Source organism: Novosphingobium sp., assembly GCF_036820275.1.
Taxonomy (GTDB): domain Bacteria; phylum Pseudomonadota; class Alphaproteobacteria; order Sphingomonadales; family Sphingomonadaceae; genus Novosphingobium.
Genome location: NZ_DAISLT010000039.1, coordinates 1 through 57,194, shown reverse-complemented (window position 1 = coordinate 57,194; position 57,194 = coordinate 1). Strand labels below are relative to the sequence as shown.

Sequence of the window (57,194 nt, the reverse complement as noted above, 5' to 3'; positions counted from 1 at the left end):
GATCGGCGGCTTCGAGTTCAAGACCCGCCTCACCGACCGGGGAGACGACATTCCGATCATCTTCGTGACCGGCTACGGCGATATCCCGATGAGCGTGAAGGCGATGAAGGCCGGGGCGATCGACTTCCTGCCCAAACCCTACCGCGATCAGGACCTGCTGGACGCGGTTACCACCGCCCTGTCCCGCGACCGCGAGCGCCGGTCCGCGCGCCTCGACCTTCAGGCGGGCCAGCAACTCTACGACCGGCTGACGCCGCGAGAAAAGGAAGTCATGGCCGGCGTATGCCGGGGCCTGCTCAACAAGCAGGTCGCAGGCGAACTGGGCATCACCGAAATCACCGTGAAGCTGCACCGCTCCAGCCTGATGAAGAAACTGGGTGCGAAGACTTTCGCCGAACTCATCCGGATCAACGATTTTCTGGTGCGCCAGAAGGCGTGACAGGCACGCAGCCGAGCTGCAAGTCATTGGACCTATACCTAAGTTTGCCTTCGCCCTGCGGCATCGTGCCGGTATGACTGTTGCAGGCAAGTAACGCTTCTTGCCTGCAATATGTCCACCCGCAGCAGCCCAAGAGCCTATGTACGACGAAGCATGGCTGGCCCGCCTTCAGCCCGATAGCGCATTCTCCGATGGGACGGGCCGACAGCGGCTGGTCGATCTCGGTTCCGGCAAGGCGTGGCTGTCGCTGGCGGCGCGCTGGTCGGCGCCGGACTCGGCCGGGCAGCTTGAGCGCGAGTTCGGCCTGCGCGAACGCATGAGCCGCGAGATCGCGGAATTTCCGGTGGCTCTCGTCAAGACGCAGGACGGGCCGGTGCTCGTCTTCGAGGATCACGGCGTCCAGCCTCTCCAGCGGAGCGAGCAGCCCCTTCCGCTTGCCGCCTGGCTCGATATCGCGACGAGCGCCGCCGATGCCCTGGCGCATGTCCACAGCCACAAGATCGTGCATTGCGCGATCAACCGGGAAAACCTGCGCCGACGGCCCGGCGGCGGGATCATCCTGGCCGGGTTCGGACGGGCGATCGATGCGGAAGACCCGTTGGACCTGCCGCGCGCGGCCAGCGACGTCAGCCTGCCCTATGCCTCGCCCGAACTTGCCGACCGCACCAATCCCAGGGGCGATGTCCGCAGCGACCTCTACTCGCTCGGCGCCACGCTCTACGAATTGCTGACCGGCCAGCGCCTGTTCGCCGTCTCCACCCCGGCGGAGTGGCTTCATGCGCATGTCGCCATGCGCCCGCGCCGACCGAGCACGGTCCGCACGGGGCTGCCGGAAGCGCTGGACGACATCCTCCTGCGCCTGCTCGCCAAGGACCCCGCCGAACGCTATTCCAATGCCTCCGCGCTCAGCGCCGATCTCGCGATCTGCCGCCGCATGCTGGAGGAAACCGGGCAGATCGTCCCGTTCCCGCTCGCCGGACAGAAAGCGCCGGGCCGGAACGGCGTTGCCCGCGTAATCGGCCGGGAAACGCAGCTTCGCGCCCTGCGTGAGGCCGCGCACCGCGTGGAAACGACCGGACAGGCCGAAATCGTCGTCATTCGGGGCGCACCGGGGGCAGGGAAATCCAGCCTTGTCGAACATGTCCGCGCCGAGCTGCCCCGCTGGACCGGCCTTGCCGGCAAAAGCGACCAGAACCAGCGCCAGACGCCCTACCTGCCCCTGACCCAGGCAATCGCCGCGGTCATCGAGCAGTTCGCCCGCCACAGCACGGAGCAGGCCGCTGCCATTCGCACCCGCCTCCAGGACCAGCTGGACGGAAAGGGCAGGCTCATCAGCGAACTCGTGCCCGGTTTCGCGAAGATCGTCAGCGACCTGCCTTCCGTTCCCGAGCTTCCGGCGGACCAGGCCCTGGCACGCCTGAACGCGACGCTGGCCAAAGTCGTTTCGATCACCGTCGAGCCGCCCGCGCCGACGATCCTGTTCATCGACGATATCCAGTGGACGGACGATTCGACCTGGTCGTTCCTGCACCACCTGGCCGCCGCCCCCTTCTCGCACCTGCTCGTCGTCCTCGCGCTGCGTGACAACGAGCCGCCTGCCCGGCACCTGCTCGACCTTCTGGGCGAGCGTGCGCGCGAATCCGGCACCCGGCTGACCAGTCTCGCCCTGCCCCCGCTGGGAACGGCGGAACTCGGGCGACTGATCGACAGCCAGCTTGGCGAAGTCGCCGCGCGCGATCGTTTCGTCAGCGCCATTGCCGATCGCACGCTGGGCAATCCCTTCTTCGCGACCCAGTTGCTCCGGGCCCTGTCCGAGGACGGCGTTCTCCGCTTCGATCCGCTCGCCCAGACCTGGGACTGGGACGAGGAGGCACTGGCCCGGTATCGCGGCAGCGACGATGCCGATCTCATGCAGCGCCGCCTTGCCGCCTTGCCGCCGGCCACGCTCGACCTGCTGCGCGCTTTCGCGTGGATCGGCCCCCGGTCTTGCCGGAGCCTGCTGGCGAAGGCGCTCGACTGCGATCTCGCCGAAGTCGATGAAACCGCTGCTCCGGCCTTCGCGGGCGGGCTGCTGACCCGCGACAGCGACCGGGTCGCCTTCGCGCACGACCGCGTTTACGAAGCCGCCTATGCGCTCACCCCGACCGAACAGCGCCCGATCCACCATGCCCGCATCGCCCGTCTGCTGCTGTCCGCCCAGAACGAAAGCGAGGCCGAAGCCGCTTTCGACATCGCCCATCATATCCAGCAGGCCGAACCCGCCGGTTTCGCTGCGGCGGACCGCGTGCCGTTCCTGAACGCGCTGATCGTCGCCGCACGCCGGGCAAAGGGCGCAGCGGCAGTGGAGCAGGCCGAACGCTACCTCGACCTCGCCGACCGCCTGGCGACGGAGCAGGGCGACGGACCCGCGCTCGCCCGCGAGGTGCTGTTGCTGCGCTGCGACTGCCTGGTCCTGCAAGGGCGGATGGACGCGGCATCGGCCCTTGCCGACACGCTGCTGGACCGGGCCACAAGCGCTCGCGACCGGGCCGAGGCCTATCGCCTGCGCGCCAATATCCTGACCCTGCAATCCGACTATGAAGGCGCCATCAACGCGGGTCTGGCCGGTCTGGCACAGCTCGGGATCTTGCTCGAACGGCACCCTTCCGACGCCGAACTGCGCGCCGCCTACGAAGCGGTCGTGCGTGCCCGTGCACAGCGCGGCATCGGCGAACTCGTCGGCCTGCCGGTCGCCGCATCGGCGGAGACGGAAGCGAAGATGTCGCTTCTGGCGACCCTGATCGCCTCCATCTTCGTCGACGACGGGCTGAGCTTCCTCCACGCCGCCAAGATGGCGGAACTGTCGCTGACCGAGGGGATGGCACCGTCCTCCACCCACGGCTTTGCCTGGTTCGGCGTCCTCGTCGCCCACCATTACGGTGCCTATGCCGAGGGCTGCGACTATGCCCAGCTGGCGATCATGCTGAGCGAACGCAACGGCTGGCAGGCCGCCCGTGCCGCCGCGCTGGTCGCCGCCGACCAGGTCAGCGCCTGGACGAAGCCGATGAGCTATGCGCTCTCGCTCGCCACGGAAGCGCGGCGGCAGGCGCTGGCCCACGGCGACGCCGCCTATGCCTGCTATGCCAGCAACCACATCGTCTCCGACCTGCTGGCGATGGGCAGGCCGATCGCACACGTGATCGATGAGGCGCAGAAAGGGCTGGCGCTGGCCCGGCGCTTCGGCTTCCGCGATATCGTGCGGTTGATCTCCGCGCAGATCCTGTTCGCGGATCGCCTGGAAAACGGCAACGTCTCGCTCCACGCACCGTTCGGCGGCGCCGACGCCGGTTTCGACGAACTCGGCGCCGCGGATACCTCGCAGACCACACTGTTCTTCGAGTGGCTCTACGCCGGTATGGCCGCGTTCCACTACGGCGACCTCAAGGCCGCGCAGGCCTATCTCGACCATGCGGAGATCCTGACCTGGGCCGTCCCGGCCCATATCAACCTCGCGGACCTGCACCTCTACCGCACGCTGACGATCCTGACCCTGAGTGCTGGTCGCCCCCTCGATCCCGCCGTGGCCGGACACGTCGCTGCAAGCCGCCAGCGCTTCAATGCGCTGGCTGCGCTGAACCCGGCGACATTCCTGGGACGGCATCTGCTGCTCGAAGCCGAAGCCGCACGCCACGCAGATGCCGGCCTGGAAGCGCTGCGCCTCTACGAACAGGCCGCCGCCGCCTGTTCGGAAAATGAGCGCGTCCACGAACTCGGCATGGTCCACGAGCGCGCCGCCGAACTGGCCCGGCAATGCGGGCTGGAATCGGCCGCGCTGCACTTCGCGCGATCGGCCCGGAATGCCTTCATCCGCTGGGGCGCACGCGGTCTCGCGGCGCGGCTGGAGCAGAGCCATCCGATGCTTGCGCTCGATCGGGAGCAGGAAACCCGCATCGGCACGATCGAGCAGCACCAGCTCGACGCCGCGGTCGCGCTTGAGGCCGCCAAGGCGCTTTCCGGCGAAATCCAGCTCGATCAGGTGATCGAGAAGCTGATGCGCGCGATGATCGTCCATGCCGGTGCCCGCCGGGGCGTCCTGCTCACCACGCGCAACGACGCGCTGCTGATCGAGGCGACGGGTTCGGTGATCGGCGACGACGTGCTCGTCGATGTCCAGACCCGCGTCGCGCGGGACGACATCGTGCCGATCGGCCTCATCCGCAAGGCGGTGGAGGAACAGGTCCCGCAGATCGTCCAGGATGCGACGCAAGATCTTGCCCAGGCCCCCCGGCACTTCAGCACCCGCGCGATGATGGCCCTGCCGCTGATCAAGCAGAACCGGCTGACGGCAGTGCTCTATCTGGAAAACGAGCTGACCGCCCACGTCTTCAACCCGCAGCGCATCGCCATGCTCGACATGCTCGCGCCGCAGGCCGCCAATGCCCTCGACGCCGCGCGGGCCTATGCGGAGCTGGTGGTGGAGCACAAGCGGCGCATGGAATCCGATTCCGCGCTGCAGAATGCCCGCGCCGACCTCGCGCGCAATTCGCGCCTCATCACGATGGGCAGCCTTGCCGCCTCGATCGCGCACGAGATCAACAATCCGCTCGCCAGCGTCTCCGGACAGGCCAGTGCGGGGGTGCGTTGGCTGTCCCGCGCCGAACCGAACGTGGAAGAGGCGATCAAGTGCCTGAACGCCGCGCGCAGCGGCGCCGAGCGGGCGGTGGAGATCATCCGCGAACTCCGCGCCCTGGCCAAGCAGGCGCCTGCCCGGATCGAGGTGATCGACCTCGGCGACCTGATCCGCACCGTGCTGGCGCTGACCGGCGCCGAGATCGAAATCAGGCAGGTCAGCCCGCTGGTCGCGCTGGAGGACTGTTCGATCAGCGGCAACGGCGTGCAGCTTCAGCAGGTCGTCGTCAATCTCGTCAGCAATGCGCTCGATGCCATGGGCCAGATTGCAGCCCCGGAGGGCGGCCACCGGCTGACGATCCGCTCCCGCGTCACGGAGGGGACGGTCGCCGTCAGCGTCGAGGATACCGGTTCGGGCATTTCGGACGAGGCGATCTCGCGCATCTTCGATCCCTTCTTCACGACGAAGGAGACCGGGATGGGCATGGGCCTGGCGATCTGCCGCTCGATCATCGAAGCCCACGACGGCAAGCTGGAAGTCGAGCGCCTTGCCGAAGGCGGCACCCGTTTCCAGTTCCGCCTGCCGCTCGAAGGTTAGCTTTTTGAAAATCCGCCTGCTGCGGATTTTGGCGGCGTGGGCTGGCGCCGCGACGAAAATGCCCGTGTAGGGCATTTTCCAAAAGACTCCCTCACATCGAGGCCGCAAGTGCCATCCGCATCGGCGCGGTGCGGCGCAGGGCGATCCGCTCGATGGCCTTCTGAAGCTTTTCGAAGGCCCGCACCTCGATCTGGCGGACGCGTTCGCGCGATACGCCGAACACGACCGAAAGGTCTTCCAGCGTGCGCGGTTCTTCGACCAGGCGGCGCTCGGTCAGCACCTGGCGCTCGCGCTCGTTCAATTCCTTGAGCGCCGTGGCCAGCATCTCGTGGCGGACCTGCGATTCCTGCGCGGCAGCCATCTGCTCGTCGGGCAGCGGCTCGTCATCGGTGAGCCAGTCCTGCCACTCGCTGCCGCCTTCTTCGGCCAGGGAAACGTTCAGCGAGGCATCGCCGCCCAGCGCCATGCGGCGGTTCATGTTGACCACTTCGGTCTGTTCGACGCCCAGTTCCTCGGCGATATGGCGAACGTCCTCGGGCCGCATGTCGCCGTCCTCGAAGGCGTTGAGCACGTTTTTCAACCGGCGCAGATTGAAGAACAGCTTCTTCTGCGCCCCGGTCGTGCCGATCTTCACCAGGCTCCAGGACCGCAGGATGAATTCCTGCATCTGCGCCTTGATCCACCACCGGGCATAAGTCGACAGCCGGAAGCCCCGGTCCGGCTCGAACTTCTTGACCGCCCGGATGAGACCCAGGTTGCCTTCGGAGATCAGCTCGCTGACCGGCATGCCATAGCCGCGATAGCCCATCGCGATCTTGACCACGAGCCGCAAGTGCGAGGTCACCAGCCGCGCCGCCGAGGTCGCATCGAGATCTTCGGCATAGCGCTTGGCGAGCGAATATTCCTGATCCGGCCGGAGCATCGGGAAGCGGCGGATCTGGGAAACGTAGCGGCCCAAGCCGTCGTCGCTCGTCAGGCTCGGAACCGTCAGGGAAGAAGTTGCCTCGGTCATCGTCTAATCCCGCGAATAGAGTTCAACGAAGATGCGGGCGACGGTCCTTGTACCGGGCGGCGCGCATCCAGGCCATGACGGGCGGATCCGCCCGGCGTCTGCCTGCCGCCACTTTCCCGCAAATGCGGCGCCGAAGGCAGACATACATTGGCATGCGCCCCCCTGTACCGCCGGTTGCCCGAGGCCCAGAACGTCCCTCAATTCCGAACTAAATCGTTTATTTTCCGATACTTGAAATCATATACCTCAGGATACCTGCCGCCGTCCGAACCGCCCGCACATATGGTGTTCACCTCAAGACGAGGGGTTCCAACAAGGAGGTTCATCCATGTTCACAATGCGTAACGGCGCGCTCGCCGCCATTCTGACCGCCACCATGGTCGTCTCGATGCCGGCGATGGCCAAGTCGAAGGCCTCGATCAACCGCACGGAAGACAAGCTCGTTGCCGCAGGCTTCGTTTCGAAGCCCGCGAACACCCCGCAGCGCGTGGCCATGCTCACCCGCCTCCCCGCCGAGAAGTTCTTCAAGCGCGTGAACGGCGACAACGTCTCCTACGTCTACGCCGACCCGAAGAACTGCAATTGCCTGCTGGTCGGCACCGAGAAGGCCTACGGCGCCTATCGCGCCACGCAGCAGGCCGCGCGCATCGCATCCGACCAGTTGGAAGCCTCGCGCAACTACGCCGATCCCGCCTGGAACTGGAGCGCCTGGGGACCCTGGGGCGGTTATTGGGGCCGCTACGGTTTCGGTCCGCGTCTCGGCTGGTGACCGGAACGGAAGGGTCGGCAAACAGGTCGGCCCTTCCCTTCCTCCCCCCAAAAAAACGCCCGAAAGGCGGCCACGCGCATCGCGAGGCCGCCTTTATAAGTTACGGAAACGGGTGTGCCGGGTTCAGTTCAGCGCGGAAAATTGGTCTTGGCGAGTTCGACGATCTCGTCCATCCGGCCGTTCATCACCGCCTTGAGCATGTAGAGCGTGAAGCCCTTCGCCATTTCCAGGTTGATCTTCGGCGGGATCGGCAGTTCGGTCCGCGCGACGACCGCATCGACCAGCACCGGGCCGTCATGCGCGAAAGCCTCCTGGATCGCCCGGTCGACATCGCCGGGATCCTCGACGCGGATGCCCTTGATGCCGATCGCCTCGGCGAGGGCGGCGAAGTTCGGATTGTCGAGGTCGGTGCCGAACGGCAGGAAGCCCGTGGACTTCTGCTCGACTTCGACGAAGCCGAGCGTGCCGTTGTTGAAGACGACGATCTTGGCGGGGAGCCTGTACTGCCGCAGGGTCAGCAGATCGCCCATGAGCATGGCCAGCCCGCCGTCGCCGGACAGCGAGACGACCTGCCGCTCGGGGAACGTGGTCTGCGCACCGATGGCCATGGGCATGGCATTGGCCATCGAACCGTGCCAGAGCGAGCCGATCAGGCGGCGTTCGCCGTTCATCCGGAGATAGCGCGCGGCCCATACCGTCGGCAGGCCGACGTCGAACGTGAAGATCGCATCCTCGTCCGCATGGTCGCTGATCGCCTTGGCGACCTGCTGCGGGTGGATCGGACCTTTCCCCGCCCGGCCGACGGCAAGATCGTCGAGGTCCTTGCGGGTGCTGCGATAGTGATCGAGCGCGATGTCGAGGTGGGTGCTGTCCGAACGGGTGTCGAGACGCGGCAACAGCGCGCGCAGGGTCGCACCGACATCGCCGACCACGCCAAGGTCGAGCGGCGCCCGGCGGCCAAGCTGGCCGGGGCGAATGTCGACTTGCGCGATCCGCACGCCCGCACCGTTCGGGTAGAACTGGCGGTAGGGAAAGTCGGTGCCGAGCATCAGCAGGATGTCGGTATCCGTCATCGCGTAGTAGCCCGAGGAGAAGCCGATCAGCCCGGTCATGCCGACATCGTAGGGATTGTCGTACTCGACATATTCCTTGCCCTTGAGCGCATGGACCACCGGCGCGCGCAGCTTCTCGGCAAGGGCGACGACGTCCGCATGGGCCTCGGCGCAGCCGGAACCGCACAGCAGGGTCACGCGGCTGCCGTCGTTCAGCATTGCGGCCAGGGCGCCCAGGTCCTCTTCGGACGGCGTGACCACCGGCTGGCGCGGCAAGAGGCCGGAAGGCAGCGAGCGGAGGTCGCCGACCGCGGGCTTGAGCGCGATGTCGCCGGGAATGGCGATGACGGAAACGCCGCGTTCGCCGATCGCCGTGCGGATGGCGATCTCGACGCTGCGGGGCATCTGCGAGGGATCGGAAACCAGCTCGCAGTAGTGGCTGCACTCGCGGAAGATCTCCTGCGGATGCGTCTCCTGGAAATAGCCGGAGCCGATCTCGGGAGAGGGAATCTGCGCCGCGATCGCCAGCACCGGAACGCGGGAACGATGGCAGTCGAACAGGCCGTTGATCAGGTGGAGATTGCCCGGCCCGCAGCTTCCCGCGCAGACCGCGATGCTGCCGGTCAGATGAGCCTCGGCCCCGGCCGCGAAGGCCGCCACTTCCTCATGCCGGACGTGGATCCACTCGATCGTGCCGCGCTTGCGGATGGCGTCGGTGAGACCGTTGAGGCTGTCGCCGACGACGCCGAAGATGCGCCGCACTCCGGCGGCTTCGAGGATATCGATAAACTGCTCGGCGACGTTCTGGGCCATCGTTCGTCTCACTTGTCGTAGCGCCTCGGGGCGCCGGGGATGGGCGGCATATGGGCAGGTAACGAAGGAAGGGCGGCGCGGGTTCGCCCCCTTCCTTCCGTTTTTTCCTCAGAAGCGGAGGCCGACGCCGCCCAGGATCTGGTTGCGCGAATAGCTGCCCGAGTAGTGCGAGTAGCGATACTCGCCGGTCAGGTAGACATTGGAAGTCACGGCATATTCGCCGCCGACGCCGCCCCGCACGCCCGAGCGGTCGTCACGGTGATTGCCGTCGTCGCGGATCGTGAACTGGGCATTGGTGTAGCCGACCTTGCCGTAGAGCAGGAAGCTGGGCGAGACGACATAGCCGATGCGGGCACCGGCATAGAGGTCGCGGTCGGCGCGCTCGGTATAGCGGGTCGCGCCGGTGCCGAACGCCTTCTTCTGGGTGGAATCGCTGATTTCGACTTCCGGACCGATGCGGACCGGGCCGATGGCGGCATCGTAGCCTGCGGTCGCGCCGTAAGTGAAGCCCGAGGCATTGTCGCCGCTGTGCTGCACGTTATCCCAGCCGCCGATCACGCCGATGCGCGGGCCGGTGAATTCGCCGCCGTCCTGCGCGAAGGCGGGCGTTGCTGCGGCAGCCAGAGCCAGAACCGGCAGAATGACGAAACGCTTGGACATAATCTTTCTCCTCATGTTGAGACCATCGGTCGAGAAGCCAGATGGGTGCCGAAGGGAGACTGTGGGACTATCCCAAGGTTTGCCCTATCCCTCTGTCTGGGCTGGATAGTCCCGAGGCATGAGATCGGACGACCAGCCGCCGCCGAGGCTGCGATAGAGCGCCACGATCGCCGAAAGACGCTGGAAATGCAGGTCGTCCTCGTCGATGCGCGCAGCGAGCAGCGCGCGTTCGCTGTCTAGCTGTTCGAGATAGGACGCGTAGCCGGCATCGTAGCGCCGCCGTGCGGCCTCGCAGGCGGCGCGATCCGCCGCCACCTCGCGCTGCGCCGTCCGGGCCTCTTCGGAAAGGAAGGCCACGCCCGCCATGGCATCCTCGACCTCGCGGAAGGCCTGGAGCACCGCCGCGCGGTAGGCATAGGCAGCCTGATCGCGCCGGGAAGCCGCAAGGTCCTGCTCGGCATGGTGCCTGCCGCCCTCGAACAAGGGCGCCAGCAGCGAGCCACCGAGGTTGAAGATCGTGATCGGACTGGACAGCAGGGTCGACACCGCCGCGCCGCCGCTCGCGGAAAGCTGCAACTGCGGCATGAAGGCGGCGCGGGCCGCGCCCAGCCGATGGTCCGCCGCCGCCACCCGGCTCTCGGCCTCGGCGATGTCGGGCCGTTGGCGCAGCAGCTGCGAGGGGAGCGAAGAGGGGATCGCGATATCGGCGGCGAAAGAGACATCCCGGTCGCGGGCGATCGGTCCCGGCGTCGTGCCGGCCAGGACGCCGAGCGCATTCTCGCGCGCGCTTATCGCGCGCTGCGTCGCCGGCCGGAGCCTTGCAGCGGCCTCGTAGGCAGCAGCGGCCTGCCGCTCGTCCAGCAGCGAGGCATAGCCCGCCGCGTAGCGCCGGTGGATGAGATCGCGCTCCTTGCCGCGCGTGGCGATCGTCTCGTTGACGATTTCGAGACGAGAATCGAGCGCGCGAAGGCCGACATAGCCGTCCACAACGGTCGCGATCAGCGAGAGCCGCAGCGCGGCGCGCGCCTGGTCGGTGGCCAGCAGGTCGGCCCGCGCCGCCTCGCTCGATTGGCGCAGGCGTCCGAACAGATCGACTTCGTAGGCGCTGGACACGGCAGCCTGCCCCTGCTCCTGATCCACCCCGGTCCCGAAGGCATTGACGCTCCGCGACGATGCCCCGGAGAGGCCGAGACCGAGCGTCGGCAGGCGCCGCGCGTCGGTCAGGCGAAGTTGCGCCCTCGCCTCCTCGATCCGGGCGGCGGCGATCTTGAGGTCCTCGTTGCCGGCAAGCGCCTGCGCGACCAGCCGGTCGAGCGCAGGGTCGCCGAAAGCGCGCCACCAGCCGTCCGAAATCGGCTTGATCGCCCCCTCCTCCCGCCGCCATTGCGGGGGCGGCGGGAGCTGTGCATCCCCCGGCGCCGGGCGATAGGGACCGGCGCAGGCCTGAAGCGCCAGAAGCGCCAGCAACGATGCCGCGCCGCGCCTCATCGCCCGCCTGCCGTATCGACGCGGGTTTCCACCGACATGCCGGGGCGCAGTTGCGCGGCGCTCGGCTGCCCCTTGTCGATCGCAATCAGGATGCCGATCCGCTGCGGCACCTTGACGAAGTTGCCCGTGGCATTGTCCGGCTTGAGCACCGCAAACTCCCAGCCCGAGGCCGGGGCGATCCGGGAAATGTGCCCGTGCAGGGTCTCGCCGTCGAGCGCATCGACGGAGAACCTGACCGGCTGGCCTACCCGCATCCGGCTGGTCTGGGCTTCCTTGTACTGCGCGATCACGGTGCGATCGGGCGGCACCAGTTCCATCAGGGCGTTGCCGTTGGTGACGAACTGCCCGCGCCGGACATGCACCTCGCCCAGTTGCCCGGCCTCCGGCGCGCGGATTACCGTATGCAGGAGATCGATCTGCGCCAGCCGCAGCGCCGCGCGGGCCACTTCGACCTGGGCCAGCAGCCCGTCCCGCGCGACATCTACGGTCCTGAGGTCTTCCTGCGCGATATGGGTATTGGCCGTCGCGCGCCGCACGCCCGCTTCCGCCTGCGCCAGAGCCGCCGCCGCCGCATCGCGCTCGCGCCGGGAGATCGATCCGTCGGCCACGAGATCGGCGGCGCGGGCCATGTCCGCGCGCGCCTTGAGCAGCTGGGCGACGGCATCGCTCGCCGCCGCGTCCTGCCCGGTGATTTCGGCGGCGCGCGCCGAACGGGCCTGCCGGCTGTTGGCCAGCCCGGCGATCTGCACGTCGAGATTGGCCTGCGCCTGCGCGACTTTGGCGCGATAGATGCTGTCGTCGATCAGGGCGAGAAGCTGTCCCGCCGCGACCTCCTCGTAGTCCCGCACCATGACTTTCGCGACATAGCCGCTGACTTGCGGCGCGATCACCGTCGTGCGGCCGCGGACGAGCGCGTTCTCGGTCTTCTCGATATGGCCCGCGAAAGGCCCGATGCCCCAGACCTGGAGGATCGCCGCGACGGCAATCAGCAGGGCGAGAATGCACAGCGCCGTGACCCAGGGCCGGGCCTTGGGCGGGTGCCAGACAGCTGCCTCGGAAGCCGGGGCCGGAACGGCGGGCGGCGTGTTGTCGGTCATGTCGTTGCCCCTGTCGGCCCGCGCGCGCGCAGGCGGCCGACCTCACCTGAAAGAATGACGATTGCGAGGAAGGCCGCGAGCGCCAGCGCCAGCAGCGAGACCACCCAGAACGTATCGTTGAAGGCCAGCACCGCCGCCTGCGCCTGCAAGGCCTGGCCGAGCTGGGCGCTCGCCTGCGCGGTCGTGGCCGAGGGATCGCCGATGTAAGGGCCGAGCCGCTCGGCGGTAGCACCGAGACGCTGAAGCACTGCCGGGTCACCGAGCGAGAGACTGTCGGCAATGGCCTCTGCATGGACGCGCTGGCGCACGGCCTGGATCGAGGCGAGCAGCGCCGCGCCGCCGAGTCCGCCGACGTTCTGCGTCGTGCTGAACAGCACTACGAAGCTGACGAGGTGGGTCCGGCCGCGCTGAATGATCCGGGCCACGCCGTAGAGCAGCGCCGGGCCGAGGAACAGCGTCGTGCCGAAGCCCAGCAGCGACTGGCTTATATAAAGCTGCGTCGCCCGCGTGTCGCTGGTGGAATGGGTATCGAGCCAGGCCGCGAAAGCGATGACCAGCGCCGAGCACATCATCATCGCCAGCAAACGTTCCGGCCGCGACACCAGCGCCGCCGTGGCGATGCCTGCCGCCATCGCCGCGAAGACCGCCGCGAACAGGCCGTGGAGCTGGTCGTTGGTCAGTCCGCCCATCGAAAGCAGGCCGACGGCGGCGTAAGTCTGCTCGGTCAGGGCGACGCGGATCACGACGGCGATCAGCGTGAAAAGCAGGATGTCGCCGGTGCCGTACCAGCGGATTTGCAGCAAGGGACGCTGTCTTCGGCTTTCCAGCCAGAATACGGCACCGCCCAGCAGCAGCGCGGCGGCGAGCGCCCAGCCGATCCACGGTGTCTCGGTCCACCAGTAGAACCGCCCGAGCGCCAAGGCCGTGCAACCTGCCAGCATGCCGACGATGGTCATCACGATGGTCGCGGCATCGAGCGGTTCGAAGGCCTTGATGCAGTCGGTCGGCGGCAAGGGCAGGAGATTGAGCAGGGCCAGCGCGGTCAGCACCGAGGCGAGTTCTATCAGATGAAAGCCCAGCCAGTCGTCGAAGCCCACGGCATCGATGGAGACCATCCGCGCCAGCGGAATCGCAAGCTGTGGCAGGCTGAACCCGATCACCGACGCGATCGGCCGGTGCCTCAGCGGAAAGACCTGGAACAGGCTGTAGAGGCCGAGCGTGGTCAGCCCGCCGTTGGCGATCCCGCTCACCGCCCGCGCCAGCAGCGCGGTGCCGAACGAGGGGAAACAGATCGCGATCACTTCGGCCAGGAGCAGGGAACCCAGTACCACGCGCATCGTCGCGGGAATGCCGAACTGCATGCGCGCCTTGACCAGCAGCAGGTTCGCCGCCGCGTTGAAGGCGACATAGACGCCGAGCAGGATATTCGCCTCGGCAACGTAGAGACCCATGTTTCCGGCGATGTTCGCGATGTTCGACGTGACGATGCCGTTGGCGAGACCGCTGGCGATCGCCATGACGAAAGCCGTTATCGCGTAGAAGACGCGGGTGCGGGGCGCGAGGCGCGGCGAGTAGGGCGCGCCGGGAAACAGCGGCTTCTCTTCATCCGAAAATGTGTAGCCGCCGTGGATCATCGCTTGCGCGCTCTCAGTCCTGTTCGGAAAGCCCCGCGCCTCTGCGCTCGCCTCGCCCCCGTTTTCGCCGATGGGGCTTGCGCAGCCTAGCTATGCCAAGGTTTACTCCGGGCCTGCCCGGGGTCGGGGATGCCCACGCTACCAGCCGCGCCTGGACCGGACGCTGCGGTATGTCTCGACGCTCTGCGGCTTGATGAGCAACAAGGCGACCTCTGGGCACCCGTGCTTGATCTGCTCCTCGATCCGGACGACCGCACGTTCGATGTCTTGCGTCCGGCATTCCGGGCGAAAGGCGATGCTGATCGAGACCAGCAGACGGTCCGGGCCGATGCGGACGGAAATCGTGCCGTTGGCATTCGCCACTTCGGGAACGCCGCTCGCGAGGCTCAGGATCCGGCTCTCGATCTCCGGCGAGGCCGAAGCCCCGATGATGAGGCTGCGGCTCTCGTTGGCCAGAAGCAACGCGGTCGCGGCCATCATCAGGGCGATGACCAGCGATGCCGCCCCGTCCGCCGCGGGAAAGGACAGGCGCGTGGCGATGAGCATGCCCAGCGCCGCGATGACGACCCCCGCAAGCGATGCGAAGCTGGTGAACAGCACCGTCAGCGTGGCCCCGTCCCGCGACTTGCGCAGATAGTGCAGGAGGCTGTGCTCGCTCGATTCCCGCACGATCTTGCGGCAGGTGAACCAGGCGAAAGTCCCGTCGATCAGGAAGGAGACGATCAGGACCGCATAGCTCGCCGTCGTCGGGCCGAGCGGATCGGGCGATACATATTGCCGCCAGCCCTCGCGAAAGGCGAAGCCCGCCCCGAGCGACAGGATCAGCATCGCCGCGATCAGGTTCCAGAAGAAGGCGGAGCGGCCGTAGCCGAGCTGGAAGTTGCGATCGGAGGGGCGGCGCGCCGATGCCAGACCGTAGAGCAGGATCACTTCGGTCAGCACGTCCAGCAGGCTGTGCACGCCTTCGGTGAACAGCGCCGTCCCGCCGCTCTCGCGCGCGGCGGCGAACTTGAACAGCGCGATCATCGTGTCGGCGGCAAGCCCCAGCAAGACGATCGACATATTGGCCGAGCCGCGCGATCCGCGATCCTGCGCCGGCGCGTCATGGGTAATGAACGGCATGTCTCGCACTTCCTCCTCGCCGCCATGACGTGGGGGTGCGGTGTCCGCGCGTGCAGTATCCATGGGTTTGCCGGGCAGGAGGCGAAAGCCCAGCCGGGTCCATACCATCATATGAGTATCGCCCGCGGGCATCCTCCGGAACAATTGCCGGGAAACGCGTGACCGGAGTTTGCCGGAGCGGCCAAGACCGCCGGTCCCGTTCCCCGAGCCGCTCCGTTTCCCGCAGCAATCCAGACCGTCCGGGGATCATGCCGTGAAGCTTTCCGTTCTCAAATTCCGGGGCATGTCCTCTCCTCGGCCGCCGCAGCGCACGCGGCCCGGACTTCGGCACTACCGCCCCTATCTGGGGCCGGCGCTGCTGGTCAGCGTGGGCTACATGGACCCCGGCAACTGGGGCACCGACCTCCAGGCCGGGGCGATGTATCGCTACGGGCTGCTCTGGGTCGTGGCGCTGGCCAGCGCCATGGCGATCGTGCTGCAACTGCTGGCTGCCCGGCTCGGCATCGTCACCGGCCGGAACCTCGCCGAAGCCTGCCGGGACTGGTATCCCCCCTGGTGCCGCCTGCCGCTCTGGATCGTCTGCGAGATCGCCATCGGCGCCTGCGACCTTGCCGAAGTGCTCGGCTCCGCCGTCGCCATCAACCTGCTGTTCGGCGTACCGGTGTTCTGGGCGGTCGTCATGACGGCGGCGGACGTGTTCCTGCTGCTCCTGCTCCAGCATCACGGCATGCGCACGATCGAGCGCGTCGTGCTGGTGCTGGTGCTGACGATCGCGGGCTCGTTCTTCGTCGAACTGTTCGTCCTGCCGAGCACGAGACCAGATTTCCGGGAGATCGGTAGCGCGCTGATCCACCCCGCGCTGGCGACGGCGGGCATGGCGAGCGTGGCCGTCGGGATCATCGGCGCCACGGTGATGCCGCACAACCTCTACCTCCATTCCGCGCTGGTCCAGGGCCGCACCGATCAGGACGACACGGAGTCCCGCAAAGTCGCCCTGCACTGCAATGCGGTCGATACCGGCGTGTCGCTCACCCTGGCCTTCTTCGTGAACGCGACGATCCTGGTCCTCGCCGCGGTCGTCTTTCACGGCCGCAGCGATCTTGTGCTGGACGGCTGCCATTACCTGCTGGGCGACGATACCGACTGGATCCACATCGCCTACCTGACGTTCGCCCCGGCCATGGGTTCGGCCCTCGCCAGCGTGATCTTCGCGGTGGCCCTGCTCGCCTCGGGCCAGTCGAGCACGATCACCGGCACCATTGCCGGTCAGGTGGTGATGGAAGGCTTCATGCAATGGAAGGTCGCGCCGTGGAAGCGCCGGATCGTCACCCGCGCCATGGCGATCCTCCCCGCGGTGCTGGTGATCGGCCTGCGCGGCGACGGCAGCGTGAACGACTTGCTCGTGCTCAGCCAGGTGGTGCTGGCGATGCAGCTTCCCTTCGCGATGTTCCCGCTGCTCCACTTCATGACCGCGCGCCGCTTCGCGCACGGCTGGCCCCGGCCAAGGGTCCTGCTGGTGCTCGGCTGGTTGACGGCGCTGGTCATCACCGCCTTCGACATCGTCGGCCTGCCGGGCAGCCTCTCCGACGCCGCCCGTATCCTGCAAGGTCGCTAATTCAGACGGGAGCCGGTGCGCGAACGAGCGGCGCGTGGCGGTCGACCAGGATCGCGCTCGCCTCGTTCAGCCCGACGATCTCGACACCGATGCCATGGCGCCGCAGCTTGTCTACCACGGTTTCCAGCGCGCCCACCGCCGTCACGTCCCAAAGATGCGCGGCGGTCAGGTCGATCCGCACCTGACGCGCCGTATCGCGCAAGTCGAAGCGGTCGGTGAAGATGTCCGCGCTGGCGAAGAAGATCTGGCCGGACACCGTGTAGACGCGGGTATCGGCCTCGGCATCGTAGCGGACGGCCACGTCCATCATCCGCGTCACCTTGAAGGCGAAGAACACGCCGCTCAGCAGCACGCCGACCATGACGCCCGCCGACAGATCGTGCGTGGTCACCGTCACCGCGACGGTGGCGAGCATGACCGCGCCCGAGACCTTGGGATGGCGCACGAGGTCGCCGAGCGAACCCCAGGAGAAGGTGCTGGCCGAAACCATGATCATGATCGCCACCAGCGCAGCGACCGGCACCTGCTCCACCCACGGCCGCAGCGGCACCAGGACCACCAGCAGGAACACCCCCGCCACCAGCGTCGAGAGCCGTCCGCGACCGCCGTAGCGCACATTGCCGACCGTCTGGCCGATCATGCCGCAACCGGCGATGCCGCCGAACAGCCCCGCCGCCATGTTGGCAAGCCCCAGCCCGGTGCATTCGCGCGCCTTGGAACTGGTCGTTTCGGTCAGGTCGTCGACGACGCTGGCCGTCATCATCGATTCCAGCAGGCCCACTGCCGCGATCGCCAGCGAATAGGGCGCGATGATGCGCAGGGTCTGCCAGTCCAGCGGCACCTGCGGCCAGGCGAAGACCGGCAGCGCGGCGGGCAGGCGGCCGAGGTCGGACACCGTATGGACGGGCATCGGGAAGGCCATGCTCACCACCGTCAGCACGACGATGCAGATCAGCGGCGAGGGAATCGCGCGGCTCACGCGCGGCGCGAGGTAGATGATCGCCAGACCCAGCGCGATCAGCGCATAAGTATGCCAGGTCACGCCCAGCATCTGGGGGACTTGCGCCGAGAAGATCAGGATCGCCAGCGCGTTGACGAAGCCGGTGCGGACCGAGCGCGAGACGAAGCGCAACAGCACGTCGAGCCGCAGCAGTCCGAACAGGATCTGGAGCACGCCGCCCAGCACCGTCGCCGCCAGCAGGTATTGCAACCCGTGCGCATGGACGAGCGCGCCCACCACCAGCGCGACAGAACCCGCCGCGCCGGAGATCATCGCCGGACGGCCGCCCGCCACGGCAATGACGATCCCGATCACGAAGGAAGCGAACAGGCCGACCTGCGGATCGACACCGGCCACGAAGGAGAACGCGATCACCTCGGGAATGAGGGCGAAAGTGCCGACCATCCCGGCCAGCACATCGCGGCGCGCGGCGCCGAAATTCTCGAACCATTCGGCGCGGTAGCGGGCGAAGGAGTCTGGAGTCATGGGTATCGATAGTCCGCGAAGATCGCAGGCCGCCGTCGCGTCGAACGGCTTCAGGGCGGGGCGCTGATTTGGGGCACTGCGAAATGCGTTGTCCGGCGGATCGGCGGCCGGAATAGCCACCCGGAATTTCACCGGGTCCTTGCGAATGGCGCTGCTGCTAGCGGGGTTTTCCCCGCATCGCAACACTCCCTGTCCGCTATTGCGCGGCCTCTCCGAAGCCCATCGCCGCCGCCACGCGCCCGACATCGGCCAATGCCGAAAGCGAGGCCGGATCCATCGGCTCGACCAGCTGCGCAGGCTCGAAATAGGCGGCGACGAACAGCGGAGACTTGCCCGCGGGTCCCCCGAAAGCCAGATCGACATAAGTATGCCGCGCCTTGCCGATGCCGGTTCCGGTCTTGTCGCCCGCAATCCACCCGGCCGGGAACCCGGCGCGAAGGCGGTCCAGGCCGGTTTCGACTTCGGTCATCCAGTCTTTCAGCGTCTGCCGGTTCTGCGGGTTCAGCGTGTCGCCCAGCACGAGTTTCGCCACGGTCCGCGCCATGGCCGCCGGAGTCGTCGTGTCCAGTTCCGTGCCCGCCGGGACGGCGTTGAGTTCGGGTTCCAGACGGTCGAGGCGGCTGACGCCGTCGCCCAGCCCCCGCCAGAAGCGGGTCAGTTCCGCCGGTCCGCCGAACTTGCCGAGCAGCACGTTGGCGGCGGCATTGTCGCTGGTCACCAGGGTCGCATGGGCAAGGTCGCGCACCGAAAGGCCGCTCACCACGTGCTTCTCGGTGACAGGGCTGTGCGACAGCAGATCGGCCTTCGACCAGTGCAGCACTTCGTCCAGATCGATCTCGCCGCGCTGCCCCTTCGCCAGCATCATCGCCGCGAGCGAGAGCTTGAACGAACTGCAATGGGCGAAGCGCTCGCCGTCGCGCCAGCCGAAGCCGCGATCGCGCGCGGGATCGTAGACATAGGCGCCGAGACGGCCTTTCGCCCTCTCCTCGATACGGCGCAGGGCCGCGACGGCGGTTCTTTCGCGTTCCCCGGAACGGTCAGGCGCGGCGGATCGTCCCCGATCGCAGCCTGACAGGATCATGCTCCCGGCAAGAATGGCGAGACCGCCTGCTACGCTTCGTCTGTCGAACACGGAAACTCTCCCGCCTTAAGGCCTTTTTTCCGGAGTACCTTGGAGGGTTCGCGGATAGCAAGGCGCAGCGACCGACACGCTGTGCACAGCGCCATGCGTGGTGCCGGGACCGGCTGCACATGGGCGGTGCGGCATTCCGCCAGCTGGAGAAGGCGTGGCAGCGTGAATTCGCCGCTGGCATCCCGCTCCGGATTGGACCAGAAGCCCCGCATGTCCCGATCCCGGCTGAAAGTGTTCTTCGACGGCGGCTGCCGCCCCAACCCCGGCCCGATCGAGGCTGCCGCGGTGATCCGGGGCAAAGCGCACATCTTCACCGACCTCGGCCAAGGCGACAACCGGGATGCCGAATGGACCGCGTTGATCCGCGCCCTCGAACTGGTCCAGACGCTGGAACTGGGCGAAGTGGACCTGATCGGGGACGCCATCGAAATCGTCCGGCAGGCCAAGGCCGCCCTCGAACGCGGTGAACCGCGCAATTCCCACGAGGCCGCGTTCCTGGCGCTGGCGGCCCGGACTCCGCCCGCCCGCATCCGCTGGATCAAGCGCGAGCAGAACCTCGCGGGGATCGCCCTGGCCCGCCGTCATCCGAGGTAGCGGCGATGGACGAGCGCAAGCGCCTCGTGATCGAAGGCAGCAGGATCACCGGCATCCCCTCGTTCTACGATGAGATCAACAGCGTCTTCATGTCGGGCGAAAACTGGAAGCTGGGCGAGAGTCTCGACGCCCTGGATGACCTGCTCCACGGCGGCTACGGTACGGTCCAGGGAATCGGTGCCGTGACGCTCGTCTGGCGGGACATGGCCGCAAGCCGCAGCGCTCTGGGCGCAGAGACGACGCGCCGATTCCTGGAGGAACGGCAGAAACTGCGGCCGATGTTCAACGGCAGCGCGATCGCCGAACAGTTGGAGGCACTCGCTGCCGGACGGGGAACGACCTATTTCGACATCGTGATGGACATCTTCGCCGCCCACCCCGCGTTCACGATCGTCCCCGCCTGATTCTCCCCTGATTCCTCAGTGCAGCTTGAGCCGGGGCCGGACGATGCGGTTCATGTGGCTGATCACGATCATCGCCGAACCCTTGATCCAGCCGTGGATCGCCAGCAGGTGCATGCGGTAGAGCGACAGGTAGATGAAGCGCGCCATGCGGCCTTCCACCGCCATGCGCCCGCCGACGAGATTGCCCATCAGCGTGCCCACCGTCGAGAACCGGCTCAGCGAGACCAGCGAGCCATGGTCCTTGTAGACGAAGTCCACCAGCGGCTTGCCCGCCATCAGGCGCTTGAGATTGGCGAAGGCGGTATCGGCCATCTGGTGCGCCGCCTGCGCGCGCGGCGGCACCGGGCGCTCGCTGTCGGGCAGCTTGCAGAAGGCGCAGTCGCCGATGGCGAAGACGCGCTCGTCGGTCTCGCTCTGGAGCGTCGGGCGCACGACGACCTGCCCCGAGCGGGCCTGTTCCAGCCCGTCGAGACCGTCCGCGATCGGCTTGGCCTTCACGCCCGCCGCCCAGACCTGCAAGTCCGCGTCGATCCGCTCGCCCGAACGCATGACCATGCCCTCGGCCGTCGATTCCACCACCGGCGTGTCGACCAGGACGCGCACGCCCAGCGTTTCCAGTTCGGCGCGGGCCGCCGCCGCCAGCCGCTCGGGCAGCGCGGGGAGGATGCGCGGACCGGCTTCGATCAGCGTCACTTCCAGGCGGGTGCGGTCGAACACCTCCAGCCCGTAATAGCCCAGCGCATCAGCCGCATTGAACAGTTCCGCCGCCAGTTCGACGCCGGTGGCGCCCGCCCCGACGATGGCGATCCGCACCCGCGCATCGCTCTCCGGATGGTCCGCCATCGTGCGCGAGACGCGCAGGCACTGGTCCAGCAGCTTGTCGCGGAAGCGGTCGGCCTGGTCGCGGCTGTCGAGGAAGGTGCAGTTCTCCGCCACGCCGGGCGTGCCGAAATCGTTGGTGACCGAGCCGAAAGCCAGCACGAGATAGTCGTAGCGGATCTCGTGCGCGGCGATGACCTCGCGGCCCTTCTCGTCGTTGATCGGCGCCAGGCGGACACGGCGGCTTTCCCGGTCGATCCCGGCCAGCGTGCCGTAGAAATAGCGGTAGCCGAAGCGGTGGCAGTGGCTGCGATAGCCCACTTCGTCGAGGTTGGCGTCGAGCGAGCCGGTGGCGACCTCGTGCAGGAGCGGCTTCCAGATATGGGTGCGCGTGCAGTCGACGAGGATGATGTCGTGGTGCTTGCGCCCGTAATGCGCGCCGAGCTTCGCCGCCAGTTCCAGCCCGGCCGCGCCGCCGCCGACGATCACGATCTGGGTCTTGGTCGCTTGCGAACCGTTCGCTGCTGGATTCGGCTGCTGGGCCAACTTGGATGCTCCTTGAACATGCGGATCGGCCCCGGGAGCCTTTTCGCGATCAGGTCGTCTCTGTAACACTATGTTGCACTGCACAAGAGGTCGGCAGTCGCTTTATAAGGTATATTCCGACAGCACCGTTGCGTCGATAGCGGCAGGAGAATCCGACATCAGCCGTTTACCTGCGCTGCACTTGCGCTAAATGCTGGGCTACGATGTTCAGAAACGATGACGGCAAGCAGAAGCTGCCCACCCTTCACGATGTCGCGGAACTGGCAGGCGTTTCCGCGATGACCGTATCGCGCGCGCTGAACGGCAAGCCGCGCGTGAGCGCCAAGGCGCGCGAGGCCGTGGAGAAGGCGGTGGCGCAGCTCGGCTATGTGCCGAACACTTCCGCCCGCATGCTGGCGGGCCGCACCTCGCGGCGGATCGCCCTGCTCCACAGCGAGAGCATGACCTCCGCCTATCTCGGCGAACTGCTGCTGGGCGCGCTGAACGAGGCGCCGGAACACAACGTCCACCTGACCGTGGAACAGTGCCCGCCAACTTCCTCTGCGGACGATCTGGTGGCGCAGGTCGCCGATGCCCATGTCGCCGGGGTGATTCTGGCGGCGCCGCTCTGCGACTGGCCGGAACTGCTCGCCGGCCTTGAAGCCGCCGGAATCGCCGTGGTCGCCGTGGTTCCCGACGAGGAACGCGAGGGCATCGCCTCGATCTCCACCGACGACCGCCGCGCGGCCTACGAGATGACCAGCCACCTGATCGCGCTGGGCCATCGCCGGATCGGCTTCATCGGCGGCAACAGCCGCCACCGCAGCAGCACGCGCCGCCGTCAGGGCTATCTGGAAGCACTGGCCGCGCACGATCTGGCGCCGCAGGAAGACCTCATCGCCTCCGGCGACTTTTCCTATCGTTCGGGGCTGGCTGCCGCCGAAGCCCTGCTGTCACTGCCGGAGCGGCCGACCGCGATCTTCGCCTGCAACGACGACATGGCGGCGGCGGCGATCACCATCGCCCACCAGCAGCGGATCAACGTGCCGGGCGAGATTTCGATCTGCGGTTTCGACGATACCCCGCTGGCCGCCGCGATCTGGCCCAGCCTGACGACGATCCGCCAGCCGATCCGGGACATGAGCCGCAACGCCATGGCCCTGCTCTGCCAGCGGCTGTGGCCCGAGGATCCCGAGACGCTGCACCGGCCCGAACGCCTGCGCCTGCCGTTCGAACTCGTCCGCAGGCAATCGGACGCCATCGCCCTCCTTCACTGAGACGATGCCCTAAAACCGCACACCGACGACGTCCTCCACTCCTCCATTTTCAGGGAAACCCATGCCTCCGCTTCTTGGCATTCTTGCCGTCCTTGTCCTCGTCGTCGCGAACGGCTTCTTCGTCGCGGCCGAGTTCTCGCTGGTCGCGGTGCGCCGCAGCCGTGTGGCGGAACTCGTCAACACGGGCCGGATGAATGCGAAGGCGCTCCAGCGGGCCATCGACAATCTCGATGCGAACCTGGCAGCGACGCAGCTCGGCATCACCATTTCCTCGCTGGCCCTCGGCTGGGTCGGCGAACCGGCGCTGGCCCATCTGATCGAGCCGCTGCTCGGCGCATTGCCCGACAGCCTCGCCACGGTCAGTTCGCACGGCATCGCCGTCGCCTTGTCGTTCGTGCTGATCACGGCGCTGCACATCGTCCTCGGCGAACTCGCGCCGAAGAGCCTGGCGCTCCAGCGCAGCGAAAGGACCGCGCTCTGGGTGGTCCGGCCGCTGGGACTGTTCCTTTTCGTGCTGCGCCCGGCGATCGCGGGACTGAACGGCCTCGGCAATCTCGTCCTGCGGCTGGCCGGTCTCCAGCCGGGGGCGACGGAGGAATCCCTGCACTCGCCCGAGGAACTGAAGCTGCTGGTCGCCGCCAGCCATGAGGCCGGGCTGCTCCACGACACCCAGCAGGCCGTCGCCGAACGTCTCTTCACGCTGGGCGAAAGGCGCGTCGGCGACATCATGACGCCGCGCGTCGACCTCGACTGGATCGACCTGGAGGACAGCCCCGAGGAAACCCTGAAAGTCCTGCGCGCCTCGCCCCACGAACAGCTTCTGGTCGCGCGCGGGGATATCGACCAGCTCGTGGGCATGGTGCTGAAGAAGGACCTGCTCGATCAGGTGCTCGACGGCAAGCCGCTCGATCCCGAGGCGGCCGTCACCAAGCCGCACGTCGTCCACGAGGCGACGCCGATCCTGAAACTGCTGGATCACTTCAAGACTTCGCCCGTCCGCCTCTCGATCGTCGTCAACGAATATGGCGGGATCGAAGGGATCGTCACCCAGACCGACCTGCTGGAAGCCCTCGCCGGCGAACTCGCCGAAGCCGAGGGCGAGGACGCCTCGATCACCGTGCGCGAGGACGGCTCGCTGCTGATCGACGGCCTCATGCCGATCCACGAGGCCTTCCGCAACCTCGGCTGGCGCCCGCCCGCCGGAGATGTCGACTATCACACGGTGGCAGGCTTCGCGCTCGAACAGTTCGGGCACTGGCCACAGGTCGGCGAGAGCTTCGTCCATGACGGCTGGCGCTTCGAAGTCGTCGACCTCGACGGACGCCGCATCGACAAGTTCCTGGTCAGTCGGCCCACCGATCCGTCAGGCGTTCAGCCGGACTGAGTGACGATCATGGGCTGCTCGGACGGCTCGGGCGCAGGACTGTCGATCGCGGCGCGCACCGCCTTGGTATCGGGATGGTCCGGGCCGATCGTGCGCAAGTCGATCTCCAGCGCGGTGCGAAGCAGGCGCATTCCGGCCGCCTCGTGCCCCATGGCGCGCTCGGCCATCCCGAGATTGCCGTAGCTTTCCGCCACTTCGGGATTGTCGCGGCCCAGCGCGGCCTTTCGCAGTTCAAGCGCCCGGTCGAACTCCACGGCGGCAAAGGAATATTGCCCTTGCAGGAAATAGCTCATGCCCAGGCCGTTGTAGCCGGCAGCCGTCAAGACGTGATTGGCGCCGAACACCTGCGTCCACTTGTTGATGGCCATGCGGTGCAGGATCGCGGCCTTGGCGTGCTGCTTGCGCCGGTCGAGATTGATCGCGACGTTCGAGATGCTCTCCGCCTCCAGCGCCGGGACGGTCCCGTTCCTTTCGCGGATCGTCATGGCGTTGAGCAGCAGGTCTTCGGCATCTTCATAGCGCCCCTGCCCGCTGAGCGCCGTGGCAAGGTTGTTGTAACTGGTCGCGGTATCGAGATCGTCTTCGCCCAGGGCCTTGCGCCTAATATCCAGCGCGCGGCGATAGAACGGCTCGGCTTCCGCGAACTTTCCCTGCGTGTCCAGCGTCAGGCCCACGACCGAAAGCGCCTTGGCCGCTTCCGGGTTTTCCGCCTTGCCCGCCTCGCGCAGCAGTTCGAGCGCGCGGTAGCTCTGCGCCGCGCCTTCGTGCAGCTTGCCCTGCCGCGTCAGGTTGTAACCCAGCGCGGAACAGGCGTCCGGCAGATCGGCCGCGGAGCCGGCATCCGCCTCACGCAGGGCCAGCGCAGAGCGGCGTAGCGCCTCGGCCCGGCGATAATCGCCTTGCATCTCGATATTGCGGGCAAGCTGGTCCATCCCCTTGGCCACCAGCGGATCGCGGTCGCCCAGCAGGCGCTGCCGCTGCGCCAGCGCATCATGCCAGAGCGGCTCCGCCTCCACGATCCTGCCCTGCGTTTCGAGCTTGTCCGCCCGGCTCATCGTCTCGCCTAGCGCCGCCACCGCAGCGTTCATCTCGGCCTCGTTGGCCGGATACCCGTCACGGGCCTGAGCCGCCGGAGCAGACATCACAAGCGCCAATGCCAGAAACGGAAGGGAGGGCTTCATCGGGTTCCTGCTTTCTCGATTGCCGATTTGATGAAGACGAGGCTATCGGATAATTATACATCGTTCAAATTAAATCCCGCCTCCGCCCTTTCATGACGGCATCTGTCATGAGGCGCCGCCGGGCCGCCGCTCGTAACCGAATCTTGGGAACTTCCCTTAGATAGAAGACTTCATCGCCGACATGCATTCCACGGCGCATTCCCCGTCCGGGCATTCGGAGAACCCGATGAAAGTCTATACCCTGAAGTTCGCGGAAGACGGGATCGGCGTCGCGCGGCGCCTTGAATTCAAGGCGGGCGACATCACCGGCGCGCTGGTTGTCGCGCACCGGGAAGCCTCCCGTCGCTCGGCCGAGCTGTGGGACGGGGCGAGCAAGCTCTGCACCATCAGGCGAAACGCCGGGCTCCCACAACACAGAGGATGACGACGAGGGTGGAGAGCACCATCGTCCAGGCGACCGGCTCTCCCAGCACCGCGCCCGCCAGCAGCAGGCCCATGAACGGCTGGAGCAGCTGCAACTGGCCCACCCCGGCCACGCCCCCGATCGCCAGCCCGCGATACCAGAACACGAAGCCGATCAGCATCGAGAACACCGAGACATAGGCCAGGCCCGCGCAGGCCCGCCAGCCGATCCCGGCCATCCCCTGCGGCATTGTCAGGACAGCGATCACCGCCATGACCGGCAGGGCCATGACCAGCGCCCAGGTGATGACCTGCCAGCCTCCAAGGCGGCGCGACAGGCTGGCCCCCTCGGCATAGCCAAGCCCGCAGAGCAGGATCGACGCCACCATGAGCAGGTCTCCGGCCAGCGAGGCGCCGTTCCCCTGAAGGAACGCGAAGCCCGCGACCGTGGCTGCGCCGACCGTCGAGAACAGCCAGAACGCCGGTTTCGGCCGCTCCCCGGCACGCAGCACGCCGAAGATCGCGGTCGCCAGCGGCAACAAGCCGATGAAGACGACCGAATGGGCGGACGTGATATGTTGCAGGGCAAATCCCGTCAGCAGCGGAAATCCGACGACGACGCCCACTGCCACGATCGCCAGCGAACCGAGATCGGCCCGGTCCGGACGCTTCTGCCGCAAGGCCGCCAGAAAGACACCGCCCAGCAGCGCGGCGATCACCGCCCGCGCCGAGGTGACGAAGACCGGCGTGAAATCCGCCACCGCCAGCCGGGTCGCGGGCAGCGACCCGCTGAAGATGATGACGCCCAGGAGCCCCGAGCCCCAACCTCCCGAGCCCCAACCTCCCGAAACCCGGCCCGACGATGCCTTTTCCATATGTTCCGCTTTCCATGACGACGCGGCGGCCCTTGCGGAAAAAGCCCTGGCAGCGACAGGCACGATCCCATACAATGCCGTCAAACCGTATGGGTACGTTTGCCCATACGATCTCCCGGAAACTTATGCCGTCACGCCCACGCCCGAAGACCCGCACCGAAGAAGTCGCCGATGCGATCCGCACGAAGATCGCCGCTCGCGCGCTCGGCACCGGGGATCGCCTGCCTTCCGTGCGGGGCTTTGCCGCGGCAATGAAAGTGTCTCCCTCTACGGTTGTCGAAGCCTATGATCGGCTGGCGGCGGAGGGCACGATCCGGGCGCGTCCCGGCTCGGGCTTCTATGTCGCCGATACCCGCCTGCCGCCGGTCCCGCTGGCCGAAATGGGGCCGAGGCGTGACCGCGCGGTCGATCCGTTCTGGGTCTCGCGGCAATCGCTGGACGCCGATCTCTCGGTCGAGATGCCGGGCTGCGGTTGGCTCCCGGCCGACTGGATGCCCCATGCCGCGATCCGCAAGAGCCTGCGCTCGCTGGCGCGGGCCGACGACGTGCTGCTGTCCAACTACGGCACGACGCGCGGATCCCAGGCGCTGCGCCGCCTGCTGCTGGCGCGCTTTGCCGAAGAAGGGATCGAGGCGGGCGCGGACCAGTTGCTGCTCACCGGCTCGGGCACCCAGTCGATCGACCTCGTCTGCCGCTTCCTGCTCAGCCCCGGAGACACGGTGCTGGTCGACGATCCCGGCTATTTCAATTTCCAGGCCCTGCTCCGCGCCCACCGCGTCGAACTGGTCGGCGTGCCCTATACGCGGAGCGGGCCGGACATGGCCGCGTTCGAGGCGGCACTCCAGGCCCACAAGCCCCGGCTCTACATTACCAATTCCGCGCTGCATAACCCCACCGGCACCACGATCACGGCCCCGGTCGCGCATCGCATCCTGCAAGCCGCGGCCGTGCACGACATGATGATCGTGGAAGACGATATTTTCGCCGATTTCGAGCCGTCGCCCTCCCCGCGCCTTGCGGTTCTGGACGGGCTGGACCGCGTGATCCGAGTGGGCAGCTTTTCCAAGACCCTCTCCGCCTCGGTCCGCTGCGGCTACATCGCCGCGCGCGCCGACTGGATCGAGGGATTGGTGGACCTTCAGGTGGCAACCAGTTTCGGCGGCCCCAGCCCGGTCGCGGCGGAAGCCATGGCCGATGTCCTGACCGGCGGCAGCTATCGCAAGCACATGGCGGAACTGCGCCAGAAACTCGCCCGTGCGCAAGACCGCACGGGGGAGCGGCTGGCGCGTCTCGGCATCGTGCCCTGGACCCTGCCGCGCGGCGGTTTCTACCTCTGGTGCCGCCTGCCGGATGGGCTGGACTCCGCCGAAGTCGCACGCCACTCCATGGACCTCGGCATCGTTCTGGCGCCGGGGAACGTCTTCAGCCCGTCGCAATCGGCCGCGCCCTTCATGCGCTTCAACGTGGCCCAGTCGGACAGTGCGCGCGTGGAGGAAACCTTGCGCATCGCCATGGACCGGGCCGCTTCGGCGTCTACCGAAGGCTGAGAGTCCGTTTGAAAAATGCCTGTAAGGGCATTTTTGCTGCGGCGCCGGCCCACGCCCCCACCCTACCACCCGCAGGATACTACCAATGGGTGGTAGGGTGGGGGCGTGGGCCGGTGCCGCGAAATTCGCCTTCAGCGAATTTTCAAACGGACTCTAAGGACGATCACCGGATAAGCTGCGTGCACTCGTTGCCGCTGGTGGAGTAGTCGCGGATCACGCCGTTCTGCACTTCCACGGTCACGTCGCACCAGTGGTAGTCCTCGCTGAGCACCTGTCCGTAGACGTTGCTGCCGCGATTGACGTAGCCTTTGCGGTAATAGAGCGTCCGCACGCCGCCATAGGCATCCACGAACCGGTCGGGTGCGCCCCACGAACCGGTGAAGTCCCGCTCCGCCTTGCCTATCCAGGTTTCCATCAGGGTATTGCGGCCGGAGCGATTGGCACTGCGCTGGTGGGAATCGATCACTTGACCCGCCAAGGCCGTGCCGCGAGCGAGATTGTTTTCCAGACGCTTCTCGATGGCGTCGAGTTCGGCCGCGCTGGGCTTGTAGGTGAAGGCCGGGCGCTTGCCGTCGTCCCACAAGTGCTGCCAGATGAAGTCGGTGGGCGACATCCCGGTTTCGCCGATGAACAGGAAGCCAAGCTGCGGCGAGGTCTTCGCCGGATTGCGGTCACGCGCGTCCTTGCCGCGGTTGCAGACGAACTTGACCAGTTGCGATTCTCCGAAACTGGCGGGTGCATGCCCGGCCTTTTCGGACAAGTCCTCCGGCCTGCGATCGCGCCACTGGACCTGGCCGTGCTGAACCCCCACCGTGCCGCGCGCGCAGTTGACCCGGTACTTGGCCATGATCCGGTTCGGCTTCGCAGCGCTTTCGAACACTTCGTCCACGCGGATGTCGAACTGCGGATCGGGACCGGCGCGCACTTCGCCCTCCTTCAGCTTGCCCTTGCGGCGCATCTGCTTGAGGTACGCCGACTGCTGATCCTGGGTCGATGTCTGGAGGAAGCCGACAAGGTCGGAACTGTCGCTGATCGATGCCTCGTCCACGACCCAGAGGTCGCGATTGGGCTTGTCCCCGCCACCGGCAATGACCCAGCTCGCCGTCGCGCTTGCGCCGGTCGCCGCGCCCATCGCGCAAAGCGTGGCCAGCAGTGCTTTCGCCGGAAAGGTTCTGCTTCGCATGTCGGTTCCTCGTTCCTGCCTCGTGCAATCCGTCTGCCGAAGCAGGGAAAGCCGTTTCCGTGCCAGAGGATAATGAAAAATATCGCCTGTTCAATTAAAAATTGATCGGCGATAAATTCTTCATCCCCGGTTGGAGTGCCGCACTATCGGAAAGGCGCGGACAACCGCTTTGCGATCGCGGACAGGCGGCCGTCCCAAGTCGGCGCCACCGCGCCGATTTCCGCCACCGAAGCCCGGTCGATGTAGGAAATCATGCGCGAGAAGCTCTCGACCTGCTGGTGCGCGAAATCGGGATCGAGCCGGTCGATCCCGCCGTCCGGCAGGATCTGGCAGAGATAGTCCGGCCCCGGAACCAGCGATATCGAGGGAATGCCGCACTGGAACAGCGTCGATCCCTCACCGAGGAACACCGAACTGAGGCGCGGCGCGACCGTGAGGCTGCGCAGCTTCGAACGCCCGGCAGTCGCGGCGCGGTAGACCCGCTCCATGAAGGCATTGGTCGTATAGACGATCTCGCGCTCCAGCCTGCCCGTGGGCGCCGGGCGCGAAGGTTCGCCGGAATCCTTCCATTCCAGACAGCCGAGATGCTCCAGGGTCAGCCCGGCGACCGCGCGCGCATGGCCCGGTCTCCCGTCCCAGAATTCGGGATGAGCCTTCAGCCAGGCCGATGTCGCCTGCTCATGCCCTTCGACCATTTGCGGAATCTGGAAATGCCCGGTGGCGAATACGAAGACGATCGAGCGCTGCCGGTCCGGGCGCGCGGCGTGGGCCTTGGCCAGCGCCAGCAGGCCTGCCGGACCGTTTTCCTCGCAGGCGTTGGGGCCGTCGGTATGGGTATTGACGATGATCGTCTGCCCCGGATCGCGGCCCGGCAACACGGCGTGGAGCGTGTCGGTATCGGCGTCTTCCATCTCCGCTTCCAGCACCAGCCGCGCCGATGCCCCGGACCGGGCCGCCGCCCTGAGCCGCTCGCCCTGCCCGGCGCTTACCCAAAGGGCGGGCAGGTCCGCGTAAGGCGTGGTGAACGGCAGGACCTGATCCTGCGCCAGTTCCTCCGACAGCCCCTCGAACACGCAGACGACGCCGCGCACGCCCGCCTCCTGCGCGCGGGACAGGAATATGTTGGTGAGCGGTCCCAACACCGGGACGATCTCGCCGTTCGCCAGATCCGCGCCCGCGTCCGGCAGGCGGGACTTGCGCTCGAACAGCATCAGCGTGGTTACGGTCGTCAGGTCCAGCCGCCCGACCGGGACGACCGCGATCCTGCCGCGCGCCGGAGAAAAGTCCTTCGGCGCCTTGTCGAACCAGACCAGTTCGCCGCTCACCCCTTCCGGCCCGGTCCTGCCGGAATAGGGATAAGGCGCGGCGACGGGAATCGAGGTGCCGTCCGCCAGGGCAAGTTGCGTGCGGCCGGGGGTCCAGCGGCGGATGCGATGGGTGGTGCGGTGGGCCTCAAGCCCAAGCGCTTCCAGTTCCTCCGCGATCCAGTCCACCGAACGGGTATGGGCGGGGCTTGCCGTGAGGCGCGGGCCGAACGCGTTCAGCCGCTCGATCCAGTTCCACACCGCATCGCGGTCGGGCACCGGCGGCGTGCTCGCCAGTGGCGGCAGAGGGACCGGACGGCGCCTTCCCGACAGCGCCAGCCCAGCGACAGCCGTCGCCGCCGCGCCGCCCCAGATCATCGTTCGCCGCCCCATCATGCCTCCTGTACCATGGCCCGCAGCGCCTTCTTGTCGATCTTGCCGACGCTGGTGCGCGGCAGGTTTGCAAGCGTGACGAACCGTTCCGGCAAGGCATAGCGGCTGAGACGTCCGGCGGCGATATGACCCTTCAGGCAGGCGCAGGCCTGCTCGGGATCGAAGGTTCCCGCCGCCACCACGAAGGCGACCGGCCGCTCGCCCCATTTACGGTCCGGCACACCGATGACGGCCGCCTCGCTCACATCGGGCTGGGCGACCAGCAGGTTTTCCACTTCGGTCGAGGAAATCCACTCACCGCCGGTCTTGATGACGTCCTTGAGCCGATCGACGATGCGGATCGCGCCGTCTTCATCGACTTCGGCGACATCGCCGGTATGCAGCCAGCCGCCGGTCCAGAGCGCATCGGAGGCGGCCTGCGTGGCATGGCCCTGTGTCAGCCAGGGCGCGCGCAGCACCAGTTCGCCGCCGTTGTCCGCATCGATCCGGGCCTGGGCCAGCGGAATCGCAAAGCCCGCGCGGCACATGGCGGCGCTGTCCTCCCCATCCCCTCGCGCCAGACTGATCACCGGCCCGGTCTCCGACATGCCGTAGCCGACGATCGTGGTGATGCCTGCCCGTGCCGCTTCCTGCGCCAGCGCCTCGGGCAGGGAAGCACCGCCGACGACCACTTTCCAAGGCGCCAATGTCTCCGCATCCGCCTCTTCGGCATCGAGCAGCATGCGCAGGATCGTCGGCACGCAATGCGACAGCGTCACCCCTTCGCGCCGCTTGAGCGCCAGCAGGGTCGCGGCCTCGTAGCGGCCGGGGTAGACCTGCTTCGCGCCCAGCATGGTCGCCACATAGGGCATGCCCCAGGCATGGACGTGGAACATCGGCGTCATCGGCATATAGACGTCCGAACGCCGCATGCCCTGCCCGTCTGGCTGATTGGCCAGCGCCGAGGACAGCGCCAGGGTATGGAGAACCAGTTGCCGGTGGGTGAAGAACACCTGCTTGGGATCTCCGGTCGTGCCGGTCGTGTGAAAGGTGGTCGCCACCGCGTTCTCGTCGAAGTCGGCGAAGAGGTAGTCGGCAGGGGTCGCGGCGATCGCGGCTTCGTAATCGTCCATGTGCAAGGTGCCGCGCATGGCCCCGAGGCGCGGCAGCAAGTCCGCGCAAAGCGGCGCGAAATCGCCGTTGTAAAGCAGAAACGAAGCCTGCGACTGTTCCAGCGTGAACACCATCTGGTCCGGCGAGAGGCGCACGTTCACCGTCTGGAGCACCGCCCCCATCATCGGCACCGCGAAATAGCATTCGAGATAGCGGTGACTGTCCCAGTCCATCACCGCCACCGTGTCTCCCGCCCTTACCCCGCAGGCGTGCAGGAGACCGGCCAGCCGGGTCACGCGGTCCACGAACTGCCGGTAATCGAACCGCAGATCGCCGCTGACGATCTCCTGCTTAGACTGATCGGCGACATGGCCCAGCAGGTGGCGGATCAGGAGAGGATAGGCATAGGCCTCGCGACCGGGCGTGGAAAGGATGCGGGGGGCGCTCAAGCGGCGATCTCCGTTCAGAACGTCAGGGTCACGCCCGCCGTGAAGTGGCGGCCGATGACATCGTAGAGTTGCGGGTTGGTCGGCACGAAAGTCACCAGCGTACCGTTCGGCGCCAGCGGCGGATCACGGTCGAACAGGTTGTTGACGGTGACGAACAGCTTGAACCTGTCCGCTACCCGGTAGGACGCGGTGAGGTCGGTGTAGAAGACCGATTTCACCGTATTGTCCTCGATCGTCTGCGGCTCGTGACGGGTCACGTCGTAGCGGCCCGCGCCGATGAAACGCTCCTGCACGAAGAGGTCGAAGGGTCCGCGCGTCCAGTTGAGATTGGCCGTGGCGGTCCAGCGCGGATTGGCGCTGAGGCCGACCTCGCCCGCGCGGTCGGTCGAGGTGCCGTTGCTGATGTCCTGCCGCTGCTTTTGCAGATAGCTGGCGATCAGGCGGATCTGCGCGGCCCCGCCGAGCACTTCGCCGCTCGGGCGATAGCCGAGTTCGAAGTCGATGCCTGCGCTTTTCAGGCGATTGAGATTGAGCGTCGGGGATTCGATACGGGTGATCTGTCCGGCATCGTTGCGGGTGATGTTGGCGCAGAGCGCGGTTGCCCCCGCCCGGCACTGGTCGAGCGTGATCTGCGGCGTCAGCGAGGCAATCACCCCGTCGAGGTCGATCGCATAGTAGTCCGCCGAAAGCGTCAATCCCGGCGCGAAAGTGGGCGTCAGGACGATGCCTGCGGTATAGGTCTTGGCCCGCTCCGGCTTCAGGGCGGCATTGCCGCGCGTGACCTGGATGATCGGCACGGTCACGCCGTTCTCGATCACCGAGCCGGTATTCTGCACGGTGCCGGCGAAAAGTTCGGGCACGTTGGGCGCCCGGATATCGCGCGAGACGGTGCCGCGCAGGCGCAGGCCCGAGACCGGCTCCCAGACCAGCCCCGCCTTCCACGTCGTCACCCCGCCGCTGGTACTGTAGTCGGTGTAGCGGACCGCCGCATTGAGATCGAGCGCGTGGAGCATCGGCAGGTCGCGGGCCAGCGGCACGGCGGCTTCTCCGAAGACTTCCCAGAGGTGGTAGCTGCCGGAAACCGGGAACACGTTGGTCAGCAGATAGCCGCCGGGCTGGTTCTGATAGGCTGCCGGAAAGCCGCGAATGCCGGTGGCGTCGTTGATGCCCGAGGCGATATCGTCCGAAACCTGATCGAGTTCGACGCGGCGGTACTGTCCGCCCGCCGCCAGCGAAACTTCTCCCGCCCAGGTCGAAAACGGACGGGCGCGTAGGGACAGGTCGGCCACTTCCTGGGTGAAGTCGGTGCGATAGGCGCTGGTGCCCTCCACATAGTCGATCGCCTCCTGCGACGGCGCGCCTTGCCCGAACAGGTTGATCGGCACGCAGCCGGGATAGAGGCCCGGATTGGTCAGCGTAACCCGGCAGACGATCTGCCCCGAAGCGGGATCGCGCACGGCGTCGGCCGCCGCATAGAGGCGTTCGAGCAGCACGTTGTTGTCGGTGCGGATGCGGGTGCGGTTCTTGCTGCGGCCATAATACCCCTCGACGGTCAGATCCTTCGGGCCGGAGAAGCGGAAGCCCGCCTTGAAGTCGGTAGTCCGCGCCTTGGCCGTGGCATTGGCCGGATCGCCGAAGTCGAAGTTCAGGCGGCCCATCGCGAAAGCGGGCGTATTGGTCGTGGTCAGGACCTGCTGCACCGAAGGATCGAGGAAGGCATTGCCGCTGTAGATGGTGAAGCCGTTGAAGCCGCCCAGATTGAACTGCTGCACCTGGTTGTAGTGGTTGCGCGCCAGCGCCAGGCTGCCTTCGCCGAACAGCGTGAGCGAGGGTGTCACGTCGAATTCGGCATGGGCGAAATAGCTTTGCGTGCGGATCGCGGCGGACAGGTTGCTGAACACTTGCGCGCCGTCTCCGCCGACCTGGATCAGCCCGGACTGCGCCGACCCGCGCGAGAACGGCACCAGTGTGCCGTCCGGAGCGAACTGCCGCAGGGCGAGCGGGCCGCTGAGGATCAGGCCGCCCGGCGCGGCGGTCGAGGCGCGCAGATCGTCGCGGAAGATGAGCTGCCCCGGAACCGCCGGATTGCTGAGAAAGCCGGTGGCCTTTCGCCCCCAGCTTCGGTCGGCGACGCTTTGCAGGCCGCCCGCGTCGAAATAGGAGGCACTCGCCACCACGCGGCCCCGCCCTTCCGCGAAGCTGTGCCCGGCAGTCAGGTTCAGCTTGTAGGTCGGCACGTCGCCCCGGCTCGAAATGCCCGACTGCGCCGTCGCCTTGATCCCGGTGAAGCGCGTATCCAGCACGAAGTTCACCACGCCCGCCACCGCGTCCGAGCCATAGGCCGCCGAAGCACCGCCGGTGACGACATCCACGCGCTTGACCAGTTCCTGCGGCAGGAGGTTGATGTCGGTGGAGCCGTCACGCGCGGAAGGCCCGGCGCGGCGACCGTCCACCAGCACCAGCGTCCGCTGCGGGCCGAGATTGCGCAAGTTCAGGTAGCTGCCGGTACCCGGCCCGGTGGCGGCGGTGAAGCCGCCGGTCGGGCGCGTTGAACCGCGAAACGCCGGAAGCTGGTTGAGCGCTTCAGCCAGCAGGCCCGGCTGCGCCTTGGTCAGCACTTCCGCCGAGACGACCGTGACCGGCGTGGGCGCCTGCGAACCGTCGCGGATCGCCCGCGAGCCGGTGACGACGATCGTGCCGGCGTCCTGCGCTTCCTCAGCGGCGGCGCCTCCCGCACTGTCCTGAGCCTGGGCAGGAACGGCCAGCAGTGCCGGAACGCAAGTCGATGCGAACAGAATCCCTCGGAGCATACGGCCCCCTCCCTTTCAGTCATGGGTCCGCGGCGATTTTGCGCCGTCCGCCCATCCTTCTCCTGAAAGGGAAGGTCTCGCGATCCCGGATTCGAGTCAATAAATTTCTTTTTGAGGAAAGAAATTTATTGAAAGCCGTTACCCGGCCTGCCTGGCACCCGCATCGAGAGCACAGAGCGCCCGGATTCCGCCCGCCACGAACGCGGGAAGGCGATCGGCCATGCCCGCGAAATCGGACGACAGCACTTCACCGCCCGAAATCCGGTCGATGCGCCCGGTCTGGCCGAGCGAGAAGGTGAAGGCGCCCGTGAGGAAGTGGTAGCCCCAGTAAAGCACCTCTCGCGGCGCCTCCGGCATGACCCGTTCCATATGCTCGATCAGTTCGCGCGACACTTCGTCGAAGACTTCCGACATCAGCGAATGCATCGCGCCCTTGGAACTGTTCACGTAGGCGACGATCGCTGCGTAGTTGCGATGGCCGTCGTCGCGCTGCGCCAGGTCGAAACCGGGGCGGACGAAAGCCTCGATCACGCCTTCCAGCGTGCCCTTGTCCCCGGTGCGGACGCGATAGGCTTCCAGCGCCTCGAAGCGCGCGGCGTTGATCAGCGGCCCGCGGCGGCGGAACACGGCATCGAACAGCTTTTCCTTGTCGCCGAAATAATAGCGCATCAGCGCCGTATCCACGCCGGCCACTTCCGCCACGCTGGCCAGCGTCGTCCCGTTGTATCCCTTGACCGCGAATTCCGCTTCCGCATGATCGAGGATCAGCGTCATCGACTCCTCGCGCCGCTCGGCATTGGGACGCCGCGATCCGGGTTTCTTCCTGTCGTTTCCTGTCTTCGTCACATATCGATCCGCAAGATGCACGCGGGCTTTTCGCCGCCGTGCTTCTTCGGCAGATAGCAAGTTCGCGGCGGCAGGCGAAGGGGTGTCGGCCGATCCGGTCATTCCTTCCGCAAAAAGCGGTCCGGCGGCAGCGCGCGATCGGTGAAGCGGGCCACCCGCACGGCGCCGTGGAAGAAGTTCACCCGGTTGTAGCGCACCCCGACCGAGGTATTGCCCGCCCCCTGCGGCGTGAAGCCCGCCACGTTCGCCTCCCCTTCGAGAACACCGTCGACATAGCTGCGATAGGTCGTTCCGTCGAAAGTCTGGGCGACATGATACCAGCGCCCGACGGGATGCAGCTTCGACGGATCGATCAGGACCTGGGAATAGCCCTGCCCCTTGATGAAGCTGTCGAGATACCAGGAATTGCCGACGACGCGGATCTCGAACAGCATCCGCGTCTGGTTCACCGGATCGTCGGAGGCGAGATGCAGCCAGCGCTGCTCGAAAGCGCCGCCGTCGGGGCGGAACACCGCCTCCACGGTGAACGCCCCCGCCCCGGCCAGGGGATGGCGCGGCAGGTAGATGGCATCGTCTCGCCCGTCGAAGACGGTGGCGCCGCCCTCCACTCTGGGTTCACCGATGACTTGCGTGGCCAGCCCGCCGATGCGGTCGAGACGGTCGAACTTCCAGACCTGCTGCTTCGCCTGCGACGGGGCAGGCAGTGCCGCCAGCACAAGCAAGGCGAGCCACCACTTCCGCATCAGTCGGTCTCCCCGATAATCACGACATTGTTGCGCTGGGTCACTTCCGGCGCGCCGGTCGAGACCCTCACCTGCAGCAACTTGGGTGCCCCTGCCGGGACCGTGAGCGAAACCGCCGCCGTCTTCGCCGAAAGATCGCTCGGCGCCGCCAGCGCAGGCACCGGAGCGGAAGCGAGGACCTTGCCCTCCGGCGTCTCCAGCGTCAGCGTGCCGCCGGGTGCGGCCACCGAGCCGAGGCTGTGGACCGCGACCGACAGCCTGTTCCCCTTGCGGATCACGTCGTCGGCGCCGATGCCGAGGTCGGGGCGATGCTCGGGCTGGACTTCGGCTTTCTGCTTGAGCCGGAAGGTCATGACCGTGGTCGCGCCCGGCGCGAACGCGACCGGCAGCGAGCCGCTGCGTTCCAGTTCGACGTCGCGGGTGGCGATACTGCCCTGCGCCTTGTCGCCGCCGTCCCGTGCCAGCCCCTGGGTCATCTCCCAGGTTCCCGCCAACACGTTCCACGTCCCCATGTCCGCGCGCTGTTCGGTGGCCGTGGTGTTGTAGGCGACGACCGTGAACTGCTCCGGCGTCGCATCGCGCACCAGGATCGCCACTTTCACCGCCGCCTCGGGATCGGCGAAGCGCCAGCTCACCGCATTGCCCGGATACGTCTGGTTGCGCTTGAGCGCGATGCCGCCGAGACGCTCGCGCTGGAGGTGCTCGTTCGGCGCGTCCACACGGTCGCTCCACCAATGGCCCTCGGTGTACATGTACATGTGCTGGCTCTTGTCCGAGGTGCCATGGGCATTGAGCGCTTCGAGCCAGGCCTTGTCGCCGGTGGTGTTCCAGGCCTCGAACCGGGCGAAATCGTCGCCGCCGCCTGCCTTACGCAGCACGGAATCCTTGAGGTCCGCCCGCTTGCCGAGCACCGTCAGGGCATTCTCGTTGATCTCGGTGAGCGCACCGAAGTTGTCCTTGCCGACGCGGCCGAGGATCGGACGCAGGTACTTGTCGTCGCCGGTGAAGCGCCAGGCGGCCCAGGCCGACTGCATCGGCAGCGAGGCCCCGCCGCCGTCGCCCGCGCGTTCCGTATCGTGCGGGAAGCTGATGTCGTTGGGGAACGTCCAGAGCCCGTTCGCGCCTTGCTTGCCGTGCGCCAGCAGCCCGTCAATCAGCCCTGTCACCAGCCCGCGCGCGGTGGGATCGGCATTGAACGTGCCCAGCAGCACCGGCGTGTGCATGATGACGAAGCCATAGGGCTTCTGCCAGGCCCAGGGCTCGTCGGTGTAGATCTTGCGCGCGCCGTACCAGCTTGAGGAAATGTGCATGTGCCCGGCGGGGTTGGTCCGAATCACTTTGCCCAGCGCCTTGACGGTGGCCATCATCCGCTCGACCGCCCTGGGTTCGCCCCAGTTGAGATAGAGCCGCTCGGCATCGGAATTGATGCCTTCCTCGTAGACGTGCAGCTCGTCGGTGGTGATATAGCTGAGCCCGTCGACGATCATGCCGTTCGTGTAGACCGCGTCCGACAGCGCCCGCAGCGAGGCGTTGATCTTGTCCGGATCGACGCCCATCAGCGCCAGGCCGGGCCATTGCTGGGTCAGGTCGGTGTCGTCGGAAATCCCGCCGCCGAAATCGCCGTAGGGCACCTGCCGGTTGTCGATCCACCAGTTCACGAAGTGGCGGGTGAGCTTCAGGTCCTCAAGCTGGCGGAAGGCCCAGAGCGGCATGCCCTGAGGCGCCTCGGGCTGGACGAAGGGCGGCAACTGGTCCTCCGAATAGCCGATATCCGCCCAGTAGCGCCGCGCCTCCAGATGGCCGGGATCGACGCGCAGCAGGTCGGTGATATCGCCGTAGAGGCGGCGGTAGAGCCCGGCCCGCTTGGAGGCGGTATGCTCCTCGACCAGGAAGGCCCAGTTGTCCTTCACCTGGTTGAAGCGGTCGGCGACATGCTCCGCTTTCGCCGCCTCCCGGTCCTTGAACACCATGCGCACGGTCATGCCGTCGAGCGATTTCGCCCCGAAGTCCGAAGCGGCCGAGGCGACCGTCAGATAGAGACTGTCCGCCGTCAGGATGCGGTCGCGCAGGTCCAGCCAGAGCGTGCGCGGCTCTCCGGGCCGGACCGAGACCTGCACGTCGATCATGTCGCGGTCCGGCCAGATCGGGTCCTTCACGCGGATGTCGAGCGGAATCACGCCTTGCGCATTGGGCTTGGCGTCGATCGCGGGCAGGTCGATGGCCAGACCGTCCAGCCCGTCATGGACGTTCTCCCAACCGTAATTCCAGGCGCGCGCCAGAGGACGATCCGCAGGCGCATCGCCGAAGTTCGACGGGATCAGCACATGGACCAGCGGCAGGTCCTGTCCACTGCGTCTCGCCGTGCCGGAAGCCCCCGCGCTGCCCGCGCCGACCGCCGCCTTCACGCCGCTGCTTGGCAGCGCCACCACGGTCGAGCGCTCGTTCGCCGGATAGCGGCCCGCGATATGCGCATTGAGCCGCTCCAGCGCGCCGAGGTCCGACGCCGCATCGGCGCGCACCGTATAGCTGAGCTGGAACGTGCCCTTGGGCACCTCCCCGGCATGCATATCGTAGGCCCAGATTTCCTGGATCGGCTGTTCCTGCATCACGTTGGTGAAGCGCAGAGTGCCGCCGGTCCGGGTAGCCGTATCGGTAAACGAGCGCACCACGCCCTTGGGCCGCGCCGCCAGCTTGCTCCATGACGACTTGCCGTCCGGAGACCATTCCAGCGCGCCATAGGCCGCGCCGCGGATCTCGACCCGGTTGAAGGCGGCGCTGTCGGGCACCGTCAGTTCATAGGTCTTGCCGCCCTCGACATAGACGTTCCAGTCCGGCAGCTGGAAGTAATCGTCGCGCCCCGGCAGGTGCGAGCGGTTGTAGACCCCCGGCCAGGTCGTCTCGGCAATGCCGTCTACGCCCTTCCACATCCATTCCTTGAGGTCCTTCGCATCGGCGAACTCGACCTTGCGGATGGTCGTCACTTTGTCCTTCAGCGCGGGCGGACTCTGCGTGTCCCAGCCGAAGCGGTGGAGCCATGCCTTGCGCAGGTCAGGGGCGGCAGCGGTCGGAGCTACCTCCTGCCGGGCCTCCTGCCGGGCCACCAGCCGCGCCACTTGCGCGCCCTCCAGCATGTGATCGTAGACCCGGATATCGTCGAGGTCCGACCCGCGCATGAAGTTGTAGCGGCTCTGCACCTGATGCGGCGCGATGACGCGGCCCGCGAGGCCGAACTGGTCGAGCGCCATGTCGAGGTCAGCCGCCTGCCGTTTCGCAGCGACTTCGCGGCCGTCCCAGAACAGCTTCACGCCCTCGTTCTCGTCCCAGGCGAAGGCGATGTGGTGCCAGGCATCGGGCGAGAGCGTTTCCGGCAGCGTCCAGCTTACCCGCACGCGCGAGAGATTGGCGTCGGTGACGAAAGCGTCGAAGCCGTGTCCATTCCAGTCGATCCGCAGGAAGGCCATGTCCCAGCTCGAATGGTCGCCCGCACTGGCGCGGAAGATCACGAAAGGCGCCTCGCCCACCGGGGTATGGCTGCGCCAGAAGAACGACAGCGTGCCGCGCTGGGCATAGATATTGCCGGGCGCCTCCCAGGCGACATAGCCGCCGTCGGACCAGCGCCCCGCACCGCCGATCGCACCGTCCGGCACGATCGAGACGTCGCTTCGGAAATTGGGCGCGGCGGCACCGCCCGAAACCGTCGCATCGAAACCGCTGTCGAGCGGGGCGCGGAACAGCAGACCGTCCGCGTTCTGCGCCAGGGCAGGTGCAGCGATGCCCCCCGCCAGACAGGCAGCGGCCAGAGCGATCCGCGAACAGACCCGCCGGGTCACGATAGGCCTTCCGGAATGCGACACGCCGATATCTCTCCCTTGCCGGGCCGGGGAGCACACTCTCCCAGGTCTCCGTTCACAGATAACCTTATGACACCGGTATCATTTCGATCAACCCCGTTTCCTGCGCGAGGCGAGGAATGAACTTGTGTCAATGGCTGTTACCCCGCCGCCTCCCACCGTTTCAGCCGGTTGCATGAAAACCGGCAGCGGCTAGAGTTCCGCGCAGACACATTCCGGGGACTTCCACTTGAAATCGATCACGCGCTTCGCGCTTGCCACTTCGCTCGCCCTTCTCGGCGCGATGCCCGCCTTCGCCGCGCCCGTCGCCCCGGCCGATCCGCGCGATCCCAAGGATTCCTGGATCTGGCTGGAAGACCTCGACGGCAAGCGCGCGATGGACTGGGTCGCCGCGCACAATGCCACGACCGAGAAGCGGCTCGAAGCCGATCCCCGCTACAAGACCTTCTACGAGGAAGCGCTCGCGATCTACGGCGCCAAGGATCGCATTCCTGCGCCGATGTTCCTGAACGGGCGCATCTACAACTTCTGGCAGGACGAGCAGCACTTGCGCGGCATCCTGCGACGCACCTCGCTGGACGACTATCGCGGCGCGCAGCCGAAGTGGGAAACCGTGCTGGACATCGACGCGCTCGGCAAGGCCGAAGGCAAGAGCTGGGTCTACAAGGGAGCCGACTGTCTTGAGCCGGAGCAGCGGCTCTGCCTCGTCTCGCTGTCCGACGGCGGCGAGGATGCCGTGGAAGTCCGCGAGTTCGACCTCGCCACCGGCACTTTCGTCAAGGACGGCTTCCACATCCCGCGCGCCAAGCAGGGCGTGACCTGGGAAGATGCGGACCACCTGCTGGTCGCCACCGAATGGACGCCGGGCGAGGTGACGGAATCGCTCTATCCCTATGTCATCAAGCGCGTCACCCGCGGACGGCCGCTGTCCGAAGCGGTAGAGATCTATCGCGGCCAGAAGAGCGACGTCGGTTCGTTCCCGGCGGTGATGCACGACGGGCAGGGCAACAGCCTCACACTGATCTCGCGCGGCATCGACTTCTTCCACCAGCAGAGCCTGATCGTCGGCAGCGACGGCAAGGCCCATGAACTGTCCATTCCGCAGAAGGTCTCGGTCGCCGGGCTCGTGTCCGGCCGCGTCGTGTTCCGGCTCGACGAAGCCTGGGGCGACCTGCCGAGCGGCGCCGTGGCGACCGCACCGCTGGATGCCGTGCGCGCCCATCCCGAAGCGATCAGGGCCACGCTCGCCTGGGCGCCGGGACCGAAGGAAGCGCTCGACGGGATTTCCGCGACCAAGGACCGCCTCCTGCTTTCGGTGCTCGACAACGTCAACGGGCGGCTGCTCTCGCTGGCGCCGAAATCCGACGGCGGCTGGACCACCGCCAGCCTGCCCCTGCCCGACAAGCTGGCGCTGAACTTCGGCTCCGCCGACACCCGCAGCAATCTCACTTTCGCTTCGGCGGAAGGCTTCACGACGCCCGATACGCTCTATCTGGTGGACGCGGCCTCGGGCACGGCCCAGCCGGTCAAGAGCCTGCCCGCCCGCTTCGACGCCAAGGGTCTCGTGGTCGAGCAGCGCGAGGCCAAGTCGACCGACGGCACCGCGATCCCCTACTTCCTGGTCCACCGCAAGGACATCCCGCTCGACGGGTCCACGCCGGTCCTGCTCAATGCCTATGGCGGCTTCCAGTCCAGCTCGACGCCCTACTACGCCACGATCCAGGGCAAGCTCTGGCTCGAGCGCGGCGGCGCCTTCGCGGTCGCGAACATTCGCGGCGGCGGCGAATTCGGCCCCGAATGGCACGAGGCCGCGCTCAAGACCAGGCGCCAGGTCGCCTATGACGACTTCGCCAGCGTCGCGCGCGACATGATCGGGCGCAAGATCACCTCGCCCCGCCGCCTCGGCATCATCGGCGGCTCCAACGGCGGCTTGCTGATGGGCGTGGAAATGACCGAGTTCCCCGAACTCTACAACGCCGTGGTCATCCAGGTGCCGCTGCTCGACATGATCCGCATCAGCAAGATCGCCGCCGGGGCAAGCTGGCAGGGCGAATACGGCGACGTCTATGCCGATCCGGAAGCGCGGAAGTTCTGGCTGAAGACCTCGCCCTATCACGCCCTGCGCAAGGGCGTGAAATATCCCGAGCCCTACATCTTCACCACCACTCGCGACGACCGCGTCGGCCCGCAACATGCCCGCAAGTTCGCCGCGCGCATGGAGGAACTGGGCCTGCCCTTCTACTTCTACGAGAACACCGAAGGCGGTCACGGCTCGGGTGCGGACATCCGCCAGTCCGCCAAGACCGCCGCGCTCTGGGTGACCTACCTCAGCCGGAAGCTGATGGGTCCGGACACCAAATGACGAGAGGTTCCAGCAGTGCATAAGCCGGATGGGGCCGCGAAAGCGGCCCCATTTCTTTTGCGCAACGGCCATAAGATGCGATTGATTTTCATTCTCATCATCATTAGGGGCGCGTGCCAATACAGATCAACCAGGGGGATCTTTCGGTGCGTCCAATCGTCGCTGCCCGGCTTGCTGCGGGTATCGCTCTCGTCTCCATCGTCTCGGCCCAGGCGCCGGTGCTGGCCCAGTCCACCGATCGGAAGGACGGCGACACGACGCCCGGCGAGGCCATCGTCGTCACCGCCGCGCGCTCGGCGCTGCCGCCTTCGGCGCTGCCGCTGACCATCGACATCATCGGCAAGGACACGCTCGACCAGCAGATGACGATCGGCGGATCGGTCACCGATGCCGTCGCCACGCTCACCCCCAGCTTCTCGCCCACCCGCCAGAAGCTCTCGGGCGCGGGCGAAACCCTGCGCGGCCGCTCGCCGCTCTACGCGATCAACGGCATTCCGCAGTCGACGCCGCTGCGCGACGGCAGCCGCGACGGTTTCACCATCGACGGCTTCTTCATCGACCGCGTCGAGCTGATCTTCGGCTCCAACGCCCTCCAGGGCATCGGCGGCACCGGCGGCATCGTCAACCAGGTGACCGTGGGCGCGCCGCAGAAGGAAGGGCTTTCCGGCCGCGTCCTGCTGCAAGGCACCGCCGATAACGACTTCCACGGCGACGGCCTGGGCTGGAAGGGCGGCGGCCTGCTCCAGTACAAGACCGGCGCCTTCGACGCCACGATCGGCGCGACTTACGAAAATCGCGGTGTCTACTACGACGGCCAGAGCCGCCGGGTCGGCCTCAACCTGACCCAGGGCGAGACCCAGGATTCCAAGACGACGAATTTCTTCGCGCGGTTCGGGTACGAACTGTCCTCCAGCGCCCGCATCGACCTGATCGCCAGCCGCTTCGAGATGAAGGGCGACGGCGATTTCGTGGCGCTCGTCGGCCGCCGCCCGACCGCCGCCGACCCCACGTTCGTGCCGACCAGCGCGGTGCGCGGCGATCCTCCCGGCAAGTCGGCGGCAAGCCGCACCGAGAGCCTGGCGCTGTCGCTGACCGACAAGGACCTCGGCGGCGGCAATCTCGTCACCCAGCTGTTCTTCAACCGCACCCACGACACCTTCGGCGGCGAACTGGCCCCGCAGGCGACCTTCCAGGACCCGGTCCTTGCCCCGGTCGGCACGCTGTTCGACCAGTCGGAGAACCGCTCGCGCAAGCTGGGCGCGAAGTTCAGCTACGAACGGCCCGTGCCCGGCTTCGAGGACCTGACCGCGATCGTCGGCTTCGACGCCCTGTTCGACAAGACCGAGCAGGCGCTGATCGCCACCGGCCGCGTCTGGGTGCCGCCCAGCGACTTCCGCAGCCTCGCGCCGTTCGGCCAGCTCAACCTCAAGCTGCTAGGCGGCAAGCTGCGCCTCGCGGGCGGCGCGCGCTGGGAAAACGTCCAGATCAAGATCGACGATTTCCACACGCTGCCCTCCACCACGTTCGTCGCCTGCTCGGCCTCGCTCCCGGCGGGCACGCCCTGCGGCCTGTCCACTTACGGCGGCGTGGCGGTGACCGGCGGCAAGCCCAAGTTCAGCGACTTGCTGCTGAACGGGGGCGTGATTCTGGAGCCGTGGAAGGGCATCCGTGCCTATGCCAGCTACGCCGAAGGCTTCACCGCGCCGGACATCGGGCGCATCACCCGCTCGCTGAACCGCACCGGCATCAACCTCGACGACTACCTCGACATCTCGCCGATCGTCACCAACAACCGCGAGATCGGGCTTGAGGTGAAGCGCGGCCCGCTCGACGCCTCGGTCGCCTATTTCTGGTCGTCGAGCGACAAGGGACAGCTGCTGATCGCCCGTCCGGACCGGACGTTCGACGTCCAGCGCCAGCGGGTCGAGATCCAGGGCCTAGAGATCAATCTCAAGGCCCAGCTGCCGATCGACGGCTTGCGCGCCGGGATCGGCTATGCCCATATCCAGGGCCGCTACGACAGCGATTCCGCCAATCCGGACGGCGTGGTCGATACCGATCTCGACGGTTCGAACATCTCGCCGGACCGCGTCAACCTCAACGCGAACTACGCCAAGGGACGCATCTCGGCGCTCGTCCAGACGCAGTTCTACCTGTCGCGTAGCTTCCATGCCGATGCCGGCAAGACCCGGCCGGACCAGCGCAACAACTTCGGCGGCTATGCGATCACCGATGCCAGCCTGCGCTACCAGACCGACCTGGGCGGCCTCAGCCTGAGCGTGCAGAACCTCTTCGACAAGTTCTACATCGACTACAGCAGCGACACCCGCCTGCCGACCGACAACCTGGCTTTCTTCGCCGGTCGCGGACGGACCTTCACGCTGAGCTGGGACGACCGGTTCTGAGCCGCTTTCCCCCGCCGCCGCTCCCTTTGACGGGAAACCGGCGGCGGGGGAGGCCATCCCGCTCAGGGCAGCAATGCAGTGAGCGCCTCGCCCTCGGGACCATCAAAGACGGTCGCGCGGCTGACCGGCAACCACCGCGCATGGTCGTCGCGGCGCAGGGTCTCGGCCGCGTCGAAGGAAGCCAGCGCGTCGGTGCCGAGCACCAGATGGGCGGGCACGTCATCACGCTTCGCCAGTTCGAGGATCACTTGCGCGATGCGGGCCGGATCGCCGACTTCGCCCCCGGCATAGGCCCTGATCCGCGCAAGCATAGCGCCCACGGTTTCGGCATAGTCCGGCAGAACCGCGCTCGTCGCGGCGGTGCCGGCGGTCTCGGCCCAGTCCGTCCGCATCCCGCCCGGTTCCACCGACACGATGCGAATACCGAGATGGGCCACTTCGCCGCGCAGGACTTCGGTAAACCCGCCGACCGCCCATTTCGCCGCCTGATAGGCGGACAGGCCCGGCGTACCGACACGGCCGCCGACCGACGAAACGTTGAGGATATGCCCTGAGCGGCTCTCCCGCATGAACGGCAGCACCGCGCGGGTCATGTTGACGACGCCGAACAGGTTGGTCTCCACTTCGGCCCGGAAATCGGCTGCGGATTTCTGCTCGAAGGCTTCGAAATGGCCGTAGCCCGCATTGTTCACCAGCACGTCGATGCGACCGAAGGCGGCAATCGCGGCCGTCGCGGCCTCGGCTGTGCCCGCCTCGTCGGTCACGTCGAGCGCGAAAGGTTCGAGCCGGTCGCCGTAGAGCGCCTTGAGGCCGGCAAGCTGCGCCACGTCGCGCGCAGTGGCAAGCACGTTATCGCCGCTTTCCAGCACGGCGGTCAAGACGGCACGGCCGAGTCCGCGCGCGCTTCCGGTGATGATCCAGGTTTTCTGCATGTCTTTCGCTTTCGATCGGGGGAGAGGAATCAGGCGGCGGGTTTCAGAATCGCGCGCGGTTCGAGGAAGGCATCGAGGCCGTAGGCGCCGATCTCGCGTCCGAGGCCGGACTGCCGGAATCCGCCGAACGGGGCATGAGGATCGTGCGGTGCGCCGTTGACGACCACGCGCCCGGCCACGAGTTGCTGCGCAACCCGCAGGGCACGCGCCTCGTCCGAGGACAGGACATAGGCCTGGAGTCCGAACTCGGAATCGTTGGCGATGGCCACGGCCTCCGCCTCGTCGTCATAAGCGATGACGCTCAGCACCGGACCGAAGATCTCCTCGCGGGCGATGCGCATGGAATTGGCGACATCGGTGAAGATCGTCGGCCTTGCGAACCAGCCACGGTCCAGCCCTTCGGGACGGCCCTCACCACCGGTCAGGAGGGTCGCGCCTTCCTCCTGCCCCAGCCGGATGTACGACTGCACGCGCTCCCAGTGCGCGGCATTGGCAAGCGGGCCGATGCGCACTTCGGGATCGTCGGGAGCACCGACCTTGAAGCGCTCGGCCTCCCGCTTCAGGCGCATGACGATCTCCTCCCGACGCGCGCGCGGCACGAGGATGCGCGATCCGGCGACGCAGGCCTGGCCGCTATTGGCAAAACCGCTCATCAGCGCGATGGGGATCGCGGCGTCGAGATCGGCGTCGTCGAGGATGATCGTCGGGCTCTTGCCGCCGAGTTCCAGCACCAGCCGCTTCATCGTCTCCAGCGCCGACCGCTGGATGATCTTCGCGGCCGGGGTCGATCCGGTGAAAGTGATCAGCGCGACGTCGGGATGCGCCGTCAGCGCCGCGCCGACTTCCGGTCCGGTGCCGTTCACGACATTGAGCACGCCTTTCGGCAGCCCCGCTGCGTGCAGGCATTCGAGCAGGACCTGAGTCTGGATCGCGCTCTGTTCGGCGGGCTTGATGACCAGGGTCGATCCCGAACCGATCGCATGGGCAAGCTTGGTGGCGATGAAGCCGAAGTTGCTGTTCCAGGGGGTGATCGCGCCGACCACGCCGAGCGGCAACATCGTCACGGCACTGGAACCGGCCCGGCGCTCGAAGGCATAGGCCTCGACCGAAGCGGCCATCACCTCGAAGACCGCAGCGGTGTTCTGTACGGAAAAGCCGGTGAAATAGGCCGGGGCGCCATATTCCTCGGTCATCGCCGCCACGAGGTCGTCGGCACCGGCTTTCACGGCGTCCCGCAGGCGATGAAGCATCGCGATCCGCTCTGCCTTCGTGGTGCGTGCCATCGCCGGAAAGGCCCGCCGGGCCGCCGCGACGGCGAGGCGCACATCTTCGGCATCGCCCAGGCGGACGGTGCCGATCCGCTCTTCCGTGGCCGGGTTGAAGAGATCGAAGCGCTCCGTCCCGTGCGGCGTCACGAAAGCGCCGTCGATGTAGATTCTGTCGATAGTCCGCATTGTCATCTCCATTCGTCACCAACGATATGGATCGCCGCCGCTGATCCGATTAGAAGTGCAATGACGGACAGGCTGATGAGTAATATTGCGCAATGACCAAACCCAGTGCGACCCGAACCAGCTTGGCCGAACTCCAGGCCTTCGCCACGGTCGCCCGGCGCGGCGGCTTTCGTGCCGCCGCGCGGGAACTGGACGTCTCCTCCTCGGGTCTCAGCCATGCCATTGCCGCGCTGGAAGAGCGCCTGAACCTGCGCCTGTTCAACCGGACCACGCGCAGCGTCGTGCTGACGGCGGCGGGCACGCAGTTCCTGGAGGAGATTCTCCCCGCTCTTGCCGCGATCGACAGCGCGATCGAGAATGCGGGCGAGCATCTGGGCGAACCCTCGGGATTGCTGCGGCTGAACATGGCGCAGGGCGCGGCGCGGTTCGTCATGGCGCCGCTGATCCGCGACTATCTGGACCGCTATCCCCGCATGCAGGTGGAGATCGTCAGCGAAGCGGCGCTGGTCGACGTGATCGGCAAGGGCTTCGACGCCGGGGTCCGGTTAAGGGACACCGTGCCGCCGGACATGATCGCCGTGCCCATCATTCCCGAAATGCGTCTCGTCGTCGTCGGTTCGCCGGACTATCTGCGGGACCGTCCGGTTCCCATCGTGCCGCGCGACCTGCTCGCGCACGAATGCATCGGCTACCGGATGGGCAGCGGACGCATCTACCACTGGGAATTCGCCCGCGGCGACGAGCGACTGGAACTGGACCTTCCCGGCCGCCTGATCCTCGACGACAGCGGTTTGATGCTCGATGCGGCGCTGGCGGGGATGGGGCTCGCTTATCTGGCGGAAGAGACGGTCGCGCCGCACGTCCGGGAGGGCCGGTTGACGCCGCTGCTGATGGACTGGATGCCGGAAGAGCCGCCGCTGTGCCTCTACTATTCGGGACGCCGCCACGTTCCGGCCAAGCTGCGGCTGTTCATTGATCTCGTGCGCGACCATGCGCGCAGCCGGGCAAACCGCCAGGGCCTCACAGGTCCTCACGCCAACTAACGGGCGATCTTCGTGTCCTGCGCCTATGTGCATTTCGCGTAGCAAGGAGTTCGACATGCAGGAAAAACCCACCCTTACCCATGCGCGGCGCCGCGAATTCGTGTCCGGCACGGCCGCCCTCGCCGCCGCTTTCCTGAGCGGCCTTGCCCCCACCGTCGCCTCTGCCGCGACCAAGGCGGCACGTAGCATCGCGCCCGGCCCGTTCGGCCCGATCCGCCAGATCGCGGCGGGCGTGCTCGACATCGGCTATGTCGAGATGGGGCCGTCTTCAGGACAGCCGGTCCTGCTGTTCCACGGCTGGCCCTACGACATCCACAGTTTCGCCGAAGTCGCGCCGATCCTGGCGGCACAGGGCTACCGCGTCATCGTGCCGCACTTGCGCGGTTTCGGCACCACCGTGTTCCGCTCCGCCTCCACCGTCCGCAACGCCCAGCAGGCGGCACTGGCGGCGGACGGCATCGCGCTGATGGACGCGCTGGGCATCCGGCAGGCGATCGTCGCGGGCTTCGACTGGGGCGCCCGTACGGCCGACATCATGGCGGCGCTCTGGCCGGAGCGCTGCAAGGCGCTGGTCTCGGTCAGCGGCTATCTGATCGGCAGCCAGGCCGGGAACGCCAAGCCGCTGCCGCCCCAGGCCGAACTGCAATGGTGGTATCAGTTCTACTTCGCCACCGAGCGCGGCCGGGAAGGCTATGCCGAGAACACCACGGCGTTCAATCGCCTCATCTGGCAACAGGCCTCGCCGCAGTGGACGTTCGACGACGCCACTTACGATCGCTCGGCCGCTTCCTTCGCCAATCCGGACCATGTCGCCATCGTGATCCACAATTACCGCTGGCGCCTCGGGCTTGCACAGGGCGAGACACAGTACGATGCCGCCGAGGCGCGGCTTGCGGCCGGGCCGGTCGTCACCGTGCCGACGATCACGATGGAAGGAGACGCCAACGGCGCCCCCCACCCCGCCGCCTCCGCCTATCGCGCGAAGTTCAGCGGCCCTTACGAATACCGCCTGATCACCGGCGGCATCGGCCACAACCTGCCCCAGGAAGCGCCCGAGGCCTTCGCGAAGGCAGTGATCGACGCCGGAAAGCTGGGCGCATGATCCGGATATCGACCTGCTGCCTGGCGGTTTCCGCGGCCCTGCTCGGCCTTTCCACCATGGTCGCGGCGGCGCAAGGACGGGGCCGGGAGCAAGGAGAGAACGCCAACGTCTCGCCCGTCTACGGCGTGAAGCTGCCCAAGGGATACCGCGACTGGAAGCTCATCAGCGTCGCGCATGAGGCCGGAAAGAACAACGATATCCGCGCCATTCTCGGCAACGACATCGCCGTGAAGGCCTATCGGGAGGGCAAGCGTCCCTTCCCCGACGGCGCCGTGATCGTCCGGCTCGCCTGGCAATACGAATCCTCTCCCCGCAACGACGCGGTGTTTCCCGCGCCGCAGTCTTTCGTGGCCGGGGCCCCGACCAATGTGCAGGTCAGCGTGAAGGATTCCCGGCTCTACGCGGCCAGCGGCGGCTGGGGCTACGGCCAGTTCGACAGCGGCAAGGCAAACCCGAGCGAAGCCCTGACCCGCTCCTGCTTCGCCTGCCACGCGAAGCTCGACGCCGGTTCCGATCAGGTCTTCACCGCCTATTCCCACTGACGGCCATCCCCCTGGCATTGACGAAGCCATCTGATCCATTTATATCCATCCGGTCAGATATAAATGGATCGCAAGGTGGGACGCAAGAAATCGATCGACCGGGACCGCATCCTCGATGCAGCGGAAGCTGTCGTCGCCGGCGTGGGTGCCGCGCGCCTGACACTTGAAGGCGTCGCCAAGGAAGCCGGAATCAGCAAAGGCAGCGTCGTCTACGACTACGGGTCGAAGCAGGCGCTGCTGGAAGCGATGGTCCAGCGCGCCGTGGCGCGCGACAATGCCTTCAACGACGCTGCGGCCCAGTCTTGCGAGGCGAGCGAAAACCGCACGCTTCATGGGCGCATCGCGGCGGCGGCAGAGCCCTTTCCCGATGCCTTCCGTGCGGTCGCCCTCAACATCTGCGCGGCCCTCGCCCAGGACCGGGACTTGCGCTCGGCGATCCAGCAGAACCAGAGCGCCGTGATTGCCCGCATCCGCGACGAAGCCGACGGCGCACGTGGACCGATGCTGGCCTATCTCGCGCTTGAAGGCCTCAAGCTTCTCGAATCTCTCGATTATCACCAGTGGCCCGAAGCCGAGCGCAAGGCCCTTCTGGCCGATATCCGCTGGCTCGCCGCCGCGCGCCCTGCCTGACGCCATTCAGGCCGTACTTCCCAACCACAGGCAGTTTCAGATCATGACCGACCCTATCCCGGAGGGAGGCCCAGCCTCCGCTCCCCGCCCCAACTCGCCCATTTTCCTTACCGGAGGCAGCGGCTATCTGGGCCGCAATCTCATCCGTCACTTCGTGACGGACGGGCGCGAAGTGCTCGCACTCGTACGTTCGTCGGCAGCAGCCGAAGTGGTTCGCGGTCTGGGAGCCGTGCCGATCGCGGGCACGCTGGCCGACCCGCAGCTTCCGCAGGCCATGGCAGGCTGCGAAGCCCTGGTGCATGCGGCGGCGCATACCAGCCACGGCCCTGAAACGCCCGACCATGTCGCCGTCAATGTGGAGGGCACCCGCGCCGTTCTTGCCGCCGCCCGCGAGTCCGGCGTGAAACGCGCCGTTCACGTCAGCACCGAATCCGTCCTGCTCGATGGTCGACCGCTGATGGACGCGAGCGAATGCCGCCCCTTCCCCCAGCGCTTTCCAGGGGCCTATTCGCGCACCAAGGCAGAAGCGGAACGCATCGCCCTGGCCTCGGCGAGAGGCGGCCTGGAGGTCATGGCCGTCCGCCCCCGCTTCGTCTGGGGCCGCGACGACACGACGGCCCTGCCGATCCTGGTAAAGGCGGCAAGATCGGGACAGATGGCCTGGATCGACGGTGGGCATTACCTGACTTCCGCAACGCATGTCGCCAACGCCTGCCACGGCATCGATCTCGCCCTGCGCCAGGGCAGGAGCGGCGAGGTCTACTTCGTGACGGACGGCCCGCCCATCGCGTTTCGCGACCTCGTATCGCAGATCCTGGAAACCCAGGGCATCGCAGCACCGGCGAAGGAAGTCCCCTCCTGGCTGGTGCAGGCCGTAGCCCGTATGGGCGAGGGGCTGAACAGGCTGTCCGGCGGCAGGATCAGGCCTCCGGTAAGCCGGCAGGATCTGGCGACGATGGCGGTCGAAGTCACGCTCGACATCGCCAAGGCACGGCGGGAGCTGGGCTACGCGCCGCTCGTCTCTGTCGAACAGGGACTTGCCGAACTGCGCCGCACCTGTCGGAACGATCTGTAAACAGGCAGCCCGCGCTCTATTCTTCGCGCTGTTCGACTCGCAAAACGGGGTGATGAACCGGCTCGGCTGGTTCGAGGAATTCGGAACCCGATTTCCGCAGATTTCAGGCGGTAACGCGGCGGGGCTTTTCCATTTCCAGGCGGTTGCGGCCCTTGGCCTTGGCGCAGAACAGCGCCAGTTCGGCACGTTCGATCGTGCTGTCCATACTGCCGGCGATCCGCGCGACACTGCCGCTGGTGGTAATGGCGAGACGGCTGTCACCCACTTTCTGGCGAAGGTCGGCCAGGGTCGCGACCACGCGCGCGCAGATGGCCTGCGCCTGCTCCGGCGTCGTGCGCGGCAGCAGCACCGCAAACCGCTCGGAGCCGATGCGCGAGATGATATCGTCCGACCGGAGCATTTCGCGGAGCAGGTCGGCAAAGACGCGCAGCACTTCGTCACCCACGGTCTGGCCATGCTTCATGTTGATGGTGCGGAAGAAGTCGATGCTGAACATCGCCAGACAGCCGTCCATGCCCTGGGCTACCATGTGCTCCAGCATGGAAATGAACGCTGCGCGGTTGGTGAGCTGGGTCAGGGGATCGGTGTAAGTAGCCGCGAAAAGCTGATCGCGCAGGCTGCGGCGATCGTCGATCGTGCGCATTACCGCGAGCGTGCCATAAACCGCTCCGGCATCATCCGTCAGCGGACGAATGCGAATCTCGAACCAGCTTTCACGGGCATCGATGGTAAGCGCAGGAAATTCCACCCACTGCGCGCTCCGACCGCCGGAAACCGCTGCCTCCAGCGCGCTCGCCACCGCAGCGCGCCCCTGCTCCGCCACCAGATCGAGGAGATGCGGGCCGACGTCCGCCTGAGGTTGCACGCCCAGCTTGCGGATACCGGGCGAGGCGTGGACGATCATGCCGTCCCTATCGGTCTTGAGAATGACATCGGACGATGTTTCCGCCAGCAGTCCGTACAGCGCGGAGCTATCCTGAACGGTAAAATTCATGCCCATCTTCGTATTGCCCCGGGTTCAGACGGACCGCAGAACGATCCAACGCAGATCGGGCCGTGATTCGGAAGCGCGTTAGCAGACGTTCGAGCGTTCAAAAGACGACACACGAACATTCGGCTTACGGATTCCGGCGACCCCGCCAATAACTCATTACCATGGAAGGTTAGCCCCGTTATCTAACCAGCCATGATCTCAAATTATTGTTATCAATACATTTACCATCACTGCATTGAGTCGCAAAGCGCGTTAACCCTGTTCCTGAACGGAAACGGAGGCAATTCTATACTTTAAAGTTCGATCATGATCCGGACCTTGTCCGGGCTCGTTTCCACGGCAGCGGCGATCTGGTCCCGGCAGCGGGCGATCAGTTCGGGCAATCCGACCACGGTGCGGCCCGGACGGAGTTCTGCAGCGGTGACGCCGAGTTCCTCGGCAATGGCATCGAGGCGTTCCTCGATCGGGCGCGCGCGGCCCTGCTCCCAGGCCCAGACGGTCGGCTTGCTGACGCCGAGGCGCGAAGCCAGTTCGCCCTGGGTGAATCCGCGCAGCTTGCGCAGGCGATGGAGACGCTCTCCGAAGCTTTCGCCGCCGATGGCCGCCGGTGCCGGCACTGCCGGAACGGGCGCCAGATCGACTTCCTGCACGGCACTGCGAAGCTGCGCGGCGCTCAGCACGGCGGGGTGAAGCGGCACGTCGAAGGCGCAACCATAAAGTTTCCCGCTCGCCCAGACTACGCGCGCGCGCGTAAGTCCGGCTTCGGGAAGCTGGATATCGAGCGCTTCGCCGATCTCCATGTCCACCTGCGTTTCCAGCAGGAGGCCCGTTTCCGAGAAGTTGTGGATCGTCACCGACGCCTCGACGCCGGAAGACAGGGCACCTTGCGTCTCGATCAACAGCCGTTTGCGGGCAGAGCGCGGCCTGCCAGCCTCGTGGCTGCTGTCGAACGACTGGCCGTCGTCGGTGGACTTGTCTTCAAAGTGTGCCGTTATCGGCATGGCGCATTCTCCAGGAGAATCGCAACCTGTCCGCACAGGATTAAGAAACAGTTAGCATCTTGGCTAATTTCTTACTGAGTTCCATCCGCAGAAACCCTCAGTTTGGCGCTTTCACCCGATGACCGCACCAAATCGGACGAAATCTGCGTTAATCGATTGCTAACCCGAATATCCGTATTTTTCGAGCACAGAATCGGGGTTGCGGTGTTCGATATCTATCTTTGCATCCGTGACGGGCATGACCTTAAATTCGTCGTGCTCGCCGCGTTGATCTGCTTGCTTTCTTCGTTGACGGCTCTTGCGCTGCTGCGCCAGGCACAGTCCTGCGCGGGCAAGGCGCGGCTGCGATGGTGCTCCATGGCGGGCGCCAGCGCCGGATTCGGCATCTGGGCGACACATTTCGTCGCCATGCTGGGCTATGCCCCGGAGATCGTCACCGGCTTCCAACCCGCCCTGACCCTGGCCTCGCTCGCCATCCCGATCGCGGCACTCGGCACCGCCTTCGCCATTGCCCTGAAAGGCCTGAACCGCCCGGCCCTGCTCACCGCCTCTCTCGTGGCGGCCGGCGGCATCGCCGCCATGCACTACATCGGCACCCAGGCGCTGGAACTTCCGGCCATCATCACCTGGAAGCCGGGCTTCATCCTGGCATCGATCATCCTCGCCTGGCTACCGCTCTATCCCGCCCTCGCGCTCGTCCTCGAAGACCGCCGCCTGCGCGGATTGCTGGCGGCGACCGGCCTGCTTTCCGCCTCGGTGGTCGCCCTGCATTTCACCGGCATGACCGGGCTGACGCTCATCCCGACGCGCACGGCGGCGCCGCAGCTGCTCATCTCGCCGCGCGAGATGGCCGGTGCGGTCACCGCCGTCACTCTCCTGCTCATCGCGATCTCGACGATTTCGCTGATCGTGAGCCGCCGCACCGCCACCGCCCTGGCCATGAGCGAGCGGAACTTCTCGTTCCTGGTGCGCGGCATCTCCGACTGCGCGATCTACATGCTCGATCTCGACGGCCGGGTGGTCAACTGGAACGCCGGCGCCCAGCGCCTCAAGGGCTATGCCGAAACCGAGGCGCTCGGCCTCCACGTCTCCGACTTCTACACCCCGGAAGACCGCGAGGCCGAACTCGACCGGATGACCCTCGGCAAGGCCCGCAGCGAGAGGCGCTACTACGGCGAGGGCTGGCGCGTCCGCCGCGACGGCACCCAGTTCTGGGCCCATGTGACGATGGAAACCATGCTGGACGACCTCGGCCAGCCGATCGGCTTCGCCAAGATCACCCGCGACATGTCCCGCTTCAAAGAAGCGCAGGATCGCATCGCCGAGGCAAGCCGCCAGCGCGACGCCGCGCTTGGCCACATGCACCAGGGACTCTGCCTGTTCGACGCAGACGAACGGCTCGTGCTCAGCAATCCGCGATACCGGGAAATGTACGGCCTCGCCCCGGATGCGCTGAAGCCGGGCATGCCCCTTTCCGAAGTGATCCGTCTCAGCAGCGCCTGCCGCTTCGCGCCGGACCAGATCGACGCGCGCGTCGAGACATCGCAGCGGGCGATCCGCGACAACCTTGCCAGCGCCGCCCAGTCGCCGATCCTGTTTGAATATCCCGACGGCACGGTCATCTCCATTGCCAGCCGGCCGATGTCCGACGGCGGCTGGGTCTCGACCTTCGACGACATCACCCGCCAGCACGAGTCCGAGGCGCAGATCGCCCATATGGCCATGCACGACGGACTGACCGGCCTGCCCAACCGCACGCGCTTCAACCTCTGGATCGACGAGATGCTCGACCAGGCCTCGCGCCACGGCAAGCGCCTGGGCGTGACCGCGATCGACCTCGACCGCTTCAAGGAAATCAACGACACTTACGGCCATGCCTACGGCGACGTGGTTCTGGCCGAGCTTGCCCGCCGCCTCCAGTCGGTGATCGGCGAGGACGAGATCGCCGCGCGCCTCGGCGGCGACGAATTCGGCCTGGCCAAGCTCTTCGACACCGACGAGCAGCTTGCCGAATTCCTCGCCCGCGTCAGCCCCTGCTTCGACGAGCCGGTCCGGCACGAGAAGCAGGACCTCAGCTTCGGCGCCAGTCTGGGCGTGGCGGCCTATCCGCATGACGGCACCGACCGCGAAGCCCTGCTCAACAATGCCGACCTCGCGATGTACCGCGCCAAAGTGCAGATCGGCGAGCGCATCTGCTACTACGAGCCCAGCATGGACGAGACCGCCCGTGCACGGCGCCAACTCGCGAACGACTTGCGCCTCGCCATCGAGCGGCAGGAACTGGTGCTGCTCTACCAGCCGCAGTGCCAGCTGCGCAGCGGGGAACTGTCCGGCTACGAGGCGCTCGTGCGCTGGCACCATCCGATGCAGGGCCTCGTCTCCCCTGCCGACTTCATTCCGATTGCCGAGGAATCCGGCGCGATCCTCCAGATCGGCGAGTGGGTCCTGAC

41 protein-coding genes and 1 other annotated feature are annotated in these 57,194 nt (G+C 66.8%); of the genes, 18 read left to right on the top strand and 23 right to left on the bottom strand.

Translation table 11 applies throughout. From position 1 onward, the window contains the following. The coding region (locus V7066_RS23065; protein WP_334185306.1) for a response regulator transcription factor at positions 1 to 439 on the top strand (439 nt) is incomplete at its 5' end. Between the two features lie 139 nt (positions 440 to 578). Beyond that, positions 579 to 5,645 (top strand): trifunctional serine/threonine-protein kinase/ATP-binding protein/sensor histidine kinase, encoded by a 5,067-nt coding sequence (locus tag V7066_RS23060; protein ID WP_334185305.1) that lies wholly within the window; start codon positions 579 to 581, stop codon positions 5,643 to 5,645. Positions 5,646 to 5,736: 91 nt separating this feature from the next. Here the strand turns inward: V7066_RS23060 and rpoH are convergent, their stop codons facing one another. Next, a complete protein-coding gene (gene rpoH / locus V7066_RS23055) occupies positions 5,737 to 6,657 on the bottom strand; it encodes an RNA polymerase sigma factor RpoH (RefSeq protein ID WP_334185304.1) in 921 nt (306 codons plus the stop codon). Between the two features lie 328 nt (positions 6,658 to 6,985). Here rpoH and V7066_RS23050 point away from each other — a divergent pair, with 328 nt between their 5' ends. Then, positions 6,986 to 7,426 carry a hypothetical protein gene (locus V7066_RS23050; protein WP_334185303.1) on the top strand — a complete coding sequence of 147 codons (441 nt, stop codon included), beginning with the start codon at positions 6,986 to 6,988 and terminating at the stop codon, positions 7,424 to 7,426. Positions 7,427 to 7,554: 128 nt separating this feature from the next. Here the strand turns inward: V7066_RS23050 and poxB are convergent, their stop codons facing one another. From poxB to V7066_RS23020, 6 genes are all read right to left on the bottom strand, one after another. Next, a complete protein-coding gene (poxB, locus tag V7066_RS23045) occupies positions 7,555 to 9,291 on the bottom strand; it encodes a ubiquinone-dependent pyruvate dehydrogenase (RefSeq protein ID WP_334185302.1) in 1,737 nt (578 codons plus the stop codon). 108 nt (positions 9,292 to 9,399) lie between these two features. After that, positions 9,400 to 9,951, bottom strand: coding sequence for a porin family protein (locus V7066_RS23040; protein ID WP_334185301.1), 552 nt, complete (start codon positions 9,949 to 9,951; stop codon positions 9,400 to 9,402). A gap of 84 nt (positions 9,952 to 10,035) precedes the next feature. After that, entirely contained in the window at positions 10,036 to 11,439 is a 1,404-nt protein-coding gene (locus V7066_RS23035; protein WP_334185300.1) for an efflux transporter outer membrane subunit, read from the bottom strand. Further along, positions 11,436 to 12,536, bottom strand: coding sequence for an HlyD family secretion protein (locus V7066_RS23030; RefSeq protein ID WP_334185299.1), 1,101 nt, complete (start codon positions 12,534 to 12,536; stop codon positions 11,436 to 11,438). Before V7066_RS23030 ends, V7066_RS23035 begins: the two co-directional genes overlap by 4 nt. After that, positions 12,533 to 14,170 (bottom strand): MFS transporter, encoded by a 1,638-nt coding sequence (locus V7066_RS23025; protein ID WP_334185298.1) that lies wholly within the window; start codon positions 14,168 to 14,170, stop codon positions 12,533 to 12,535. The genes V7066_RS23030 and V7066_RS23025 overlap by 4 nt, the downstream gene beginning before the upstream one ends. A 138-nt stretch (positions 14,171 to 14,308) precedes the next feature. Next, positions 14,309 to 15,403, bottom strand: a complete 1,095-nt coding sequence (locus V7066_RS23020) for a cation diffusion facilitator family transporter (protein WP_334185297.1) — start codon at positions 15,401 to 15,403, stop codon at positions 14,309 to 14,311. A 142-nt stretch (positions 15,404 to 15,545) separates the two neighbouring features. Here V7066_RS23020 and V7066_RS23015 point away from each other — a divergent pair, with 142 nt between their 5' ends. After that, positions 15,546 to 16,907 carry an Nramp family divalent metal transporter gene (locus V7066_RS23015; RefSeq protein WP_334185296.1) on the top strand — a complete coding sequence of 454 codons (1,362 nt, stop codon included), beginning with the start codon at positions 15,546 to 15,548 and terminating at the stop codon, positions 16,905 to 16,907. 1 nt (position 16,908) lies between these two features. On the opposite strand, the gene V7066_RS23010 is transcribed toward V7066_RS23015, so the two are convergent. Both V7066_RS23010 and bla read right to left on the bottom strand, forming a co-directional pair. After that, entirely contained in the window at positions 16,909 to 18,393 is a 1,485-nt protein-coding gene (locus V7066_RS23010; protein ID WP_334185295.1) for a SulP family inorganic anion transporter, read from the bottom strand. Between the two features lie 86 nt (positions 18,394 to 18,479). After that, positions 18,480 to 18,535 (bottom strand) — a sequence feature (sul1 is cis-regulatory element that is thought to sense ions involved in sulfur or methionine metabolism; They are found in Alphaproteobacteria). 54 nt (positions 18,536 to 18,589) lie between these two features. Next, entirely contained in the window at positions 18,590 to 19,525 is a 936-nt protein-coding gene (gene bla / locus V7066_RS23005) for a class A beta-lactamase (protein WP_334185294.1), read from the bottom strand. 210 nt (positions 19,526 to 19,735) lie between these two features. Between bla and V7066_RS23000 the strand changes: the two genes are divergently transcribed. Together V7066_RS23000 and V7066_RS22995 are read left to right on the top strand one after the other, a co-directional pair. Next, complete coding sequence (locus V7066_RS23000) at positions 19,736 to 20,119, top strand: ribonuclease HI (protein ID WP_334185293.1); 384 nt, start codon at positions 19,736 to 19,738, stop codon at positions 20,117 to 20,119. 5 nt (positions 20,120 to 20,124) lie between these two features. Further along, positions 20,125 to 20,523, top strand: a complete 399-nt coding sequence (locus V7066_RS22995) for a barstar family protein (protein ID WP_334185292.1) — start codon at positions 20,125 to 20,127, stop codon at positions 20,521 to 20,523. Between the two features lie 15 nt (positions 20,524 to 20,538). Here the strand turns inward: V7066_RS22995 and V7066_RS22990 are convergent, their stop codons facing one another. Beyond that, a complete protein-coding gene (locus V7066_RS22990) occupies positions 20,539 to 21,888 on the bottom strand; it encodes an NAD(P)/FAD-dependent oxidoreductase (RefSeq protein ID WP_334185291.1) in 1,350 nt (449 codons plus the stop codon). Positions 21,889 to 22,091: 203 nt separating this feature from the next. Between V7066_RS22990 and V7066_RS22985 the strand changes: the two genes are divergently transcribed. Together V7066_RS22985 and V7066_RS22980 are read left to right on the top strand one after the other, a co-directional pair. Then, positions 22,092 to 23,144, top strand: coding sequence for a LacI family DNA-binding transcriptional regulator (locus V7066_RS22985; RefSeq protein ID WP_334185290.1), 1,053 nt, complete (start codon positions 22,092 to 22,094; stop codon positions 23,142 to 23,144). Positions 23,145 to 23,205: 61 nt separating this feature from the next. Next, entirely contained in the window at positions 23,206 to 24,528 is a 1,323-nt protein-coding gene (locus tag V7066_RS22980) for a hemolysin family protein (RefSeq protein WP_334185289.1), read from the top strand. Here V7066_RS22980 and V7066_RS22975 read toward each other — a convergent pair. After that, positions 24,516 to 25,709: a tetratricopeptide repeat protein gene (locus V7066_RS22975; RefSeq protein ID WP_334185288.1), complete on the bottom strand. Its 1,194-nt coding sequence runs from the start codon at positions 25,707 to 25,709 to the stop codon at positions 24,516 to 24,518. The genes V7066_RS22980 and V7066_RS22975 overlap by 13 nt on opposite strands. A 226-nt stretch (positions 25,710 to 25,935) precedes the next feature. Between V7066_RS22975 and V7066_RS22970 the strand changes: the two genes are divergently transcribed. Next, on the top strand, positions 25,936 to 26,133 hold the full coding sequence (locus tag V7066_RS22970; RefSeq protein WP_334185287.1) for a hypothetical protein: 198 nt from the start codon (positions 25,936 to 25,938) through the stop codon (positions 26,131 to 26,133). Here V7066_RS22970 and V7066_RS22965 read toward each other — a convergent pair. Continuing rightward, on the bottom strand, positions 26,096 to 26,986 hold the full coding sequence (locus V7066_RS22965) for a DMT family transporter (protein ID WP_334185286.1): 891 nt from the start codon (positions 26,984 to 26,986) through the stop codon (positions 26,096 to 26,098). The two genes, V7066_RS22970 and V7066_RS22965, sit on opposite strands and share 38 nt — an antisense overlap. 125 nt (positions 26,987 to 27,111) lie before the next feature. Here V7066_RS22965 and V7066_RS22960 point away from each other — a divergent pair, with 125 nt between their 5' ends. After that, positions 27,112 to 28,533 (top strand): aminotransferase-like domain-containing protein, encoded by a 1,422-nt coding sequence (locus tag V7066_RS22960; protein WP_334185285.1) that lies wholly within the window; start codon positions 27,112 to 27,114, stop codon positions 28,531 to 28,533. A 163-nt stretch (positions 28,534 to 28,696) separates the two neighbouring features. On the opposite strand, the gene V7066_RS22955 is transcribed toward V7066_RS22960, so the two are convergent. The 7 genes from V7066_RS22955 to V7066_RS22925 all read right to left on the bottom strand — a co-directional run bounded on the left by V7066_RS22955 (position 28,697) and on the right by V7066_RS22925 (position 41,183). Further along, a complete protein-coding gene (locus V7066_RS22955; protein WP_334185284.1) occupies positions 28,697 to 29,716 on the bottom strand; it encodes a hypothetical protein in 1,020 nt (339 codons plus the stop codon). Between the two features lie 143 nt (positions 29,717 to 29,859). Beyond that, positions 29,860 to 31,413 carry a hypothetical protein gene (locus tag V7066_RS22950; protein WP_334185283.1) on the bottom strand — a complete coding sequence of 518 codons (1,554 nt, stop codon included), beginning with the start codon at positions 31,411 to 31,413 and terminating at the stop codon, positions 29,860 to 29,862. Next, positions 31,413 to 32,954, bottom strand: a complete 1,542-nt coding sequence (locus V7066_RS22945) for a long-chain-fatty-acid--CoA ligase (RefSeq protein WP_334185282.1) — start codon at positions 32,952 to 32,954, stop codon at positions 31,413 to 31,415. The genes V7066_RS22950 and V7066_RS22945 overlap by 1 nt, the downstream gene beginning before the upstream one ends. A gap of 14 nt (positions 32,955 to 32,968) precedes the next feature. After that, positions 32,969 to 35,764 carry a TonB-dependent receptor plug domain-containing protein gene (locus V7066_RS22940; protein WP_334185281.1) on the bottom strand — a complete coding sequence of 932 codons (2,796 nt, stop codon included), beginning with the start codon at positions 35,762 to 35,764 and terminating at the stop codon, positions 32,969 to 32,971. A 138-nt stretch (positions 35,765 to 35,902) separates the two neighbouring features. Then, positions 35,903 to 36,610, bottom strand: a complete 708-nt coding sequence (locus V7066_RS22935) for a TetR/AcrR family transcriptional regulator (RefSeq protein WP_334185280.1) — start codon at positions 36,608 to 36,610, stop codon at positions 35,903 to 35,905. A 98-nt stretch (positions 36,611 to 36,708) separates the two neighbouring features. Continuing rightward, positions 36,709 to 37,353 (bottom strand): LamG domain-containing protein, encoded by a 645-nt coding sequence (locus tag V7066_RS22930; protein ID WP_334185279.1) that lies wholly within the window; start codon positions 37,351 to 37,353, stop codon positions 36,709 to 36,711. Beyond that, on the bottom strand, positions 37,353 to 41,183 hold the full coding sequence (locus V7066_RS22925) for a LamG-like jellyroll fold domain-containing protein (RefSeq protein WP_334185278.1): 3,831 nt from the start codon (positions 41,181 to 41,183) through the stop codon (positions 37,353 to 37,355). Before V7066_RS22925 ends, V7066_RS22930 begins: the two co-directional genes overlap by 1 nt. Positions 41,184 to 41,433: 250 nt before the next feature. Here V7066_RS22925 and V7066_RS22920 point away from each other — a divergent pair, with 250 nt between their 5' ends. Both V7066_RS22920 and V7066_RS22915 read left to right on the top strand, forming a co-directional pair. Next, the gene (locus tag V7066_RS22920; protein ID WP_334185277.1) at positions 41,434 to 43,566 is read left to right on the top strand and encodes a prolyl oligopeptidase family serine peptidase; all 2,133 of its coding nucleotides are present in this window, start codon (positions 41,434 to 41,436) and stop codon (positions 43,564 to 43,566) included. 146 nt (positions 43,567 to 43,712) lie between these two features. Continuing rightward, the gene (locus V7066_RS22915; protein ID WP_442947363.1) at positions 43,713 to 45,971 is read left to right on the top strand and encodes a TonB-dependent receptor; all 2,259 of its coding nucleotides are present in this window, start codon (positions 43,713 to 43,715) and stop codon (positions 45,969 to 45,971) included. A gap of 62 nt (positions 45,972 to 46,033) precedes the next feature. On the opposite strand, the gene V7066_RS22910 is transcribed toward V7066_RS22915, so the two are convergent. Continuing rightward, positions 46,034 to 46,903 (bottom strand): SDR family NAD(P)-dependent oxidoreductase, encoded by an 870-nt coding sequence (locus tag V7066_RS22910; protein WP_334185276.1) that lies wholly within the window; start codon positions 46,901 to 46,903, stop codon positions 46,034 to 46,036. Positions 46,904 to 46,932: 29 nt separating this feature from the next. Further along, positions 46,933 to 48,357 carry an aldehyde dehydrogenase family protein gene (locus V7066_RS22905; RefSeq protein ID WP_334185275.1) on the bottom strand — a complete coding sequence of 475 codons (1,425 nt, stop codon included), beginning with the start codon at positions 48,355 to 48,357 and terminating at the stop codon, positions 46,933 to 46,935. Positions 48,358 to 48,449: 92 nt separating this feature from the next. Here V7066_RS22905 and V7066_RS22900 point away from each other — a divergent pair, with 92 nt between their 5' ends. From V7066_RS22900 to V7066_RS22880, 5 genes are all read left to right on the top strand, one after another. Continuing rightward, positions 48,450 to 49,400, top strand: a complete 951-nt coding sequence (locus V7066_RS22900) for a LysR family transcriptional regulator (RefSeq protein WP_334185274.1) — start codon at positions 48,450 to 48,452, stop codon at positions 49,398 to 49,400. A 55-nt stretch (positions 49,401 to 49,455) separates the two neighbouring features. Continuing rightward, positions 49,456 to 50,502: an alpha/beta fold hydrolase gene (locus V7066_RS22895; RefSeq protein WP_334185273.1), complete on the top strand. Its 1,047-nt coding sequence runs from the start codon at positions 49,456 to 49,458 to the stop codon at positions 50,500 to 50,502. After that, complete coding sequence (locus V7066_RS22890; RefSeq protein WP_334185272.1) at positions 50,499 to 51,044, top strand: cytochrome P460 family protein; 546 nt, start codon at positions 50,499 to 50,501, stop codon at positions 51,042 to 51,044. The genes V7066_RS22895 and V7066_RS22890 overlap by 4 nt, the downstream gene beginning before the upstream one ends. A 75-nt stretch (positions 51,045 to 51,119) precedes the next feature. Continuing rightward, positions 51,120 to 51,674, top strand: coding sequence for a TetR/AcrR family transcriptional regulator (locus tag V7066_RS22885; RefSeq protein ID WP_334185271.1), 555 nt, complete (start codon positions 51,120 to 51,122; stop codon positions 51,672 to 51,674). 43 nt (positions 51,675 to 51,717) lie between these two features. After that, positions 51,718 to 52,749 (top strand): NAD-dependent epimerase/dehydratase family protein, encoded by a 1,032-nt coding sequence (locus V7066_RS22880; protein ID WP_334185270.1) that lies wholly within the window; start codon positions 51,718 to 51,720, stop codon positions 52,747 to 52,749. 103 nt (positions 52,750 to 52,852) lie between these two features. Here the strand turns inward: V7066_RS22880 and V7066_RS22875 are convergent, their stop codons facing one another. Then, complete coding sequence (locus V7066_RS22875; protein WP_334185269.1) at positions 52,853 to 53,743, bottom strand: sensor domain-containing diguanylate cyclase; 891 nt, start codon at positions 53,741 to 53,743, stop codon at positions 52,853 to 52,855. 293 nt (positions 53,744 to 54,036) lie between these two features. After that, the gene (locus tag V7066_RS22870; protein ID WP_334185268.1) at positions 54,037 to 54,744 is read right to left on the bottom strand and encodes a helix-turn-helix domain-containing protein; all 708 of its coding nucleotides are present in this window, start codon (positions 54,742 to 54,744) and stop codon (positions 54,037 to 54,039) included. 204 nt (positions 54,745 to 54,948) lie between these two features. Here V7066_RS22870 and V7066_RS22865 point away from each other — a divergent pair. After that, positions 54,949 to 57,194 (top strand): bifunctional diguanylate cyclase/phosphodiesterase (locus tag V7066_RS22865; protein WP_334185267.1); only part of this gene is annotated, 2,246 nt, incomplete at its 3' end.

Coding starts and splice junctions, on each gene's coding strand:
- V7066_RS22895 (WP_334185273.1), top strand. CDS start 49,456: ATGCAGGAAAAACCCACCCTTACCCATGCGCGGCGCCGCGAATTCGTG.
- V7066_RS22985 (WP_334185290.1), top strand. CDS start 22,092: ATGTTCAGAAACGATGACGGCAAGCAGAAGCTGCCCACCCTTCACGAT.
- V7066_RS23020 (WP_334185297.1), bottom strand. CDS start 15,403: ATGATGGTATGGACCCGGCTGGGCTTTCGCCTCCTGCCCGGCAAACCC.
- V7066_RS22880 (WP_334185270.1), top strand. CDS start 51,718: ATGACCGACCCTATCCCGGAGGGAGGCCCAGCCTCCGCTCCCCGCCCC.
- V7066_RS22890 (WP_334185272.1), top strand. CDS start 50,499: ATGATCCGGATATCGACCTGCTGCCTGGCGGTTTCCGCGGCCCTGCTC.
- V7066_RS22995 (WP_334185292.1), top strand. CDS start 20,125: ATGGACGAGCGCAAGCGCCTCGTGATCGAAGGCAGCAGGATCACCGGC.
- V7066_RS23000 (WP_334185293.1), top strand. CDS start 19,736: ATGTCCCGATCCCGGCTGAAAGTGTTCTTCGACGGCGGCTGCCGCCCC.
- V7066_RS23060 (WP_334185305.1), top strand. CDS start 579: ATGTACGACGAAGCATGGCTGGCCCGCCTTCAGCCCGATAGCGCATTC.
- V7066_RS22905 (WP_334185275.1), bottom strand. CDS start 48,357: ATGCGGACTATCGACAGAATCTACATCGACGGCGCTTTCGTGACGCCG.
- V7066_RS22960 (WP_334185285.1), top strand. CDS start 27,112: ATGCCGTCACGCCCACGCCCGAAGACCCGCACCGAAGAAGTCGCCGAT.
- V7066_RS23025 (WP_334185298.1), bottom strand. CDS start 14,170: ATGATCCACGGCGGCTACACATTTTCGGATGAAGAGAAGCCGCTGTTT.
- V7066_RS22970 (WP_334185287.1), top strand. CDS start 25,936: ATGAAAGTCTATACCCTGAAGTTCGCGGAAGACGGGATCGGCGTCGCG.
- V7066_RS23010 (WP_334185295.1), bottom strand. CDS start 18,393: ATGACTCCAGACTCCTTCGCCCGCTACCGCGCCGAATGGTTCGAGAAT.
- V7066_RS22930 (WP_334185279.1), bottom strand. CDS start 37,353: ATGCGGAAGTGGTGGCTCGCCTTGCTTGTGCTGGCGGCACTGCCTGCC.
- V7066_RS22940 (WP_334185281.1), bottom strand. CDS start 35,764: ATGCTCCGAGGGATTCTGTTCGCATCGACTTGCGTTCCGGCACTGCTG.
- V7066_RS22910 (WP_334185276.1), bottom strand. CDS start 46,903: ATGCAGAAAACCTGGATCATCACCGGAAGCGCGCGCGGACTCGGCCGT.
- V7066_RS23040 (WP_334185301.1), bottom strand. CDS start 9,951: ATGTCCAAGCGTTTCGTCATTCTGCCGGTTCTGGCTCTGGCTGCCGCA.
- V7066_RS22900 (WP_334185274.1), top strand. CDS start 48,450: ATGACCAAACCCAGTGCGACCCGAACCAGCTTGGCCGAACTCCAGGCC.
- V7066_RS22870 (WP_334185268.1), bottom strand. CDS start 54,744: ATGCCGATAACGGCACACTTTGAAGACAAGTCCACCGACGACGGCCAG.
- V7066_RS22875 (WP_334185269.1), bottom strand. CDS start 53,743: ATGAATTTTACCGTTCAGGATAGCTCCGCGCTGTACGGACTGCTGGCG.
- V7066_RS23050 (WP_334185303.1), top strand. CDS start 6,986: ATGTTCACAATGCGTAACGGCGCGCTCGCCGCCATTCTGACCGCCACC.
- V7066_RS22955 (WP_334185284.1), bottom strand. CDS start 29,716: ATGCGAAGCAGAACCTTTCCGGCGAAAGCACTGCTGGCCACGCTTTGC.
- poxB (WP_334185302.1), bottom strand. CDS start 9,291: ATGGCCCAGAACGTCGCCGAGCAGTTTATCGATATCCTCGAAGCCGCC.
- V7066_RS22950 (WP_334185283.1), bottom strand. CDS start 31,413: ATGGGGCGGCGAACGATGATCTGGGGCGGCGCGGCGGCGACGGCTGTC.
- rpoH (WP_334185304.1), bottom strand. CDS start 6,657: ATGACCGAGGCAACTTCTTCCCTGACGGTTCCGAGCCTGACGAGCGAC.
- V7066_RS23030 (WP_334185299.1), bottom strand. CDS start 12,536: ATGACCGACAACACGCCGCCCGCCGTTCCGGCCCCGGCTTCCGAGGCA.
- V7066_RS22975 (WP_334185288.1), bottom strand. CDS start 25,709: ATGAAGCCCTCCCTTCCGTTTCTGGCATTGGCGCTTGTGATGTCTGCT.
- V7066_RS23035 (WP_334185300.1), bottom strand. CDS start 11,439: ATGAGGCGCGGCGCGGCATCGTTGCTGGCGCTTCTGGCGCTTCAGGCC.
- V7066_RS22965 (WP_334185286.1), bottom strand. CDS start 26,986: ATGGAAAAGGCATCGTCGGGCCGGGTTTCGGGAGGTTGGGGCTCGGGA.
- V7066_RS22980 (WP_334185289.1), top strand. CDS start 23,206: ATGCCTCCGCTTCTTGGCATTCTTGCCGTCCTTGTCCTCGTCGTCGCG.